Source organism: Noviherbaspirillum sp., assembly GCF_035627455.1.
In the GTDB taxonomy this organism is placed as follows: Bacteria; Pseudomonadota; Gammaproteobacteria; order Burkholderiales; family Burkholderiaceae_D; genus Noviherbaspirillum.
Genome location: NZ_DASPLS010000037.1, coordinates 1 through 49,955 on the forward strand (window position 1 = coordinate 1; position 49,955 = coordinate 49,955).

Sequence of the window (49,955 nt, forward strand, 5' to 3'; positions counted from 1 at the left end):
CGCCGCTGGATCGCCAGCGCCGCCTGGTTGTGCAGCAGGCGCGTGAACCAGTTGTCTTGCTCGAAGACCAGCTTGCTGGTGAAGAAGATCGAGTTCGGATAATCCTTGCTGATGGTTTCGCACAGCTTGGTCACCTCGGCCACCGCATCGGTGCCGAACCCGAGATAGGCTGCGGAGGCCATGCCGTGCGAATGGCAGAAGTCGACGAAGAACTTGAGCGTCGCATTCGCTTCCGCGCGCATGTGCTCGACCGCGCCTTCGCCGCCGTAGGCGTGCGCATCCACGGTGCGGGCATTGACGAAGATGAAGTTCTTGAAGTGGCCGGGGAACATGCGTTGCACCCACAGCAGCGCATGCAGGCCGCCGCCGCGCGAGGAGCCGACGATGAAGACCGCGGTCTGGTTGTTCGGGTCCGGTTCCACCGCGCCGGCGTGCGAGCCGAAAGGCTGGTTCGCGAACACCTGGTCCACCATGTGGATCGCATCCTTGGTCTTGTGGTAGTGGTTGCGGATCCAGATGCAGATGGCGGCGATGGCGCCGATGATGACCGCCGCGGCCCAGCCGCCCGCCCTGAACTTTTCGACCAGCAGCACGATGAGAATGCCGGCGCAGATCAGGAAGCCGGACAGCGACAGCAGGAAGCGGCGCAGCCAGGCGGAATGGTCGCGCCGATGCTGCCACCAGTACAGGCACAGGCCGTAGAGCGAAATCGCGAAGGTCAGGAACACCGACACCGAGTACAGCACCACCAGCAGGGTGACGCTGCCGCCGGTCCAGAACAGGATTGCGAGCGCGGCGATGCCGAGCACGAGGATGCCGTTCTGCGTGACCAGGCGCGTGGACAGGTAGCGGAATTTGTGCGGCACCCAGGAGTCTGCCGCCATGTTCGACAGCACCGCGGGGCCGCCGAGGAAGCCGGTATTGGCCGCGACGAACAGCAGACCCGCTTCGAACGCGAGCACCACGATCAGCAGGATGTGGTTGGTCCATTCGCTGAAGCCAAGGCTTTCGATGATGGCGCGGAAGGTCGATGCGTTGAGCGTCTGGCCGACCACCGGTTTGGCATCCCACAACAGGTAGAGCAGGATGATGCCGCTGGCGGTGAACGCGAGCGACAGCGCCATGTAGATCATCGTCATCCTGCCGGTGCGCACGCGCGGCTCGGCGAGGATGTTGACGTTGTTGGAGACCGCCTCCAGGCCGGTATAGGTGCCGCCGCCCTGGGAGTAGGCGAGCAGCAGCATGCCGGCCACCGCGATCCAGCCGATGTCGCCGGCCAGCAGGCTGGTTTCGTCGAGCGTATTGGGAATAAGGTCGGGCAGGTAGGAGGCATGCGCAAAGATGCCGTAGACGATCAGCACGAAATGCGTGGCGACGAAGCCGAGGAAGATCGGCAGCAGCACCTGGATCGCTTCCTTCATGCCGCGCAGGTTGAGGATGATGAGCAGCGCGATGAAGAAGGCTTCCGCCCACATCTTGTATGGATGAAATCCCAGCGGCAACAGCGAGGCCAGCGCTTCCACGCCGGCCGCCACCGATATGGCGATGGTCAGCACATAGTCGAGGATCAGCGCGCAGCCGGAAATCAGGCCGAGATAGGGACCGACCAGGCGCGACGCGACGCGGTATCCGCCGCCGCCGGTAGGAAACAGTTCGATTACCTGGTTGTACGCCAGCGCGATGATGAAGACGGTCACCGCGGTCGCCAGCGCCATGTACAGGCCGAGCTGGGTATGCGTGCCGAGCGCCTTGAAGGTTTCTTCCGGGCCGTAGGCCGAGGATGACAGCCCGTCCGCCCCCAGGCCGACCCACGCGAGGAAGGCAACAAGTGCCAGCGAGTGCCGCGTCTCGGACTTCAGCGGATCCAGCGCCTTGCCGAGCACGATCTCGCGGATTTTGGACTTCATTCTTGTTGTGGATTTCTGTCGGAACGAAGTGGCGATCATACGCCTTTCAATTCCGGTGTGACAATGCGGAAAGCGCCAGTTCTGTTGCTCGATTGCCGCAAATCGTCCATAATGCCGCCTTGTGTGTCGCCGAGATGGCGGAACAGGTAGACGCACGGGACTCAAAATCCCGCGCCAGAAATGGCGTACCGGTTCGATTCCGGTTCTCGGCACCAAATCTCGCAGGAAAAATCGCACCCTTCGCGGTGCGTTTTTCATTTCCGGCGCCGCTCTTCGATCCGCCCGCCTGTTTATAATGCCTGGAACGCATTTCCCGAACAGGAGCATCGCGCGCCGTCGCGACACCATATCCCCATGCCCGTATCCCTGGACAACCTGCTCGTCGTCGGCATTTCCTCACGCGCCCTGTTCGACCTGGAGGCGGAGGAAGCGATCTTCCGCAACCAGGGGCTGGACGCCTACCGCAAGCACCAGATCGAAAACGAAAACGAGATCCTCAAGCTCGGCGCCGGCTTCGCGCTGGTGCGCGCGCTGCTCAAGCTGAATGCGCTGGTGCACAACCGGCGCTTCGTGGAAGTGGTGATCATGTCGCGCAATTCGTCGGAAACCTCGATGCGCATCTTCAATTCGATCAAGCATTACGATCTCGACATCACTCGCGCGGTGCTCTCCGGCGGCGCGCCGCTCGCACCTTACCTGCGCGCATTCAACGTCAGCCTGTTCCTGTCGCTGCACGAGGATGACGTGCAGGCGTCGATCGATTCCGGCGTCGCCGCCGCGCTGCTCTACCAGAAACCGGAAAACGCGTTCGAGGAACTGGACCAGATCCGCATCGCTTTCGATGGCGATGCCGTCATCTTTTCCGACGAATCGGAACGCATCTACCAGGAACAGGGCATCGAAGCCTTCGAGCACCATGAACGCGAAAACGCCACCAGGCCGCTGCCGGAAGGCCCCTTCGCGCGCCTGCTCAAGGCGCTCTCCTACATCCAGAACAATTTCAAGTCGGCCGACGGCCGCTCCTCGCCGATCCGCACCGCGCTGGTGACCGCGCGCTCCTCGCCGGCGCATGAACGCGTGATCCGCACCTTGCGCGCGTGGGATGTCGCGATCGACGAAACCTTTTTCATGGGCGGCGTCGCGAAGTCGGACGTGCTGGCCGCCTTCAAGCCGCATATCTTCTTTGACGACCAGCCCGGTCATTGCGACCGCGCCGCGCCGCTGGTGCAGACCGGCCGCGTGCCGCTGCGGAACCTGCCGCTGTAGCCCCCAATCTTGCTGGAAATGGCGGCTGGACAACAGAAAAAGTGTCCACACGTCAATAAATTCGCGCAAGAGAGTAAAATCTCGGGAAGTTTCTCTTTCGCAATTTTGCCATTTCCCTATGAACGACGACGCGCCCTCGCTCAAGCAGTTGAACCGCACCTTCATCGGCAGCGTGCTGTTCATCGACATCGTCGGCTATTCCACCCGCACGGTGCCGGACCAGCTCGAAATGAAGGAGCTGTTCAATGCGCTGCTGGCGGAAGCGGTGCAAAACGTCGCGCCCGGCGATCGCATCATGGTCGATACCGGCGACGGCGCCGGGATCGCCTTCCTCGGCGACCCGGAAGATGCGCTGTTTGCCGCGCTGTCGCTGCGCGACGCGATCGAGGCCGGCCGGGTGACGCTGGGCGAACCCGGCTTCGTGCGCATGGGCATCAACCTCGGCCCGCTGAAGATCGTGCGCGACATCAACGGCCATACCAACATGATTGGCGACGGCGTCAACGATGCGCAGCGCGTCATGAGTTTTTCCGAACCCGGGCAGGTGATGGTGTCGCATTCCTACTTCGACATCATTTCCCGTTTCTCGCGCGATTACGCGAAGCTGTTCGTCTATGAAGGCACGCGCCAGGACAAGCACGTGCGCGAGCACGAGGTCTACCGCTTCGGGCCGCCAAAGGAAGACCAGACCCTCGCGGACAAGCTGCGCGACCGTTCGCGCGCGCGCCATGTGGTCGACTCCGCACCGGCGGAAGCCACGCCGGCTGTACAAGCGGCTGCACCGGCCAGGAGCGGCGCCCTGCGCCCGGGCCTGATCGCCACCGCCATTGGTGCAGCCACGCTGGTGGGCGCGGTATGGTCGTGGACCAGCAAGCCGGAAGCATCGCCGCCGGCAGCAGCCGTCGCGCCTGCGCCGCCGGCGCCGGAAACGGTGGCGCCGAAGACAGCCGCGAAGGCGGAAGCGTCCCGGCCGGCAGACGTCAAGCTCGCCGCGCGGCAGCCGGAAGGCGCCGCCGAGAAGGCGTCCGCCACCGTATCCGCGAGTGCATCGACCGACGCGGCGGACAAGGCAGCGAAACCGGCGGAGCCGCCCGCCAAGCCAGGCACCGTCAGGCTGGCTGTCCAGCCCTGGGGCGAAGTCTATGTGGACGGAGCGAAACGCGGCGTCAGTCCGCCGATGAAGTCGCTCAGCCTGGCGCCCGGCAAGCACCGCATCGAAATCCGCAACGGCGAGTTCGCGCCATACAAGGAAACGCTCGACATCAAGAGCGGTACGGAGACCACCGTACAGTACGTATTCTGATCAGGAGAAACCATGCAGTTCCAGAAGCTTGTTGCCCTCTCTGTCGCCGCCATCGTTGCCGGCTGCGCGCAGCTGCCCAGCCAGACCGGGAGCGGCAAGCCGGCGCTCAGCCACTCCGAAGCGCAGGCGCAATATCAAAAGGGGCTGGCGGCATATCGCGAGAACCGCCACGACGCCGCGCTCGGCGACCTGACGCAGGCGGTCGCCAGCGGCCAGCTCAGGAGCGCCGACATGGTGGCCGCGCGCAAGCACCTGGCCTTCATCCACTGCAGCGCCGGCCGCGAGCTGCCCTGCCGCGAGCAGTTCCAGGCAATCCTGCAGGCCGAACCCGATTTCAACCTCGCCGCCAACGAGGCGAACCATCCGCAATGGGGCCCGGTGTGGCGCTCGATCAAGGGCGCACTGGACGAGAAACGCGCGATTTCGCAAGCCGGCAGCACCAATGCGACGCCGGCGCAGCAGAAGCTGGCCGAAGGCGTGAAGGACTATGAAGCCGGGCGCTACAAGGAAGCGCTCGAGGCGCTGCAGTCCTCGCTCAAGGCCGGCTTGCCGGCCAGGGCGGACGAGCTGCGGGCGCACAAGTACGCGGCGTTCTCCTATTGCCTGATGCAGCGGACCAGGCAGTGCCGCGCCGAATTCAGGCAGCTCTTTGCCAAGGATGCGTCCTACGAGCTGCTGCCTTCCGAGACCGGCCATCCGGCCTGGGCGTCGATCTACCGCAGCGAGAAGACGGCGGCGCAGAAAAAGGCGGATGCGGAACAGAAAGCCCAGGCAAAGAAAACGGACCTGCCGAAGAAGGCTGACGCGGGCAGGAAAAGCAGCAAGCAATAAGGTCCGCCCGGCGTATAAAAAAAGCCGTTCCTTCAAGAAGGAACGGCTTTTTTGTTGATGCGCAGTTTTGACGGGTATCAGCGTTCCGCCACTGCATCCATCACGCACAGGGCCGTCATGTTGACGATGCGGCGCACCGTGGCCGACGGCGTCAGCACATGCACCGGGCGCGAGCAGCCGAGCAGGATCGGGCCGATCGCGATGCCGTTGCCGGCGGCAGTCTTGAGCAGGTTGTACGAAATGTTGGCGGCGTCGATGTTCGGCATCACCAGCAGGTTCGCATCGCGCTTGAGCGGCGAGTCCGGCATCATCGACTTCAGCAGCCCCGGATCGAGCGCGGTATCGCCGTGCATCTCGCCGTCGATCTCGAGGCCGGGCGCGCGCTGCTGGACGATTTCCAGCGCGGCGCGCATTTTCTTCGCCGATTCGCTGTTGCTGGAACCGAAGTTCGAATGCGACAGCAGCGCCGCGCGCGGCTCCAGGCCAAAGCGGCGCATTTCCTCCGCGGCCATGATGGTGATCTCGGCCAGCTGCTCGGCGCTCGGGTTCTCGTTGACGTGGGTGTCGACGATCGCCACCTGCCGGTCCGGCAGGATCAGCACGTTCATCGCGGCATACACGTTCGTGCCTTCGCGCTTGCCGAGCACCTGGTCGATGTAGTGCAGGTGCAGCGGCACGGTGCCGAAGGTGCCGCAGATCATGCCGTCTGCATTGCCGCGACGGATCATCATCGAACCGATCAGGGTATGGCGGCGGCGCATTTCCAGCTTCGCCCATTGCTCGGTGCCGCCCTTGCGGCGGGTGATCTGCAGGTACTCTTCCCAGTACTCGCGATAGCGCTCGTCGTATTCCGGGTTGATGGTCTCGAAGTCGATGTCGGGACGCATGCGCAGGCCGAACTTCTGGATGCGCTGCGCCAGCACCGCCGGGCGGCCGACCAGGATCGGCTTGGCCAGCTTCTCGTCGATCACCACCTGCACCGCGCGCAGCACGCGCTCCTCCTCGCCTTCGGCGAACACGATGCGCTTCCTGCCGGCCGGCGCCTTCTTGGCGATCTGGAACACCGGCTTCATAAAGGTGCCGCTGCGGTAGACGAACTGCTGCAGGCTGGCCGCATAGGCTTGCATGTCCTTGACCGGACGGGATGCGACGCCGGACTCCTCGGCCGCCTTCGCGACCGCGGGCGCGATCTTGATCATCAGGCGCGGGTCGAAGGGCTTCGGGATCACGTATTCCGGGCCGAACGACAGGTTGCTGATGCCGTAGGCGGTCGCGACGATGTCGGACTGCTCGGCCTGCGCCAGGTCGGCGATCGCATGCACCACGGCGATTTCCATTTCCCGCGTGATCGTGGTCGCGCCGCAGTCGAGCGCGCCGCGGAAGATGTACGGGAAGCACAGCACGTTGTTGACCTGGTTCGGATAGTCGGAACGGCCGGTCGCGATCACCGCGTCGTCGCGCACCGCCTTGACTTCCTCCGGCAGGATTTCCGGGGTCGGGTTGGCCAGCGCCAGGATCAGCGGACGGGCGTTCATCTGCTTGACCATTTCCGGCTTGAGCACGCCGCCGGCGGACAGGCCGAGGAAGATATCGGCGCCGGGGATCACTTCCGCCAGCGTGCGGGCATCGGTCTCCTGCGCGAAGCGCTCCTTGTCCGGATCCATCAGCTCGGCGCGGCCCTTGTAGACGACGCCGGCGAGGTCGGTCACGAAGATGTTCTTGAGCGGGAAGCCGAGGTCGACCACCAGGTCGAGGCAGGCCAGCGCCGCGGCGCCGGCGCCGGACACCACCAGCTTGCACTCGTCGATCTTCTTGCCGACCACCTTCAGGCCGTTCAGGATCGCGGCGCCGACGATGATCGCGGTGCCGTGCTGGTCGTCGTGGAAAACCGGGATTTTCATGCGCTCGCGCAGCTTGCGCTCGATATAGAAGCACTCCGGCGCCTTGATGTCTTCCAGGTTGATGCCGCCAAAGGTGGGCTCCAGCGCAGCGATCACGTCGATCAGCTTGTCCGGGTCGTTTTCGTTGATTTCGATGTCGAACACGTCGATGCCGGCGAACTTCTTGAACAGCACGCCCTTGCCTTCCATCACCGGCTTGGAAGCCAGCGGCCCGATCGGGCCCAGGCCCAGCACCGCGGTGCCGTTGGTGATCACCGCGACGAGGTTGCCGCGGGCGGTGTACTTATAGGCATTGGCGGGATCGACGACGATTTCTTCACAGGCGGCCGCGACGCCGGGGGAGTAGGCCAGCGCCAGGTCGCGCTGGTTGGTGAGCTGTTTGGTGGGGGTGACGCTGATTTTTCCGGGGGTAGGAAATTCATGGTATTCCAGCGCCGCCTGCCGAAGCTGCTGGCGGAGTTCTTCTTTTTGGTCGGTTGGAGATTCCATGATGCGGCCTTCCTTTTTAGCTTACGGGAAACTTACGATTTTATCAGACGGGATAAGGGCCTTTGATACGTATTTATCCTAGTACACCACATGCAGATCAAGGAAAAATGGCTGAATGGCATCGCCTCGCCGCACCACTTCATTTCCTATCAAAAACATAGAAACAATCAATTTTCTTTATCAATAAACGATAGCTATGATTCTCTCCATCACGATTGCATTAAACAATCGAATACATGACAGGAGAAAAACATGGCGACCCAGCAATCCATCACCATCCAGAACCTCGAAGCCGCGTTTGCCGGCGAATCGATGGCGCATATCAAATACCGCTACTTCGCCAAGCTGGCGCGCGAAGCCGGCGCCGAGGACGTCGCGAAAATCTTCGAAGAAACCGCCGAACAGGAAGTCATGCATGCGTTCGGCCACCTCGACCTGCTCTATCCGAAAGCAAAGCTGTCGCCGGCGAAGGCGCTCGAAATCGCGATCGAGGGCGAGACCTACGAATACACCGAGATGTACCCGAAATTCCGCCACCTGGCCTTGCAGGAAGGCAATGACGCGGCGGTCGCCGAATTCGACGAGCAGATCGCCGAATCGAAGGAACACGCAGACAACTTCCGCCGCACGCTCGAGATTGCCGCCAAGCGGTTCGCGGCGCTGGCGAAGGTGGAAGAGCGCCACGCCAACAACTATCGCAAAGTGCTCGCCGCCACCGCGAAATAAGCTACCTGTTCAACCATTCAGAGAGGATCAGCATGAAAACCTACCAATGCATCGTATGCGGTTTCATCTATGACGAAGCGTCCGGCATGCCGGACGAAGGCATCGCCGCCGGCACGAGATGGGACGACATCCCGGCGGACTGGGCCTGTCCGGACTGCGGCGTCGCCAAGGCCGATTTCGAGATGGTCGAAATCTGAAGCAGCCGTCAGCCAACCGAAAAGGAAACCGTGAACCCCGTCATCATCATCGGCGCCGGCATGGCCGGTTACGCGCTGGCGCGCGAGTTCCGCAAGCTGCGGAAGGACGCGCCGCTGCTCATCATTACCGCCGACGATGGCGGCTTCTACTCGAAGCCGATGCTGTCCAACGCATTTGCGCAGGGCAAGAGCGCGGACCAGCTGGTGTCGCAGACTGCGGCGCAAATGGCGGCGCAGCTTGATGCGAGCATCCTGGCCGGCATTGCGGTGCAGGCGATCGACCCGGCGGCAAAGGCGGTGCAGACCAGTGCCGGCAGGTTCGAGTACGACAAGCTGGTCCTTGCGGTCGGCGCGCGCCCGGTCCGCCTTGCACTCGCGGGCGACGCCGCCGGCGAGGTGATGTCGGTGAACCATATCGGCGACTATCGCCGCTTCCGGGAAGCGATGGCGCGGTACGGGGACGGCGCCCGCGTGGCGATCATCGGCGCCGGGCTGATCGGCTGTGAATTCGCCGACGACCTGGCTGGCGCAGGATACCGTGTGACCCTGATCGATCCCAACTCCCTGCCGCTGGCCGCACTCGCGCCGCCGGCGCTGTCGCGCGGCTTGCGCGCGGCCCTGCGGCAGCGCGGCGTGGCTTTCCGCCTCGGCACCTCGGTGGTACGGGTCGACCGTGCTGCGGACGGGCTGCGGGCGACGCTGGCCGACGGCACCGATATCAACGCGGACATCGTGCTGTCCGCGGTCGGACTGCGCACCGAACTGGACCTGCCGCGATCGGCGGGCCTGCGCACTGGTCGCGGCATCATGGTCGACGCGCACGGACGCACCAGCGCGGACGATATCCATGCCCTCGGCGATTGCGCCGAATACATGACGGATGCCGGATCGCGCATGCTGCCCCATGTCACGCCACTGATGGCGGCCGCGCGCGCAATCGCCGCGACGCTTGCCGGGCGGCCCGCGCCGATCGCCTGGCAACCGATGCCGGTGCTGGTGAAGACACTGTCGTTCCCGATGGCACTACTGCCGCCGGCTTCGTCGGGAAGCGGAACCTGGCAGGAAACGCAGTACGGCGAGCGCATCATCTGCCGCTATTACGACGGCGACGGCACGATGGTCGGGTTCGGCGTCGCGCCGCAGGAAGCAAGCATCCGGCAGGCTTTGCTGGGCGAACTGGGATCGGTGCGGCTGGCCATTGCGTAATCCCCGCGACAGCATGGCGCAATTCGGTACAATCGCGCCATGCTGTCCGAATTCGACCTGATCGCGCATTACTTCACCCGCCCTCCCCGCCACGCCGACCGGGTACCGCTCGGGGTCGGCGACGACTGCGCGCTGCTGGCGCCAGCGGCGGGCATGCAGCTCGCGATTTCCTCGGACATGCTGGTGGAAGGCCGGCATTTCTTTCCGGAAGCCGATCCGCGGCTGCTCGGCCACAAATGCCTGGCGGTCAACCTTTCCGACCTTGCCGCGATGGGCGCCCGTCCACTTGCGTTCACCCTCGCGCTGGCCCTGCCGGAAGCGAGCAGCGAGTGGCTGGCGCCGTTTTCCGAAGGCATGCTCGCGCTGGCCGATGCGCATGGATGCGAACTGATCGGCGGCGACACCACGAAAGGCCCGCTCAACATCTGCATCACGGTGTTCGGCGAAGTGGCGCCGGGCGCGGCGCTGCGGCGCGATGCCGCCGTCGCCGGCGACGAGATCTGGGTCTCGGGCAGCCTCGGCGACGCCCGGCTGGCGCTGGCCGGCTACCGCCATGAAATCCCGCTGGACGACGCCACCCTAGGCGAAGCGGCGACGCGCATGCACGCACCCGTGCCGCGCGTCGCGCTCGGCCTGGCTTTGGGCGGCATCGCGCATGCGGCGATCGACGTCTCGGACGGACTGGCGGGCGATCTCGGCCATATCCTCGAACGCTCGAAGGTCGGCGCCGTGCTGAACGTGGATGCCTTGCCTGCTGGGAGCATGCTGCGGAAACAGCCGCAGGAGCTGCGCCGGCGTTTCGCGCTTGCCGGCGGCGACGACTATGAACTCTGCTTCACCGCGCCGCGCGCCAGGCATGAGCAGGTGCTGGCCGCCGGCGCCGCGGCGGGCGTCGCGGTGACCTGCATCGGCCGCGTCGACGCCCAGCCCGGCCTGCGGCTTGAAGATACGTCAGGCGCGCCGGTGTCGCTGCAACTGTCTTCCTTCGATCATTTCGCCTCGCCATGACCACACTCCAACAAGGCCAGACCGCCTCCGTCACGAAGCCGAACGCTCGCTTCATGCTGTCGCACCCGGCACACCTGCTTGCGCAAGGTTTCGGCAGCGGGCTTTCCCCGGTCGTGCCCGGCACCACCGGCACCCTGTTCGGCTGGCTGTCCTTCAGCGTGCTGTCCTGGCGCTGGCCGGAAGTCTTCACCACGCTGAACTGGACCATCATCATCGCCGTCGGTTTCGTGCTCGGCATCTGGGCCTGCCACAAGACCGGCCGCGACATGGGCATCGCCGACCACGGCAGCATGGTCTGGGACGAGATCATCGCGTTCTGGGTGGTGCTGCTGCTCCTCATGCCGGCCAGCTTTTCCACCCAGTTCTGGGCCTTCCTCTGGTTCCGCTTCTTCGACATGCTCAAGCCGCCGCCAATCGGATATTTCGATAGGCGCTTCAAGGGCGGTTTCGGCGTGATGTGGGATGACCTGGTCGCGGCGTTCTATACGCTGCTGCTGTTTGCGGTGTGGCGGACGATCTAGCCGGAGGTTGTAAATCTCCTGTTCCAAAACCAACGCACTACTGCGTTCGCCGTAGAAAATACTGCATCCGCAGTATTAGCATTTCCGCCTGTCCCTTGCATGATTGCCGCTTTTACAGGGCCATTGCATGCAGACATCTCTTCCCGGTTGCAGCGCCACCTTCACCCATGCCGCCACCGGCGGCGTCCTCCAGCAGATGCACGTCGACGGTGGCTTGCAGCTCGGCCTGGCCGATGCCCTTGGACGCCCCTGGTTTTCCTGCAACGCGCGCGGCTTCGTCGCGATGCCTGCCTTCGATGCCGCGCACCGACCTGTCGCCACCGGCATTGCCCGCTGCGAAAGCGCCGCAGCCGTCACCGCCTCGCGCACCCTGTACGGCGACAGCCTGCCGCTGGAGCAGGCACAGGCCCTGAATCTGCGCGGGCAGGTGCAGCAGCACTGCGCGCAGGACGGGTGGTCCGCCGTGCAAGGCGTGCTGCTGTCCGGCCTGCCCAGCGCCGCCATCCGTTATCTCGCGCTCGACTACGCCGGCAGCGACGAAGGCATGCCGGTCACCGACATCCCGCCGCTTGGGTCCACGGTTCCGGACGCGGGACTGCAATCGCAGGGCTACAGCACCGCCTTGCAGCGCCACGACGCACTGGGCCGTCCCCTCGAAGCGGTGAACCTGCTGGGCAACGTGCTGCGCTCGACCTACCTGCTGTCCGGCCTGCCCGGTACCGTCGCCGCGGACGGCACCGTCTATTTGCGCGACTTCACCCATAACGCCAAGGGACAGGTCCTGACCGTGGCCAAGGGCGCAGCGATGGATGATGCTGCTGACAGCCTGTTTACTTCTGCCTTCCGTTACGATCCCAGGACCTGGCGCACCACCCAGCGTTACGCCAGCAACGACGCCGCCTTCCTCGCCGCCCTGCCCGCTTCCGGCGCCGGCTGGATCGACGGCAGCAATGATCCCGGCCGGCGCCAGGACATGCGCTATGCGTTTGATCCGAGCGGCAATGTCGCTGCCATCGAAGATGCCTGGCCGGTCATCGTGTTCGATGCGGAGGCGCCTGTGCAAACGGCCTACCGCTACGATGCGCTGTACCGGCTGCTGTGTGCAAATGGGTTTGAGAGCGCGTCCGCCAGCCCGGTCGACGGCACGCCCGGGAACAAGGTCAACCAGGCCATTGGCTTTGCCGCCGGCAACCTCCTCACGCCCTACCTGCAGTATTACGCTTACGACGATGGCGGCAACATCACCGCGCTGGATCATTACAGCAACGGCGCCTTGAGCACGACTCGCAGCGCGGCGATGAAGGTGTCAACCGGCTCCAACCGCTCCATCCCCGCCAGTTATTACCAGAGCCTGGGCGGCACTGTGGAGGGCACGTATATCGACGAATCCTTCTTCCGGCAGCAAGGCCTGTTCGACGCCGGCGGCAATCTGCTCAGGAACGCCAACCTGTCATCCCTCACCTGGGACTACCGTAATCAGATCACCCGCGCCAGCTATCCGGCGCCGGGTGAAGACGGCGCCACCGTCACCGAATACAGCGTGCACAGCAGCGACGGCAGCGCGCGCAGCCGCAAGGTCGTCAAAACCAGAGACGCGCAAGGACGGCTCACCGCGCTGCTGACGGTCACCTATCTGGGCGATGTGGAACAGCGGTCCAGCTACACGCAGTCCGATCCAGGCATCAGCATCGGCTTCGACGGCGAAAATGTCAGCAACGCGCTCGTGCAAAGCGACTACAGAGAATTGCGCATCAGCCTTGGCCATGCGCAGCAGGTGCGCATTCAGAACGGCACGCTGCAGCCTACTGGCTCAGCCGTTACGAGCAGATATTACAGCCTGGGCGACCAGCTCGATTCCTGCCAGGCCGAACTCGACGATCAGGGCAATGTAAGCAGCTACCAAGCCTTCTATCCGTATGGCGGCACAGCCTTCAGCGCGGCCAATGATCAGTCGTCACAAGGAGGCCTGGCGACCAGGACGAGGCAGTACTCCGGCGAGATCCGGGATGAAAGCGGCTTGATCTATTACGGCTTCCGCTCCTATCTGCCCGATGCCGTGCGCTGGTCCAATCCTGATCCCTCTGGCCTTGCCGGCAGTGGGTTAAATTGGTATGAAATGGTCGGCGGCAATCCGCTCTCATTCCGGGACCAACTAGGGTTGGTAAAGGAATTTCTCATCGAGAAGAATGCGGACTTAGAAGTGATTCGCTGGCAGCATAGTGGCGCTGCGCGAACCCTGCGGGTATTTGGAAGGGCAGAGTTTCAAGGGCTCCTAAATCAGGTGCTAGGCATGTCTGCGCCACGTCAGTATCTATTTGGGGAAAACCATATTCAACGCGAACAGACTTTTGCGGCGGTAAACCGTTTTGTCGACGAACGGTTCATTTCCGGGCACGCGATGATCGCCCTTGAGGGGCATACAGTAGATTTTCGCCCATCTTCCCGCGCTGCTAACAATTCTGCAGGCACAGATGCAGCGAGAAGATTTTTCTCCAAGAATGTCGTGTCGGCCGAACCATATACCAGCTTTATTCGCCTGACCTATGTTCAGCAGCGTACCGTAACGGAACAGAGCAACAGGACACGGGACGACCGCGCATTTCTACTCCAGCGGTTGCAAGGCTACATGGGTCCAAGGACTCATACGTTCGCCGATATCATTGCCCCGTACCTGTTCAGGCAAGATCGCAATTATGGTAATGAATTGAGACAATTGTCGGGCATGCGACTGATGGGACAAAGAATTATCGAGGTGGCAAGCGAAAACAGACACGCACAGCGGAGTGGAGCGTCCGTGATTGGACTCGCCCATCTCATTCCGATGATGACTAGCGGCGCTTTTGAAGCGATGGACAGACACGTTCCCGATGACTACGACCTGATACGCCGTCTAAACGATTTACACCTAAACGCAATTGGCATCATCCCGTACCACTCCGCCCAAACCGTGAGCCCCGCTTGGCGCGATGTGTTCGGCTTGATCGATTTTTTCAGCGATCATGGCTTTACCGTCCAGTGCTGCGAGTGGGAATATCATCGTCCCCGCGAGAGCGTGGAAACACTGAAACACAACGCGTTACGGAAAAGCCAGATGTTTTTTGTCGTCTATCCGAGGCGGGACACGCCACAGGACGACGACCAGCAGAATCTCCGGGCTACACGCATGGCATATTGGCTACAACGCATGTGGGGATAACTCGGTCCGCGTTTCGAGAACAATATCTCGGCACTCAAAAATCGGTTTAATCCAGCTTGATGTCGTGATGTCGTGGTTGTCGAAAAAAACGCGGTCAGTCCCCTGACCGCGCCAAGCTCGATCTTTTCACGCCTTCGCATGGTGCCCGCCCGGTCCGCTGCGCCGTGCTAGCATCACGGTAACCATTCTGCGTCACCCGGAGACCGATTTCGTTGACGTACATCACATTGACGTCGCGATACAAACGGGCGGCAATGCAAGCCTGACAAGAGAGCGCACGGGGCCGCATCCAACCGGCAGCCGCGCCGGTTCGGAGAGAAGAAGATGACCCACCCGCACACAGGCGGCAAACGCTGGCAATTCTGGATCGACCGCGGCGGCACCTTCACCGACATCGTGGCCCGCCGCCCGGATGGCCAGCTCCTCACGTACAAGCTGCTGTCCGAAAATCCGGAACAGTACCGCGACGCTGCGGTCGCCGGCATCCGTCGCCTGCTCGGGCTCGGCCCGTCCGATGCGATTCTGCCGGAAGCAGTCGAGGCGGTGAAAATGGGCACCACCGTCGCCACCAACGCGCTGCTGGAACGCAAGGGCGAGCCGACCGTGCTGCTGATCACGCGCGGCTTCCGCGACGCGCTGCGCATCGCCTACCAGAACCGCCCGCGCCTGTTCGACCGCCATATCGTGCTGCCGCAGCTGCTCTACGAAAAGGTGGTCGAGGTGGAAGAGCGCATCGACGCGCACGGCAAGGTCGTGACGCCGCTGGACGAGGAACAGGTGCGGCACGAGCTGCAGGCATTGCACGCACAAGGCTTCCGCTCGGCCGCCATCGTGCTGATGCACGGTTACCGCCACACGCGGCATGAAGCAGCCGTCGAGCGCCTCGCGCGCGAGGCCGGCTTCACCCAGGTCTCGGTGTCGCACAAGGTCAGCCCGCTGATGAAACTGGTGTCGCGCGGCGACACCACCGTCGTCGACGCCTACCTGTCGCCGATCCTGCGCCGCTACGTCGACCAGGTGGCAAGCCAGATGGAAGGCGTGCGCCTGCTGTTCATGCAAAGCAACGGCGGGCTGGCTGACGCGCAGCGCTTCCAGGGCAAGGATTCCATCCTGTCCGGTCCGGCCGGCGGCATCGTCGGCATGGTGCGCACCGCGGAGGCGGCAGGCTTCGACCGGATCATCGGCTTCGACATGGGTGGCACCTCGACCGACGTATCGCATTACGCCGGCGAATTCGAGCGCGAATTCGACACGCAGGTGGCGGGCGTGCGCATCCGCGCGCCGATGATGAGCATCCACACCGTGGCGGCGGGCGGCGGCTCCATCCTGCATTTCGACGGCACGCGCTACCGCGTCGGCCCGGACAGCGCCGGCGCCAATCCCGGCCCGGCCTGCTACCGGCGTGGCGGACCGCTGACGGTCACCGACTGCAACGTGATGCTCGGGAAAATACAGCCGCAACATTTCCCGGCGGTGTTCGGACCGCGGGCGGATGAAACGCTGGATCGCGACATCGTCGCCAGGAAGTTCGGTGAACTGGCTGACGCGATCTTCCAGGCCACCGGCATCCGCCGCACGCCTGAAGAAGTGGCGGAAGGCTTCATCGACATCGCGGTCGGCAACATGGCCAATGCGATCAAGTTCATCTCGGTGCAGCGCGGGCACGACGTCACCGGCTACACGCTGGTTACCTTCGGCGGCGCCGGCGGGCAGCATGCCTGCCTAGTCGCCGACGCGCTCGGGATGACGCGGGTGTTCGCGCATCCGCTCGCGGGCGTGCTGTCGGCCTATGGCATGGGGCTGGCGGACCAGATCGCGATGCGCGAACAGGCGCTGGAGCTGACGCTCTCCGCCGGCGTCCTGCCATCGCTGGAAGGGAAACTGCAGGCGCTGGCGGAGGATGCGCGCGCGGACCTGATGACGCAGGGCGTCGCGCCGTCCTGCATTGCGGTGCGCAAGCGCGTGCACCTGCGTTACAGCGGCACCGACTCGGTCCTGGTCGTGTCCCATGGCCCGCTGGAAGCGATGCTGGCGCAGTTCGAGGCGGCATACCGGCAGCGCTATTCCTTCCTGATGCCGGGCAAGGACCTGATCGTGGAAGCGATTTCGGTGGAAGCCGTGGGCGCGACCGGCGAGGCCGGCGCCGACAGTTCGGGCGCGTCGCCGCCGCTGCGCAGCGGCGCGCTCGAACCGGCAGAGACGGTGCAGCTGTTCTCCGGCGGACAATGGCGCGCCACGCCGCTCTACCGCCGTGAAGACCTGCGCTGCGGCGACGTCGTCCGCGGCCCCGCCATCATCGCCGAGAAGAATGCCACCAATGTGGTCGAGCCCGGCTGGATGGCGGAAGTCACCGCGCTCGACCACCTCGTGCTGACCCGGGTGGAAGCAAGGCCGGCGCGCAAGGCGATCGGCACCGAAGCCGACCCGGTGATGCTGGAAGTCTTCAACAACCTGTTCATGAGCATCGCCGAGCAGATGGGGCTGCGCCTGCAGAACACCGCATTCTCGGTGAACATCAAGGAGCGGCTCGATTTTTCCTGCGCGCTGTTCGATGCGCAAGGCAACCTGATTGCCAACGCGCCGCACATCCCGGTGCACCTCGGCTCGATGGGCGAGAGCATCAGGACCGTGATCCGCGAAAACGCCGGCCGCATGCGGCCGGGCGACGCCTACATGCTGAACGATCCCTATCACGGCGGCACCCACCTGCCGGACGTGACGGTGATTACGCCGGTTTTCGACAGGGCGGGCAACGATATCCTGTTCTTCGTCGGCTCGCGCGGCCATCATGCGGACATCGGCGGTATCACGCCAGGATCGATGCCGCCCGGCAGCCGCGTGGTCGAGGAAGAAGGCGTGCTGATCAACAACTTCCAGCTGGTGCGCGGCGGGCGCTTGCTCGAGGAAGAAACCGTCGCCCTGCTCTCCTGCGGCAAGTACCCCTGCCGTAATATCCGGCAGAACCTCGCCGACCTGCAGGCGCAAGTCGCGGCCAACCAGAAAGGCGTCGACGAACTGCTGAAGATGGTCGATCACTTCGGCCTGGGCGTGGTGCAGGCCTACATGCGGCATGTGCAGGACAATGCGGAAGAAGCGGTGCGGCGCGTGATCGGCGCATTGAAGGACGGCAGTTTCGAATACCGGCTGGACAATGGCGCGCTGATCCGGGTCGCGATCCGCGTCGACCGGGACAAGCGCAGCGCCGAAATCGACTTCACCGGCACCTCGCCCCAGCTCGACAATAACTTCAATGCGCCGAGCGCGATCTGCATGGCCGCCGTGCTCTACGTGTTCCGCACGCTGGTGGACGACGACATTCCGCTCAATGCCGGCTGCCTGAAGCCGCTGAAGGTGATCATCCCGGAAGGCTCGATGCTCAATCCGCGCTACCCGGCGGCGGTGGTGTCGGGCAACGTGGAAACCTCGAGCTGCGTGACCAATGCGCTGTACGGCGCGCTCGGGGTGATGGCGTCGGCGCCGGGCACGATGAACAACTTCACCTTCGGCAATGCGCGCTACCAGTATTACGAAACCATTTCCGGCGGATCGGGCGCCGGCGAGGGGTTCGACGGCACCGACGTGGTGCAGACCCACATGACCAATTCGCGGCTGACCGATCCGGAGGTGCTGGAATGGCGTTTTCCGGTGCGGGTGGAGAGCTACGAAATCAGCCACGGTTCCGGCGGCCGCGGACGCTGGCACGGCGGCAACGGCGGCATCCGGCAGATCCGCTTCCTGGAACCGATGACCGCTTCCATCCTGTCCAACAACCGGAGCGTGCCCCCGTTCGGCCTTGCCGGCGGCGAGCCGGGCAGACGCGGCAGGAATTACGTAATCCGCGCGGGCGGCAGGCGGGAGGAACTCGGGCATGTGGCCAGTACCATGATGCAGCCGGGCGATGTGTTCGTCATCGAAACGCCAGGCGGCGGAGGATATGGCGGGCCGGTGGTAGAGTAGGCATGTGAAGCGAGGGGCTTGGCAAAGGGAAACGGCAGACGGGAAACGGGAGACGCGGACAACATGGACAACATCATCGAACTGGCCGCACGTGTCGGACAGGCCTTGAAGGAAAAGGGCCTGCTGCTCGCGACCGCGGAGTCCTGCACCGGCGGCGGCGTGGCGCAGGCGGTGACCGAAATCGCCGGCTCTTCCGCATGGTTCGAGCGCGGCTTCGTTACCTATTCGAATGCGGCAAAGACGGAATTGCTTGATGTGCCGGCAGCGCTGATCGAGCGGCACGGCGCGGTCAGCGAGGAAGTCGCCGCCGCAATGGCGCTCGGCGCGTTGGGCAACAGCCGCGCGCAGCTCGCGCTGTCGACGACCGGCATCGCCGGTCCCGGCGGCGCGGTGCCGGGCAAGCCGGTGGGCACCGTCTGCTTCGGCTGGGCACGCGCGGACAGCGCGCGCACCGAACGCCTGGTATTCGCGGGCGACCGCCGCCTGGTGCGCGAGCAGACAGTGGCGCATGCATTACGCGGCGTGCTTCTTTTCCTCGAGGAGGCGTAATGCTGGAAAATTTCGAGACAGCGGACATCGAAGTCGATGACGTGACCATCCATCTGCGGCTCGGCGGCGAAGGCCCCCCGCTCCTGCTGCTGCACGGCTTTCCGCAGACGCACGTAATCTGGCACAAGGTAGCGGACGAACTCGCGCGCCGCTTCACGCTGGTCATGCCGGACCTGCGCGGCTACGGCGATTCCTCGCGCCCGCCGGGCGAGCCCGGCCATGCGAATTATTCGAAGCGGGCGATGGCGCAGGACATGGTCGAACTGATGCGGGTGCTCGGGCATCCATCGTTTTACCTGTGCGGCCATGACCGCGGCGGCCGCGTCGCGCACCGGCTCGCGCTCGACCATCCCGAGGCGGTGAAGAAGCTGATGATTCTCGACATCTCGCCCACGCGCACGATGTACGAAGCCACCGACAAGACCTTCGCGACGCTCTATTACCACTGGTTCTTCCTGATCCAGCCGTATCCGGTGCCGGAAACGCTGATCGGCAACAGCGCCGCCTTCCTGCTGCGTGCGACGCTGGGCAACTGGGGTTCGAACGGCGCGCAGTTCATCGATCCCGAAGCGATGGCGGAATACGAGCGCTGCTTCGTCCGGCCCGACGCGATCCATGCCGCCTGCGAGGATTACCGCGCCGCGGCGGGCATCGACCTCGAGCACGACCGCGACCATGAGACCACGCGCATTGCCTGCCCGGTGCGCGTTCTGTGGGGCGAGCACGGCGTGGTCGGCCGCCTGTTCAAGCCGCTGGAAGACTGGCAGGCGAAATGCGTGCTGCCGGTGACCGGCAAAGCCGTGCCCGCCGGCCACTTCATTCCGGAACAGGTGCCGGACCTGCTGCTGGCGGACATGCTGGCGTTCTTCGGCGAGGAGTAATGCGGTGACCGCCGTGCTGCGCGCGCTTCAGGCCGATATCACCACGCTGGCGGTGGACGCGATCGTCAATGCCGCCAATTCCTCGCTGCTTGGCGGGGGCGGCGTGGACGGCGCGATCCACCGCGCCGCCGGACCGGATCTGCTGGAGGAATGCCGGCGGCTCGGCGGCTGCGACACCGGAGATGCGAAGCTCACCCTGGGGTACAAGCTGCCGGCGCGCTTCGTGATCCATACCGTCGGGCCGGTGTGGCGCGGCGGCACGGAAGGCGAAGCGGAACTGCTGGCATCGTGCTATCGCAGCTCGCTGCAAGTCGCCGCCGGCTGCGGCGCGGCCAGCATTGCCTTCCCGGCGATCAGCACCGGCGTCTATGGCTATCCGGCGGAAGCGGCGGCACGCATCGCGGTCGACACCGTACGCGGCGCCGTCACCGGGCTGGTCGTGCTGCGCGAAGTGATCTTCTGCTGTTTCTCGGCGCGCGACCTGGCGGTCTACGAGGCACTGCTTGGCGACAGTCGCTTGCGCGAGTAGAACGTCCAGATAAATCTAAAGGATAGTAGAGTGGGGTCGCCGACATAGAGCTCAAGCAAAACCCCTCGACAGCTGTTCGTGGAGTGCACGGCGGGTTTCGCTCGCGCTCAACCCACCCTACGATCCTCTACGCCAAAACCATCTGGATGATTTTTCCAGGTAAAGAATTGTAGGGTGGGTGGGGCCGCCGAGGTAGAGCGCAGCGAAACCCACCGGATACCGCGTCTGGAACGCACGCTGGGTTTCACTGTGCCCTACCTCCACACCCCCTCCCAACGTACGCTTCATTAAGTTATCCCGAGGGCGTGCTAGAAGCGGAACGCATTGATCGCGTCGCGCGTCTCCATCGCCACGCGCCGCGCCGCCGCCGCGAAATCTTCGCCGGCCTGCGCATCCGGCTTCGCGTACAGGATCGCGCGCGAGGAGTTGATCATCATGCCGGCGCCGGACGCCGTCCTGCCCGCCTTCACCGTTGCCTCGACGTCGCCGCCCTGGGCGCCCACGCCGGGCACCAGCAGCGGCATGTCGCCGACGATGCGGCGCACCTGCGCCAGTTCGTTCGGGAAGGTCGCGCCCACCACCAGGCCGCACTGGCCGCTGGTATTCCATTTTTCCGCGACCAGTTGCGCGACATGCTGGTAGACCGGCTTGCCGTCCGCGCTCAGGAATTGCAGGTCGGAGCCGCCCGGGTTGGAGGTGCGGCAGAGCACGATCACGCCGCGGTCTTTCCATTCGAGGTAAGGCGCAACCGAGTCGAAGCCCATGTAGGGATTGACGGTCACCGCGTCGGCGCCATAGCGCTCGAAGGCTTCGCGCGCATACTGCTCGGCGGTGGCGCCGATGTCGCCGCGCTTGGCGTCGAGCACCACCGGGATGGCCGGATAGGTCTTGCGCAGGTAGTCGCAGATCGCTTCCAGCTGGTCTTCCGCGCGCAGCGCCGCGAAATAGGCGATCTGCGGCTTGAAGGCGCAGGCGGCATCCGCCGTCGCGTCGATGATCGCCTTGCAGAAGGCAAAGATGGCGTCGGGCCGGTCGCGCAGCTGCGCCGGGAATTTCGCGGTGTCGGGATCGAGGCCGACGCACAGCAGGGAATGGTTGGCCGTCCAGGCGGCGGCGAGTTTGTCGATGAAGGTCACGGCTGGGCCCAATAGTAGCGTTCAGGGAAATCGGTCGCACCGCAAACGGTGGCGCTTGCGTCAGTGCGCATTGTAACGCGCCATGATATCGTTTCGGCATGACTTCCCTTTCCCGCAAGGACTGGATCCTTCTCATCCTGCTGACCCTGTGCTGGGGCATCAACTGGCCGATCATGAAGTTCGGCGTGCGCGACTTTCCGCCGCTTAGCTTTCGCACGCTGAGCATGATAGGCGGGCTGCCGACGCTGTGGCTCGCGGCCCGCGTGCAGGACGCGCCGCTCACGATCCCGAAGGGGAAAGTGCTGGAGGTGATCCGCCTGGCGATACCGAACATGCTGTTCTGGCATGTATTCATGATTCTCGGCGTCAAAATGCTCTCTTCCGGCCGCGCCGCCATCCTCGGCTACACGATGCCGGTCTGGGCCGTGCTCTGCGCGCTGCTGTTCTTCGGGGAACGGCCGACGCGCGCGGCATGGATCGGCATTGCCTGCGCGCTCGCTGGCGCGCTGCTGCTGCTGTCGAGCGAATTTTCCGCGCTGGCCGGCAACCCGCTCGGCACGGTGTTTGCGTTGATCGCCGCTGCCGGCTGGGGATATGGAACGGTTGTGATGAAACGTTCCACGCTGGCGATGCCGACGATCTCGCTCACCTTCTGGATGCTGGCGCTGACCACCTTCACGATGGTGGTTGCCTCCTTCCTGTTCGAGCGCGCCGCCTGGCACCTGCCGGATCCCGGCACGGCCTGGGCGATCGCCTACAACGCGGTGATCATCTTCGGCTTCGCGCACGTGGTCTGGTTCCAGCTGGCGCGCACGCTGCCGCCGATCGCCTCCAGCCTGTCGGTGATGATGATTCCGGTGCTCGGCGTGTTTTCCGGCGCATGGCTGCTGGGCGAGACGCCGCACTGGCAAGACTATGCGGCCATGGCGCTGATCCTGGCGGCAATGAGTACCGTGCTGTTGAAACCCCGCGTTGCCGCCCATAGATAAATGGCAAGAAAACCAAACAGATCATGTTTCTGACATTCAAGAAAAGGAAAGACCGATGAAACGATGGATGCAATGGCTGGGCGCCGTGCTGCTGGCATCGCTGATCAGCGGCTGCGGCTACAACGAATTCCAGGGCAAGGACGAGCAGGTGAAGGCAGCCTGGAGCGAGGTGGTTAACCAGTACCAGCGCCGCGCCGACCTGATCCCGAATCTGGTCAACACGGTCAAGGGCTACGCGTCGCATGAGAAGGAAACGCTGGAAGCGGTGACCCGGGCGCGCGCCGCCGCCACCAGCTTCCAGATCACGCCGGAAGTGCTGAACAATCCGGAAGCATTCAGCAAGTTCCAGCAGGTGCAGGGCGAACTGTCCTCCGCGTTGTCGCGCCTGATGGCGGTCTCGGAAAACTATCCGCAGCTCAAGGCCGACACCAGCTTCCGCGACCTGCAGTCGCAGCTGGAAGGCACCGAGAACCGGATCACCGTCGCCCGCCAGCGCTACATCCAGTCGGTGCGCGACTACAACGTGCTCGCCCGCAGCTTCCCGACCAACCTGACGGCGATGATGTTCAATTACGAAGTCAAGCCGAGCTTCACAGTGGATAACGAGAAGGCGATTTCCAACGCGCCCGCCGTGAATTTCGGGAAGTAAGCGATCCTCGCATCATGACTTCCGTTCGCGCCCTGCTCGGCTTGCTGCTCGCGCTGCTGCTGGCGGCGGCGCACGCGCAGGAATTCGTGCCGGTGCCGCCGCTGCAGACCCGGGTCACGGACAAGGTCGGGATGCTGACGGAAAACCAGCGCCAGACGCTGGAGAACGTGCTCAAGGAGTATGAAGAGCGCAGTGGGAGCCAGATTGCGATCCTGCTGGTGGGCAAGACCGAACCGGAAGCGATCGAACAGTACGGCATCCGCGTGTTCGACGAATGGAAGCTCGGCCGCAAGGGCACCGACGACGGCGTGCTTTTGCTGGTGGCGAAAAACAATCCGCCTTCGCTGCGCCGGCTGCGCATCGAGGCCGGCCGCGGCGTGCAGGGGACGCTTACCGACGCGCAGTCCAAGCGCATCCTGCAGGACGTGATCGCACCGCATTTCCGGCAGAACGATTTCTATGGCGGGCTCGCGGCCGGGGTATCGGCGATCACCAGCCTGCTGGACAAGGAAAAACTCCCGGCGCCGGCCGCACAGCAGGCGGCGCCGGAAGCGGAGGAAGAAGAGGAAGTCGATTTTTCGCTGATCCTGTTCTTTGTGTTCGTCGGCCTGTTCATCCTGTTGTCGCGCCTGCAGTCGCGGCGCTATGCGCGCCACCGTCATGGCTGGGGCCGCTCCGCGCCCGGCGTGATCATCGGCGACCCGTTCGGCCATCACGGCGGCTTCCGCGGCGGGTTCGGCGGCGGCTTTGGCGGCAGCTCCGGCGGTTTCGGCGGCGGGTTTTCCGGCGGCGGCGGCACGGCCGACGGCGGCGGCGCATCGGGGAACTGGTGATGGCGACGATCTCCAGGCTGTTCCGGCACCTGTTCACGACCACCGCGGCCGGCCGGCGCGCCTTCCCCGAATCGACCTTAAAGGCGGTCGAGGAAGCGATTGCCGAAGGCGAGAAACTCCACCGCGCAGAAGTGCGGTTCATCATCGAACCCTCCCTCAGTCCGCTCGCCGTCTTGAACGGCATGCCCGCGCGGGCGCGGGCGCGGGAACTGTTCGCGCAATACGAGGTGTGGGATACCGACGAAAACTGCGGCGTGCTGGTCTACATCAACCTGGCCGACCACCAGGTCGAGATCGTCGCCGACCGCGGCGTCGGACGCCTGATCGCGGCACAGGACTGGCAGGCGGTATGCCGCACGATGACGCAGGGGTTCGCGCGCGGCGACTATCACAACAGCGTGCTGGCCGCGCTGGCGCAACTGAACGCCTTGCTGCAGGAACATTATCCGGATGACGGATCGGTCCGCAACCAGCTGGTCGACAAGCCGATGCTGCTCTGAGCAACTGACTGGACCAGGCCCATCCCGATCGTCCTGTCCGCGTATGGCGCGAGCGTTCTCAAGCGGCCCTAACCCCGCTCATACACCCACTGCAGCAACGCATCCTGCGCCTCATTCCCGTGCAGCGCGTTGGCATGGTTGATCATGAACACCACCACGTAGCGCCTGCCCGACGCCGCCAGCACGTAGCCGGCGATCGCGCGCACGTCGTTCAAGAAACCGGTCTTGATGTGCGCCTTGCCTGCGACCGTCTGCGTCGTCAGGCGCGAGCGCATCGTGCCGTCGTGGCCGACCAGCGGCAGCGAGGCCATGAATTCCGGCATGTTCGGCGACAGGAAGGCGGCTGAAAGCATGCGCCCCATGGTGCGCGGCGCGATACGCTCGATGCGCGACAGTCCGGAACCGTTCTCGATCACCAGTTCCGGCGCCTCGATTGCCTTGTTCGCGAGCCAGCTCCGCACGATGTCGGCACCGCGCGCGGTACTGGCCGGCTGTTTCGTGACCTGGGCGGCCAGCGTCAGCAAAAGCTGGCGCGCCATGACGTTGTTGCTGAATTTGTTGATGTCGCGGATGATCTCCGACAACGTCGCCGAATCCCATTCCGCCACCAGGCGCGCGGTCGGCGGCAGGATGCCTGGCGCCGTCAAGCCCTTCAGGGTGCCCCCGAGATCGGCCCAGAAGCGCCGGAACGCCAGGTCGAAATACTGCGTATGCGACATCAGGTGCGGATGAACATGCCAGAAGCGCACGCCGCAGGACGCGGCGTAGGCGCCGTTGAAACGAGCGCTGTTGCTGTCGATGGCGGCATTGAGCCGGAGGCGCCAGTCGCCGCAGTCGCCGCCGGAGAGCACCGGCGCATACAGCGGATAGGCGGCGAGCGGCGGGTCGACGGTCACGCTCACAGCCCCCCTTGCCTCGTCCGGGGCAAAACGAAAACTGAGCGACTTGTAGTTGAGCAGCAGCCCGTCGGGCCCGACGTTGTACGGCCTGAGCGGGTCGCCGTCGAACTGTGCGGCATCATGCGCGACCTCCGCAAACACCGTCCGGTCGAGCACCAGGTTCCCTCGGATTTCGCGGATGCCCGCCGCGCGCAGGCGGCGCAGGAACATCCACAGGCTTTCCAGCACCAGCTTGGGGTCGCCGCTGCCCTTGATGATCAGGTCGCCGTGCAGTACGTCGCCGTCCATCCTGCCCTCGGCATAGGCCTGGGTCTTCCAGACGTATGCCGGCCCGAGGATCTCCAGCGCGGCATTGCTGGTCACGAGCTTCATGGTCGAGGCCGGGTTGAACGGCTGGGATTCATTGAGCGCGACGAGCGCCGGTCCGCCCCCTGCTTCCTGCACAAAGACACCGGCCGCGGCAGTTGGAATCTGCGCCCGGTTCAATGCGACAGCGACGGGCGCTGGCAATTCCTGCGCCGGCGCGACAAGCGAAAGGCCGAAGGCGAGCAGGAAAAAAGCTGCTTGGAGTCTGTTGCGAATTCGCATAGGATTAAGTGATACGCAATCGAACCGGATTATCCCACGCCCGAGCCGCCATGCCGAAAAACGCCGAACCTGCCGCCCCGCAAGCGATTGACCCGCTGGCACTGGAGAACCAGTTCTGCTTTGCCCTCTATTCGGCTTCGCTGGCAATGACCAAGACCTACAAGCCCTTTCTCGACAAGCTGGGCCTTACCTATCCGCAATACCTGGTCATGCTCGTGCTGTGGCAGCAGGACGACGTGCTGGTCAAGACCATTGGCGAGAAACTATTCCTCGATTCCGGCACGCTGACGCCGCTGCTCAAGCGGCTGGAAGCTTCTTCGCTGATCGAACGTACCCGCGACCAGGCCGACGAACGCCAGGTGCGGATCACGCTGACCCGCGAAGGCCGCGCGCTCAAGAAAAAAGCGCAGTGCATACCGCAACAGGTGCTGTGCGCCAGCGGCCAGCCCCTGCAGGCGCTCGACACGCTGCGCGCCCAGCTTTCCCGCATTCGCAACGACCTGGCGAAGGCACACGATTGAATTTTCCTGCGTTCAACGCGGTTTAGAGGCCTCCTTCCAAACGGCCTTTTAAATTGTACGCAATTTAATTTGGTGCTATATTTAATCCCGTCGACACCGTTCATTCAATTACCGCTCCAAGGAAAACATCATGCAAATCCTCTACAAGGCACAGGCAACCGCCACCGGCGGCCGCGACGGCCGCGCAGTCTCCAGCGACAACAAGCTCGACGTCGGGCTCTCGATGCCGAAGGAACTCGGCGGCCCGGGCGGCGCAGGCACCAATCCCGAGCAGCTGTTCGCCGCCGGTTATTCCGCCTGCTTCCTGTCCGCGCTGAAGCTCGTCTCCATGCATGCGAAGGTAGCGCTGCCGGCGGAAGCCGCCGTGACCGCCGAAGTCGGCATCGGCCCGAACGGCGCCGGCGGTTTCGGCCTCAACGCCGCGCTGCGCGTGTCCCTGCCCGGCATCGAACGCGAGACCGCGCAGGCACTCGTGAACAAGGCGCACGAGGTTTGCCCGTACTCGAACGCCACGCGGGGCAACATCGACGTCAGCGTGGCGCTGGCCTGAAGCTGGCGCATGAAAAAACGCCCTTGGGATTGCTCCCGAGGGCGTTTTTCGTAGAAGGCGGCAATACCGGCGCAAGTCGCAACGTCGCCTCCGTCAGCAGGGAATCCTCGTCACGAAGCGCGCGCCGCCCAGCGGCGACTCCTCCGCCGAAATTTCCCCGCCGTGCAGGCCGACCGCCTTTTGCGCGATCGCCAGGCCGAGCCCGAAGCCCCCGGTGTTTCTGTCCCGGCTCCTGTCGAGCCGATAGAACGGATCGAACACGCGTTCGCGCTCATCGGCCGGAATGCCGGGCCCGTCATCCTCGACCAGAATCTCCACGTACCCGTCAGGGATCCGCTGCGCGACCAGCCTGATGCGGCTGTCCGCATACTTTGCGGCGTTGGCGATCATATTGTTCAGCGCGCGGAGCAGCAGGTTCCGGTCGCCGACGATGCTGCCGGCGTCCTGCGCGACATCCATCTCAACCCGCTTGCCGCCCAGCGCATGCTCCAGCTTGCCGAGCGACTCGCGCAGCAGGCCGTCCAGCGCTATGCTGGCCTGGGCCGCCGCCCGCTGCTGGTCGATCCTGGCGAGATTGAGCAGCTCGCTGACGAGGTCGTTCAATTCACGCACATCGCTTTCCATCCGCCCCAAGCGCTTTTCCAGTTCGTCGCGCGATTCCACGTCGCGTAGCAGTTCCAGGCCGAATTCGATCCGCGAAATCGGCGTGCGCAGTTCATGCGAAACCGAATGCAGAAGATTCCGGTGCGCGCCGAGCAGGCCCTCGATGCGCTCGGCCATCCGGTTCATGCACAGTGCCAATGGATGGATGCCGGAACGCTCGCCGGTCTCGGCGCGCACCGACAGGTTGCCCGCGCCCAGGCTTTCGGCCACCCTCGACAGCGACTGCAATTCCCGCCAGTGGCTGCGCGACCACAGGGCGACCGGTATCAGCACGCACAGCGCGACGATCGCATAGCGCAGCGCATCCATCTTCAGCTCCAGCCCGACGTCGATAGGCAGGTTGCGCACTTCGATCACTTCCGCATCGCTGCCGATGTACCGTTCGCCGCGCAGGTCGACGCGGCGGCGGAGCAGCTTGCTTCCCGTGTCGAGCACGATCTCGCCCCGGTCCAGCGCGGCCCGCCGGTCCCCATCGAGAGCGGCGGCGGCAAGCTGGAGCGGGACGATCTCCATGCTCAGGCCGGAAACCTCGCGCACCTTGTTCAGCCGCGCCAGCCATTCGTCGGCGGGCGCCTGGTCGATGTACTGTTCCAGCAGGAAGATCGCGCCGGACGCCTGCTTGCGCGCGATGTCCTCGAGCGGATCGCCGAACAGGTATCGGATTGCGAAATAGGCGGCGGCGACCGCCACCGCGATGGCCAGCAGGATCAGCGGAACGATCCGGAAGAAGATGCGGTTCATCGGGCCCGCTATTCCCAGGCGGACGGACTGAAGAGGTAGCCCTCGCCCCATACGGTCTTGATGCGCTCGCCGTTGTTGTCGTCGAACTTGCGGCGCAGGCGCGACACGCAATTGTCGATTGTGCGGTCCAGGCCATCGAAGTCGATGCCGCGCATCTTCTTCATGATGTCGCCGCGCGACTGCACCTGGCCGGCGGAATCGGCGAGCACCAGCAGCAGCTTGTATTCGGTGCTGTTGAGCGACACCGGCTGTCCGCGCCAGCTTACCGTGCGGTTTTCTTTCGAGATGCGCAGCCCGCCGACGGCAATTTCTTCGCTGCGCGACGACGCGTCGCGCCCGCGGCGCAGCAGCGCGCGCAGCCTGGCCAGCAGCACGCGCGGCTGCACCGGTTTGTTGATATAGTCGTCTGCGCCCTGTTCGAGTCCGGACACCTCGTCGAACACGTCTTCGCGCGCGGTCAGGATCAGGATCGGCACCGGGCTGAGCTCGCGTATCTGGCGGCACACCACCAGGCCGTCGAGCCCCGGCAGCATCAGGTCCAGCACCACTGCGTCGGGCCGGGTCTGCCGATAGCGCTCCAGCGCTTCGTCGCCGCGGCTGACGACGTCGACGGTAAATTCATAGGCGGCCAGGTATTCCGCGACCAGCGACGCGAGCTTGGCGTCGTCCTCCACCAGCATGAGTCGGAACATATTTTTCTCTCCCAGAGCGGCATTCTATAAGAACTTGCAACCGGAGGCGGAGCGGTGATACCTCAGGGCGATTCCATGCAAATCGATGACACTTTGCCCGGTTTCGGCGCTCTTACAATTTCATGACAATTTCAATACAGCCGGCGGAGGATTTCGGTGCAGGAAGATTTTAGTATTGCAAGCATGGCAAAAAGCCATGCTTGCGCCGTCCGGCATTGAAGGGGAGCGCGCGCGGGCGATCACGCGTCTGGCGCGCCGGCATTGCCGGCTGCCGATTCACATCGAGGAAGAAAAATGAGAACGAACCGCTTCATCACCGCCGCGCTGTGTGGCGCGGCTGTTTCACTGATTGCCGCCTGCGGTGGCGGGGGCCAGAACGGCACGGCCCAGTCCGGCGCCGTCGTCGCGCCGGCATCATTCCTGCAGCAGGATGCCAAGGGCATTCCGTACGAAATCCTGCCGGCGGCGCTGGCGCAATCGGAGATCTCCGAAAAACGCCTGGTCGCGGTGCGCGACGCCGAGGCATGGAAATCGCTCTGGGCGGAACATGCAGGTACCGGCAGCGCAGACCGGCCGGCGCCGGAAATCGACTTCTCGCGCAACACAGTGATCGGCGTGTTCCTCGGCAGCCGCGGCGCCTGCGACCGGGTGGCGGTTACCGCCGTCAAGCAGCGCGCGCAGTCGCAACGCCTCGAAGTGACCTACGAAGTGTTGCTGCCGCCGCCCGACACGGCCTGCATTGCGTCCATCGCCAATCCGGCCGTGCTCGTCACCGTGCCGCTGTCCGGCGCACAGGTCGACTTTGTGCAGGCGCCGGCGCGCGCCGAGTCCGACCTGGTGGTGAAGAGCGGCTGGTCGTTCGGCATGTGCCTGGAGAAGTGCGACGGCACGGTGCAGATCGCAAAGGACGGCGCAAGCTTCCGCAGCGGCGGCGGCAAGGACGGCGCAGCGCTGCCGGAACAGGGCATCTGGGGCGCGGTCAGCGAGAAGGAGTGGGAGGCGCTGCAGGCCGGATTCGGCAGCGTGCCGGATGTTGTGATCGGCTGCCCCGACTGCGCCGACGAGGGCCGCGAATGGATCGAGATCAGCCGCGGCGCCACCACCAAGCGCGTCGAGTTCAGCTGCAAAGCGCAGCTCGACGCGGCGCCGGGATTCCTGGCGACGGTACGCGCGATCCGCGGCCGGCTTGCCGCGGCACTCGGACTGCCCGATCCCTGCAATCCCGCCACCATCGCGTTCGAGCGCATCGCGCCTGCGATGTTTACTTCGGAAATCGCCGAGAAGCGTTTCGTCGCGATCCGCGATGCGGCCGCCTGGGCCGCGCTGTGGAACGAGCATTCGGCCGGGCGCGCGCCGCTGCCGGCGGTGGATTTCACGCAGCAGATGGTCGTCGGCGTGTTCCTTGGCCGCGAGTCCGTTCCCTGCGGCGGCCTCAGCATCGACACGGTCAGGAAGGCGAACGAGCCGGAGCAGATCGAGGTCGGTTACCGCGTGGTCGACCCGGGCCCGGACGTGATGTGCATCGCCGCCGTCATCAACCAGTATGCGCTGGTGACGATTCCCGCGTCGACGCTGCCGGTGAACTTCGTCAAGCTGCCGTAAATGCGGCTGGCGGACCGGGCGATCCGCGGTCTGCGGCAGTGCCGTCGCCTGAGCCGGAGCCCGGCCGCCTGCATGTACGTGGCGGCGCTGGGCTTCCTGCTCCTGGCGGCCCTGGCGGCCGATGGCGGCGCAGCGGACGAGAGGCACAGCGCGCGCGAGCGTATGCAGCACAAACCGCTGGTTCTGACTCCCGCGCTCGGGGTGCGGGGCTGACAGGTCACACCGGGCAGGCGCGCGCATGAGAAATGCCAATACAATACGGGGAACAAGAAATGCGCCGAACCAGCCGGCGCACAGAAACTCCTGGAGTTTGAACGTGACACGCGCCGCCCCTCCCCGCCAATCGCCGCACAAGACCCTGCTGCTTCTTTCCTTGCTTGCCTTGCCCTGCCTCAGCCTCGCGCAGACGCCCGCTGCGCGGATGATGCCGGACGGGAGCCGCGATCTCTACTTCGGCGTCGGCGTGTCCTCCACGCCGCGCTACCAGGGAGCTGCTTCGCGCAAGACCGACCCGGTGGCGCTCATCCAGCTGCAATGGAGCAGCGGCCTTTTCTTTTCCGGCCTGAGCGCCGGCATGCACCTGTCTGCCGAGCCGCACCTGGAATTCGGCCCGCTCCTGGCGATCGAACCGGGGCGCAGCACCTCCGGACAGGGCAAATTGTCGGAAATCGGCGACGTCGGCGGCGCCAGCATCGCCGCCCCTGTGGAGACCGAGCCCGCCCGGCAGCTGCAGTTTTCCGAAGTGCCCTCGCGTCCCGTGGCCGGCGCCTTCTTCAACTACTACCTCGACGAGAGCCTGCGCGTTACGAGCAGCATGCTCTACGGCTCGGGCCAGGACCGCAACGGCCTGCTGGCCGGCGTCGGGCTGCAGAAGGGCGTTGCAGTCGCGCCGCATCACAAGCTGTCCGTGACGCTGGGCGCGAACTGGGGCAACCGCCGCTATCACCAGGCGTATTTCGGCGTGGCCGGCGGCCAGGACAAGAGCATTGCCGGGTATGCGCCTTCCGCCGGCGTGCGCGACCTGCATCTGACGTTTCACTGGAACTGGGAACTGAGCAACCTGTGGCTGCTGACATCCCGGTTCTCCGTGTACCGCCTGACGGGCGATGCCGCGTCCAGCCCGCTGGTCGAGCGCCGCAGCCAGGTGAGCGTGCGCACCGGGCTCGCCTACCGATTCTGAGATGACGTCCATGACCGCCCGACCGCTCCTGCTTGCCGCTGTACTGCTCTCCCTCTGGTCGGGCGGCGCGGGGGCGCAGACTCCCGGCGCGGAAAGCGCCCGGAAAGGGCTTACGGCGGACGAAGCGGCAACCCAGGACGGGGACTGGATCGGCTACCGCGATGCATACATGCAGATGATCCGCTTCGAAAAGTACGGCAAGCCAAAGCAACTGCTCCTGCATCACTTCCAGGTATCCCCTGCGGAAAAGGGCACGCCGATGGAGGGGGTGCGGCTGATCTTGTCCGGGTCGTCGATGCAGCTCAATCTGCCGCTCGATGCCGCCGGCCGGGCAGTCTTTCCGTTGTTGAAATCCGCCTACGACGAGAACGCCCGCCTCATGCTCAACCGCAGGGGAAACCATTACCTCATGCAGCCGCGCGTGTCGATCGCGCCGCGCGCCAACGGCAGTTACGACAGCGCCGATCTGCGCGCCGCGTGCGAGCAAGCGCTGAACTACCTGCGCTACATCGGCAAGCCGGGGATGCAGGACAAGAGCTGCGCGGGGGTGCGTTTTTCCTTCCCGGCGGCCGCAGGCGATCCGGTCGTCAGGTTCCGCAGCGCCGAACAGGCCGCGGCACCGCTTTCGTCCGAGACAGGCAGCGCCTTCCAGGACGACCGTACGACGTTCCGGATCGTCGACTTTCACTTTTCCGACTGGCCGCAAAAGGGCCAGGTCGTCACGCAGGGCAGCCCGGTCGCGATTGCGCCGCTCTTCCGGTAGCAAAACGCGGGAGTGCCGGGCCGCGGAGTCCGGCCAATAGGTGCCGCTCAAGTATGTGCGCCAGAACCCCGGCTCCGACGCATGAGCTGTCGTTCCTTGGGCCGCCTCTCAGGCGCGCTATCCTTCGATGGCCTGATACGCCGCACGCGCTCCCATCCATCTGCACTTGATGTCTTGTCCCATCGTTGTTGGGACCAGTGTACAAATTCTGCTGGCGGAAGCGGTTTGCTGAACCAATAGCCCTGTGCTTGATTGCAACCGTGCTCCTCCAGATACAGCAGCGCATCCTCTGATTCGATGCCTTCGCCATGAACACTCAGTCGCAGGCTCCGGCCCAAGCCGATAATTGCTTCGGTCACTGTACGGCACGCCGGATCGCGTTCGATGCGCCTGATGAACGATTGGTCTACCTTGAGCTTGTCGAGCGGCAGACTGGTTAGGCTGCTCAGACTCGAATAGCCGGTTCCGAAATCGTCCAGCGCCACTTTCACCCCAAGCGACTTGATCCTGTTCAGAAGCCCGACCGCTTCATCAATGTTCTCCATCACGGCACTTTCAGTGACTTCAATTTCGAGGCAGCTCGGATCCATTCCTGCGTTCGCAATAATCCCGCTCAGCTTTTCGGCGAATGCCCGCTGCCTGAACTGCAACGGAGAAACATTGATTGCAATCGTGAGCTGCAGTCCCTCGCGCAGCCATTCCCCGTGCTGACGGCACGCCTCGGCCACGACCCACTCGCCCAATGTGCCGATCAGACCCGTTGATTCCGCAATCGGGATGAACTCGTCTGGACCGATTGTTTCACCATCGTCCATCAAGCGTACCAGCGCTTCCGCACCGATCAGCTTGCCGGTCATGAGATCGATGACCGGCTGGTAATGCAATGCCAGGCCACCGTTGCTCAGAGCATTTCTCAGTCTTGTCTCCACCGAAAGTGCCTGCTCGGATCGACGTTCGAGTTCCGGTGTGTAGAACTGGTAATTAGACCGGCCCAATTGCTTCGCCTGGTACATGGCCAGATCAGCGGTGTGGATGAGTTGGCTGACACTGGCAGCGTGCTCCGGGAAAAAGCTGATGCCGATGGAAGGCGACACCGACAGCTCGAGCGTATCGACGTGGATAGGCAGGTTGATGCTGGCGACCACATGCTGTGCGACCACCGCAGCGCGATGGCGCGCGCGGTCCGCTTGCGGCAGCACAATAACGAACTCGTCCCCGCCCAGCCGCCCGACCAGGTCTTCCTTCCGCGTGCATGCCGCAAGCCGTCTGGCGACTTCCTGCAGTACCCGGTCACCGGTCTCGTGTCCGTAAACGTCATTGATTGGCTTGAACCGGTCGAGGTCGATAAATAGCAGCGCTCCGCCGCCATGTCCGCGTTTTGCCGACGCAACCAGATGCTCGCAAAACTCCATGACAAGCGCCCGGTTCGGCAATCCAGTCAAAACGTCATGCAGCGCGGCGTTGCGCAGCTTTTCCTCGGATTCACGCAATAGCTGGTCGGCGCGCTTGCGCTCGGTGATGTCCTGCACGGTACCTCGGAGCGTAACGACTTCTCCCTCCGATCCATGCACCGCCTCGCCACGTACCTCGACCCATATGTCTGCGCCGTCGCCCCGCCAGGCCTGCAGTTCGAGGTCGAATGCCGTGCCGCCGCGCTGTGCTTCCTGCCGCGCGGACTCGAGCTTCTTCCAGGACTCGGGCGGATAGAGCACCCCCGCCTGTTCGCTGCCGCGAGGAATTCCGCTACGGCCAAAAATGCTGAGGATTTCCTCGGACACCTTGACCTCGTCGGTCGCAAGGTTCCAGTGCCAGTGGCCAAGGCGCGCGACGCGCTGCGCTTCGACAAGCTCGGCAGTGCGTTCGCGCACCAACTCGTCGAGGCGGTCGCGTTGCGCCAGAACCGCCGTCCTGGCCCGCTGCGCGTCGGCCTCGGCGGTGCGCATGCGGCCGGCCATCCAGGCGATCATCACGCCGGAAATCAGAAATACGGCAATGCCGAGCCAGTCGGAACGGCGCTCGACCAATATCTGTCCGGCGGGCTCGATCCAGAAATAGGTAGCAATCAGTGCCGCGAGCACGGTTGCCAGCACCCCGGCTCGCAAGCCGCCGTAAAGCGCTGCGAACGCCAGGGCGGGATAGAAGGTGCCGAACGGGTAACCCTGACCAAGACTGGGCTGGAGCACGATGCGCACCGCTGCCGCGGCAACCACAACCGCGACGGCGACGGCGTAGCCGAGCCGCCCTTCGGAAATGCGGGCCTCCGGCACCAATTCCTGTGCGGCGCGTTGCCGGATCGACCGGAGGACGGCGATCAGCATGTAGACGCTGCCGACGGCGAGCGTGACGCGCCCGGTCCAGCCGAGCAGGGTCCCAGGCACGCTCAGGACGAGCGCGAGCACGCCAGCGGCGAAAAGAAGCAGCGCCTGCCCGTACCAGTAGGTGAAGGTTTGCGGATCGCTCGGCCGCTGGGCGGCAAACAGGATGCCGGTGACCCCCAGCATGGCGGCCGTCGAGAAGAGCACCAGCTCTCGCACGAGGGTCGGCCCCATGCCGGGGACGAAGAAGGACGGCAGCAGCCCGGCGAGCGTGGCGAGCACAAGCGCGGCCATCGTCGCCAGCGCGAGGCCGTATCCGGCGGCGAGCCAGGCGGGCGGCTTGCGCAGGGGGGCATCCAGCCGCACCGGAAGGGTGGCGCCGGTGAGATGGCACAGTGCCGAGAACCACATACCGATGTTGTGGATGGTCAGCAGGGTGTTGGTAAAATCGGCTTGGCCCTTGCTGATGCCGGCCATTGATCCAGCCGCGCCGGCGCACGCCCAGAACACCGCCCCCATCCCGACGAGCAGCAGTTTGGCGGCGCCCTGAGCGAGGAAGTTGCGCGCGAGCAGCACAGCGACCAGCGCGGAGACCGGCACAGCAAAGATCAGGTAGACTGCCAGCGTCAGAAGCGGCGACTCGTAACCGGTGGTTGATCCGCCGGCCCAGAGGGCGAGAATGACGAGAAGAAAAACAGCGAGCGGCAACCAACCAGCAAGCTCTGCGACGGTCGCGCTCCAACGCGGGCCGGCAACGCCACGTTCAAGGACGGAAGACTCAGCGGGGACGCGGGGACGGAACATTCCTTGCGACTTTACAATAGGCAGCACGTTGACCCGGCGGAAGGAGCGCTCGGGCGGCGTTGTTGGGCACCGAGCTGCCCTCGGCGGAAAGCGTGACCGTACAGTTTCTTTTGAACAGCCGGACGCCGAAGCGTTCCTTGGATAAGGGCCTCCCCAAAGAACAGAGCGGATCGAGCAGCGTCGAACGTCTGCTTTGACTGAACGGCGCAAGCTCGGCTCTTTCGAGGTAACCGGTCGCTCAGGGTCGTCTGTTCAAGTTCAAAGCCTCTTGGCGATTGACAGCCTGCAGTTACAATGCGTCATCCTGCTGATCTCATCCAATTTGTCATGCACATCTGGGTCGACGCCGACGCCTGTCCCGCCGTCATTAAAGACATCCTGTTCCGGGTGGCCGAACGGCTGCAGCTCAACGTCACGCTGGTTGCCAACCGGTTGATCCGTGTGCCGGGCTCGCGCTTCATCCGCGCGCTCCAGGTCCCGCCTGGCGCAGATGCGGCCGACGCCGAAATCGTTGAGCGCGTCAGCCCCGGCGACATCGTCGTGACCGGCGACATTCCCTTGGCCTCCCTGGTGCTGGAAAAGGGCGGGTTGCCGCTCAATCCACGCGGCGAGTGGTACACCAAGGACACCATCGCCCAGCAACTGACGATGCGGGCTTTCATGGAAGAGCTGCGCGGCAGTGGCGTCGACACTGGCGGCCCGGCCGCGTTTAGCCACGCCGACCGCCAGAACTTCGCCAATGCGCTCGACCGCGAACTCGCGCGGATCAGGAATCGCCCGGATTCCCGCTAGGAATTCCTTCTCAACATTCTCGCTGCCTGATATTGGCGAACCTTGGCTGCGTCGCGCATTCCTGTAACGAATCGCCCTGCCCGGCATGCCCACCTTGCCTACGGCGACTTCGGGTCGATCCCGTTGATTCGCGGAGAAATAACCTTCCCTTAAAGGATGGCAACGCCTTCCGTAGCTCAAAGATTAATGAAAAAAGTTTCCAGATGAGCAGCTTTTGACAATTGAAAAACAAGCATGTCATTCAAGAAGCTGCCTTGAAAAAAAAAATACCCGCCCATATACTTAGCACTCGTTAGGGGAGAGTGCTAACAACCTTCCTCCTGGCTTTCCGTTTTTTCCTTGCGGCCCTGCCGCAAACAACTATAACTTATTGATTATTAAGGAGTTTGTATGAACCTTCGTCCTCTGCACGATCGCGTCATCGTCAAGCGCCTCGACCAGGAAACCAAGACTGCGTCCGGCATCGTTCTCCCGGATGCGGCTGCGGAAAAGCCGGACCAGGGCAAGGTCCTCGCCGTCGGTAACGGCAAGATCCTGGAAGATGGCAAAGTCCGCGCGCTGGACGTTAAAGTCGGCGACCTCGTGCTGTTCGGCAAGTATTCCGGCCAGACCGTCAAGGTCGAAGGCGAGGAAGTGCTGGTCATGCGCGAAGAAGACATCATGGCAATCGTCCAGAAGTGATGACCACGTCCGGACGCGCAACGTCTGGAAATCGCGCCCTCCCGGCCAAGGCCGGGGCCCAGCGGCGCTAGAGATACAAATACCTACCCGATAATTAAGGAGTAACGAATATGGCAGCTAAAGACGTAGTTTTCGGCGATGCCGCCCGTGCCAAGATGGTTGAAGGCGTCAACATCCTCGCCAACGCCGTCAAGGTCACCCTGGGCCCGAAAGGCCGCAATGTTGTGCTGGAGCGCTCCTTCGGCGCCCCGACCGTCACCAAGGACGGCGTTTCCGTGGCCAAGGAAATCGAACTGAAAGACAAGCTCATGAACATGGGCGCGCAGATGGTGAAGGAAGTCGCTTCCAAGACCTCCGACAACGCCGGCGACGGCACCACCACTGCAACCGTGCTGGCACAAGCCATCGTCCGCGAAGGCATGAAGTACGTTGCCGCCGGCATGAACCCGATGGATCTGAAGCGCGGCATCGACAAGGCTGTCACCGCCACCGTCGATGAACTGAAGAAGATCGCCAAGCCCTGCACCACCTCCAAGGAAATCGCCCAGGTCGGCGCGATCTCCGCGAACTCCGATGCTTCCATCGGCGAGCGCATCGCTGAAGCAATGGAGAAGGTCGGCAAGGAAGGCGTGATCACCGTTGAAGACGGCAAGTCCCTGCAAGACGAACTCGACATCGTCGAGGGCATGCAGTTCGACCGCGGCTACCTGTCCCCGTACTTCATCAACAACCCGGACAAGCAGGTTGCCGTCCTGGAGAACCCGTTCGTCCTGCTGTTCGACAAGAAGATCTCGAACATCCGTGACCTGCTGCCGGTGCTGGAGCAAGTTGCCAAGGCAAGCCGTCCGCTGCTGATCATCGCCGAAGACATCGAAGGCGAAGCGCTGGCAACCCTGGTGGTGAACAACATCCGCGGCATTCTGAAGACCTGCGCCGTCAAGGCTCCGGGCTTCGGCGACCGTCGCAAGGCCATGCTGGAAGACATCGCCATCCTGACCGGCGGCCAGGTGATCGCTGAAGAAGTCGGCCTGACCCTGGAAAAGGCAACCTTGAACGACCTCGGCCAGGCCAAGCGCGTCGAGATCGGCAAGGAAAACACCACCATCATCGACGGCGCCGGCCAGGCTTCCGCGATCGAAGCGCGCGTCAAGCAGATCCGCGTCCAGATCGAAGAAGCGACCTCCGACTACGACCGTGAGAAGCTGCAAGAGCGCGTTGCCAAGCTGGCAGGCGGCGTTGCAGTGATCAAGGTGGGTGCTGCGACCGAAGTCGAAATGAAGGAAAAGAAGGCACGTGTCGAAGACGCACTGCACGCAACCCGTGCCGCCGTTGAAGAAGGCATCGTTCCTGGCGGTGGCGTGGCCCTGCTGCGCGCTCGCTCCAACGTGATGGCCCTGAAAGGCGACAACGCCGATCAGGAAGCAGGCATCAAGATCGTCCTGCGCGCAATGGAAGAGCCGCTGCGCATGATCGTCACCAACGCCGGCGAAGAAGCTTCCGTCGTGGTGAACAAGGTCATCGAAGGCAAGGGTAACTTCGGTTACAACGCTGCCAACGGCACCTATGGCGACATGGTCGAAATGGGCGTGCTGGATCCGGCCAAGGTGACCCGCTCTGCCCTGCAGAACGCAGCCTCGATCGCCGGCCTGATGCTGACCACCGACTGCACGGTTTCCGAGCTGGTGGAAGACAAGCCGGCTGCTGGCCCGGCTGGCATGGGCGGCATGGGTGGCATGGGCGGCATGGACATGATGTAATTGCCGTGCCGTGGAAGGCAGCAATGCCTTCCATGACCTGTCTGCAAAAAAAGCCCGCGGGACATTGTCCTGCGGGCTTTTTGTTTTTTGCGTCGCCGCTTAGTTCGACCAGGCCGGCTTGCGCTTGTCGATGAACGCCTGCACGCCTTCCAGCGCGGCTTCGTCCATCATGTTGCACGCCATCGTCTGCCCCGCGAGCTGGTAGGCAGCGCCGATACCCATCTCGATCTGCTTGTAGAACAGCTGCTTGCCCATCGCGACGGCGACGGCCGGTTTGGCGAGGATGCTGTCGACGAGCCGGCCGATTTCCGCATCGAGTTCCCCTGCCGCGACCACGCGGTTGACGAGCCCGCGCTCGCGTGCCGTTTCGGCATCGATGAACTCGCCGGTGAGCAGCATTTCCATCGCCTGCTTGCGGGAGACGTTCCTGGACAAGGCTACCGAAGGGGTGGAACAGAACAGGCCGTAGTTCACACCGGACACCGCGAACTTCGCTTCGCTAGCCGCTACCGCGAGGTCGCACATCGCGACCAGCTGGCAGCCGGCGGCAGTGGCAAGGCCCTGCACGCGCGCGATGACGGGCTGCGGCATCTGCTGGATGGTCAGCATCATCTTGCTGCACTGGTTGAACAGCTTCTTGTAGTAGTCCGCGGACGGCTGCGCGCGCATCTGCTTCAGGTCGTGCCCGGCACAGAATGCCTTGCCGGCGGCGGCAAGGATGACGACGCGGATGCTGTCATCCGCCTTAAGCGCGTCAAGCTCGCCCTGCAGCGCGGCCAGCATCTCTTCCGACAGCGGATTGAATTTGTCGCCGCGATTGAGCGTCAGCGTGGCCACGCCTCGCGAGACCGATTTCAGGACAAAGGCTTCATTCATCGTCACTCTCCTCCTCCGGTTCCGGGGCCAAGCCGAGCGAAGGCGGCGGCTGGTAGGTGGCCAGCAGCGTCGCGCGGCTTTGTGGTGTTTCGAGGCTGATGCGTCCCAGAGCACCGCTGCGGTAATCGATCAGCAACGTGTGCGCCGCCTTCTCGTAGTCGAGCTCGCCGCCCTTGACGCGGAAGGCGCGCCGCTTGGCGATACCTTCGATCACCGCAACGCCGTCCAGTCCCTCGATGGGAAAGCCGTAGCGCGCGCTGATCAACTGCGGATAGCGGAGCAGTAGCTGTTCGGCCAGGAAGGTCGCCACCTCTTCTTCGATCACGGCATTGACGCCGACAGCGTGGCTCGCAGCAAGCATGAGGCCGTCAGTCGGATGTTCGATCTTCGGCCACAGCATGCCGGGCGTATCGACCAGCACCATGTTGTTGCCGAGGTAGAGGCGCTGCTGCGCCTTGGTCACGGCCGGCTCGTCGCCGACCGCCGCGACGCGCTTTTTCAGCAAGGCATTCATCAGGGTCGACTTGCCGACGTTGGGAATGCCCATGATCATCATGCGCAGCGGTTTGAGCGCGGTGCCGCGGTGGGGTGCGAGACGCATCGCGAGGCCGGGCACCTTCGCCACGTCCGCCGGCTTCTTGCAGCTGAGTGCGACGGCAAATACGTCTTTCTGCGCCTTGAAGTGCTCCAGCCATTCCTTCGTTGCGGCGGGATCGGCAAGGTCAGCCTTGTTCAGGATCTTCAGGCAGGGACGCTGGCGATGCTTGCGCAGCTGTTCGATCATCGGGTTGCTGCTGGCGACAGGCAGGCGCGCATCGAGCACTTCGATGACGAGGTCGGTCTTTTCCATGGACTCCGCCGCCTTCTTGCGGGCGGCGTTCATGTGACCGGGGAACCATTGGATGGACATGCGGGAATAGGGTGTGATGGGGCAAGCCGCTATTTTACCCGCTGGCCGCCCTCCCCACCGTCCCCGCCGCTACTCCAGGTCGGCAAGCACCTTAACGTGCGCCACCACGCTGCGGGCAAGTGCGGACAAGTTGTAGCCGCCTTCCAGGCAGCTGACGATACGGCCCTTCGCATATTCCTGGGCGACCGACTTGATCTCCCGGGTGATCCACGCATAGTCGGCTTCCACCAGACCCATCTGGCCGATGTCGTCCTCGCGGTGGGCATCGAAACCGGCGGAGATGAAGATCATCTCGGGCTTGTGCGCATGGAGTGCAGGCAGCCATTTGTCGACCACGAGGCGGCGCACTTCGTCGCCCTTGGTATAGGCCGGCACCGGCACATTGACCATGTGCCCCGACTCGTGCAGCGAAGTGTAGGGATAGAAGGGATGCTGGAAGAAGCTCACCATCAGCACGCGCGGATCGTCGAGGAAGGTTTCTTCCGTGCCGTTACCGTGATGGACGTCGAAATCGACGATCGCCACCCGTTCCAGTCCGTGTACATCGAGCGCGTGGCGGGCGGCGATGGCAATATTGCCGAAAAGGCAAAAGCCCATCGGCTCTGACGGGCGGGCGTGATGACCTGGCGGACGAATGGAGCAGAACGCGTTGTCGAGCTCGCCGGCGATCACCGCGTCGGTGGCGGCGATGGCGGCGCCGGCCGCGCGCAGTGCCGCCTTCCAGCTATGCGGATTGAGCATCGTGTCGGCATCGATCGGGTAATAGCCGGAGCCGAGGCCTTCCAGCGCAGCAACGTTCTCGCGCACGCGATTGATGGCGTCGCGGCTGTGCACGCGTTCGATCGCGGCAACATCGGCTTCCGGCGCCTCACGGTATTCGAGAAAGGCATCAATGCGGCTGGAGATGATCTGGTCTTCGATTGCCTGCAGCCGCGCCGGGCATTCCGGATGCCATTGTCCCATTTCATGGCGTTTGCAATCGGGATGGGAGTAAAAGGCGGTGGTCATGACTTCTGGATGCGCGGGCGCAAATTTCTCGAATAGAATCCGGGTGACATGCCGAAAAGCGTCAACCGGCGGGATGACTTATAGTGTAGCGAAGAAAATAATGTAATACAGTTCTTTCATTGCAGCCGGCATTTCGCAGTTTGCGCATGCTCAACCCGTCCTCACGCGCCCCCTTTCACGACACTTTCACGGAAGATTCATGTTCGACAAACTCCATGCCGTTGCGAAGCAAGTCAGCCAGGTCGTCGTCGGGAAGGACACGCAGATACGCCAGTCGCTGGTATGCCTGCTTGCCGGCGGACACCTGCTGATCGAGGATGTGCCGGGCGTAGGCAAGACTACGCTGGCGCATGCGCTGGCGATTTCGCTCGGGCTGAAGTTCAACCGCCTGCAATTCACGAGCGACCTGCTGCCTGCGGACGTGGTGGGCATTTCCATCTTCAATCGTGAAAAGAACGGCTTCGTCTTCCATCCCGGCCCGGTGTTTACGCAGGTGTTGCTTGCCGATGAAATCAACCGCGCCACGCCGAAGACACAGTCGGCGCTGCTGGAAGCGATGGAGGAACGGCAAGTCACCGCCGACGGCGTGACGCGCGACCTGCCGAGCCCGTACTTCGTGATCGCGACGCAGAATCCGACGCATCAGATCGGCACCTTCCAGTTGCCGGAATCGCAACTGGACCGCTTCCTCATGTGCCTCTCGCTCGGCTATCCCGATGCCGCGGCGGAACGCGCGCTGCTGATGGGCGAAGACCGCCGCGTCATGCTGAAGTCGCTGCCGACTGCGATGCACCCGGAAGAACTGCTCGCCGCGCAGGCGGCATTGAAGTCGGTGCATGCCTCCCCTGCGCTCGTGGATTACGTACAGGCGCTGGCGCAGGCATCGCGCCAGAGCGGCATGTTCGCCGAGGGCATGAGTCCGCGCGCGACCATCGCGCTGCTGCACGCCGCGCGCGCCTGGGCTGCACTGGAAGGACGCAACCATGTCATTCCGGAAGACGTCCAGGCGGTGCTCGTCCCGGTCGCCGCCCACCGCCTGCGCCCCTTGAAGGCCGCGGGCAGTTCCGCGTTGGGAAGCCGGGACCTCGTTCTGCAATTGATGAAATCCGTTCCCGTGTGAAGAAGAAACTTTCGCTCTACGCCAGGCTCGAGCACGCCTTGCGCGGACAGCTGAGCAAATGGCTGTTCCGGCGCAAGGATGCCGAAAGCGGCGAGGTATTCCTGCACCAGCGCCGGGTCTTCATCGTGCCCACCCATCCTGGCCTGCTGTTCTGCGTGATGCTGGTGGCAATGTTCCTCGGGTCGATCAACTACAACCTCAGCCTCGGGTTCGGCTTCACCTTCCTGATCGGCGGCTGCGCGCTGATCGACATGCACCTGACCTTTCGCAACCTTGCGCACCTGCACCTGAAAGCCGGCCGTGCCGCTCCTGTCTTTGCCGGCGAAGATGCTCAGTTCGAACTGCACCTCATCAACCGCCGCAAGCATGACCGCTACGCGATCTGGCTGGACTTCGTCAATGACGACCGGCCCGAACTCGCGCAGCCGACTGACGTTCCCGCAAATGCAACCGCCAGCGTCGTGCTCTCGACCGCCGCGCCCCGCCGCGGCTGGCTGCAGACGCCCCGGGTGCGGCTGCAGACGCGTTTTCCGCTGGGCCTGCTGCGGGCCTGGAGCTACTGGCTGCCGGATGCAAGAGTTCTCGTCTACCCGCGGCCGGAAGACGACGCGCCGCCGCTGCCGTACGCCGGAGTGGAAATGAATGACGGCCAGGGACAGGCAGGCGAGGATGACTTTGCGGGAATACGCGGCTACCAGGCCGGCGATTCGCTGAAGCGGCTCGCGTGGCGGCATATCGCGCGTGTCGACGTCGAGTCCGGCGGCGCGCTGGTCACGAAGCATTTCGAAGGCGGGGCGGCAAGCGAGATCGCGATCGCATTCGACGCGCTGCCTCCCGGCATGGACATCGAATCGAAGCTGTCGCGCATGACGCGCTGGGTAATTGAGGCCGAGGCGCGCGGGCTCGCCTATGCGTTCCGGCTCGGGAGCCTGTCCCTGCCGCCGGCACACGGCCCTGCGCATCGCGATACCTGCCTGCGCGCCCTTGCCTTGTACGGAACGTCTCCATGAAGCTGCCTTTCCTCGGCCAACGCCCGGGCGTGCTCGCCCCTCGCCCGATGTCGCGCGACAAGGCGGATATCCTGTTGCTGCTGGGCGCATGCACACTTGTGCTGCTGCCGCACGCCGGCCACCTGCCGGCATGGATCACGCCGGTATGCGCGATCCTGCTGGCATGGCGCGGATGGATCACCTTCCGCGGCAACCGCCTGCCGCCGCGCTGGGTGCTCCTGCCGGTCGCCGTGCTCGCGATGTCGGGCGTGTATCTGACCTATCGCACCTTCTTCGGCCGCGAACCCGGCGTGGCCATGCTGGCCTTGCTGCTCACGCTCAAGCTGCTGGAAATGCACGCCAAGCGCGACCTGTTCGTCGCCTTGTTCCTGAGTTTCTTCCTCATCCTCTCCAGCTTCTTCTATTCGCAGTCGATCGGCACGGCGCTGCTTACCATCGCGGCGGTGCTGGTGATCCTGACGACGCAGCTTTCCTTCCAGTTCACGGGCAACGTTCCGCCCCTGAAGCAGCGCCTGCGCATGGGAGCGTCCATCCTCATGCTCGCCGCCCCGGTCACGCTGGTGCTGTTCCTGCTCTTTCCCCGCATCCAGGGGCCCTTGTGGGGCATGCCCGGCGATGCGCACGCCGGGCGCACGGGATTGTCGGACACCATGGAGCCGGGCAACATCGGCAACCTCGCGCAGTCCGATGAAATCGCGTTCCGGGTGAAGTTCTCCGGCACCCCGCCCGCGCAGGCCCATCTTTACTGGCGCGGTCCGGTGCTGAACAGATTCGACGGCAGGAAATGGACGCCGCAACGGCAACGGCTGGCTGGCCGGCCCAGCATCAGGCTGGACGGCGCACCGCTGCATTACCAGGTCACCCTCGAACCGCACGGCAAACCCTGGCTGTTCGCGCTCGATATCCCCGGCAACGTGCCCGAACTCGAGCGCAACACGGCGCGCCTGACGCGCGACATGCAGCTGCTGGCGTCGGTGCCCGTGAACGACCGCCTGCGATACGACGTTGTGTCCCATGTCGGCTATGCGCTGCATCCCGACGAGCCGCCGCGAGCGCTGCAGCAATGGCTCGAGCTGCCCCCTGGGTACAACCCGCAGGCGCGTGCCTTTGCCGCTCGCCTGCGCGAAAAGTCGGCGAACAATGCCGAGTTCCTCGCAGCCGTCCTCCAGCATTTCCGGAACGAGAATTTTCATTACACCCTGCAGCCGCCGCTGCTCGGCACGCACACCGTCGACGAATTCCTCTTCACGACGCGCGCCGGGTTCTGCGAGCATTATTCGTCGGCATTTGTCGTGCTCATGCGCGCGGCCGGCATTCCGGCGCGCGTGGTGACCGGTTACCAGGGCGGCGAGGTCAACGCGGCCGACGGCTTCCTGGTCGTGCGCCAGTCCGACGCGCACGCGTGGGCCGAGGTGTGGCTGGAAAACCGCGGCTGGGTGCGGGTCGATCCCACCGCCGCCGTCGCCCCCGAACGCATCACGCGCAACCTGTCGAGCGTCATTCCACGCCGCCTTCTCGGCGGGCTCATCACGCTGGATGCTTCCGGTAGTTCCTGGATTGCCTCCGTACAGCGCTTCCGCCAGGGCTGGGATGCCGTCACCAATGCGTGGAACCAGTGGGTGCTCAACTACACGCCGCAACAACAAAAGAACTTCATCAAGTCGCTCGGCTTCGAGGATGTGGACTGGCGCACCATGGTCATGCTGATGATCGTATTCAGCACGATCGCGGTGGCGGTTGTCGTGTTGCCATTGCTGCTGCACGGAAGGAAACGCGATCCCCTCGATGCCGTGTACGAAGCGTTCTGCAGGCGTCTTGCGAGGAAAGGACTCCCGCGCGGCACGCACGAGGGGCCGCGCAGTTATCGTGCACGATTGACATCGGACGAATCGCCCTTGTCGACAGAACAGAAAGCAGCGCTTGCGCGCTTCCTCGATCTCTATGAAACTGTGCGCTACGGCGCAACGGACCTCGCCCGCCCGGCAGCCGTTGCCCGACTCAAATCCCTGTCCGCCCAATGTCGATGATGTTTTTCAAGCCAGCCGTACGCGCAGTCCTGTTGTCCTCGCTGCTCCTTCCGTTCACCCTCCCCTCCGATGCACTTGCAGAGCAAACCGGCAAGAAGAAAGCGGGCAAGCCCGCAGTCCAGGGCGCCAAGCTGCGCAAGGTGTCGATGAACCCGGATGAGGCGGGCGAGTTCGCCAACTTCACGCAATGGAAAGAGGTTGCCGGCTTCATCGACGCGATGGTGGAAAAGCACGGGTTCGACCGCGCGGAACTCGAATCGACGTTCAGGAAGGTGCGTTACATCGACACCGCGATCCAGCTCGTCAAGCCGGCACCGCCCGGACGCCCGAAAAACTGGCGCGCCTATCGCGCACGCTTCATCGATCCGGTACGCATCAATGCAGGCGTCGCGTTCTGGGAAGAGCACAGCGATGCGCTGGCGCGCGCCGAAGAGCGCTTCGGCGTTCCGGCAGAGATCATCGTGGGCATCATCGGCGTCGAAACCGTGTATGGCAGGAACACCGGAAATTTCCGCGTGCTCGATGCACTGACCACGCTCGCCTTCGACTACCCGCCCACACCGAATCGTGATGCCCGCATGACATTTTTTCGCGGCGAGGTCGAGAACACGTTGTTGCTGGCCCGCGACTCTGGTATCGATCCGTTCTCGCTGTTCGGTTCCTATGCAGGCGCAGTCGGCTGGCCGCAATTCATGCCCGGCAGCATTCGCAGGTATGCGGTGGATTTCGATGGCGATGGCAAGGTCGACTTGCGCAACTCTCCGGTCGACGCGATCGGAAGCGTTGCCAATTTCCTCGTCGAACACGGATGGAAGTCCGGGGAGCCGATCGTGTTCCCCGCGAGCCTGGCTGCCGCCGAGCCCGGACGCAGCTGGGAAATGTTCGTCGGCCAGGGCCTGCAAGCCAAGTTCCGGCTGGACGAACTGAAGGCCGCCGGCGTCGTGCCAGCAGTTGAACCGCCGGCCGACATGCTGTTCGGCCTCGTCGATTTGCAAAACGGCGGGGAGCCGACCGAATACTGGCTCGGCGCCAACAACTTCTTCGCCATCACGCAATACAACCGGAGCTTCTTCTACGCCATGTCGGTCGTGGATCTCGGGCGCGCAGTCAGGACCGCGCGCGCCCCTTGCCCCGGCTGCCCGCGCTAGGCGCTTAGCGCGCCTGCAGCGCGGCGATGCGCGACTCGATCGGCGGGTGGCTGCTGAACAAGGATGCCAGTCCGCCGCCGGCGATACCGGAGGCCGCCATGCTCTTCGGCAATTCACCTGCGGACAGGCCGCCCAGTCTCTGCAATGCTGCGATCATCGGACGCGGCGTGCCGAGGATCTGGGCTGCGCCACGGTCGGCGCGGTATTCGCGCTGACGCGAGAAGTACATCACGATGATGCTGGCCAGGATACCGAACAGGATGTCGCAGACAATCACGGTGACGGTGTAACCGATGCCCGGCCCCGAGCTCTCTTCATCATTCCTGCGCAGGAACTGGTCGACCGCATAGCCGACGACGCGTGCGAGGAAGGTGACAAAGGTATTCACCACGCCCTGGATCAGGGTCAGCGTGACCATGTCGCCGTTGGCAATGTGGGCCACCTCGTGTGCGAGCACCGCTTCCACCTCTTCGCGTGTCATTGAGGTGAGCAGGCCGGTCGATACCGCCACCAGCGAACTGTTCTTCGTCGCCCCGGTTGCGAACGCATTCGGCTCGCCCTCATAGATCGCCACTTCGGGCATGGCGATTCCGGCCTTTTGCGCCTGCGCGCCGACGGTGTTCATCAGCCACAGCTCCGTGGAATTGGACGGCTGTTCAATTACGCGGGCGCCGGTCGACCACTTGGCGATCGGCTTGGACAGGAACAGGGAGATGAACGCACCGCCGAATCCCATCAGCCCTGCAAACACCAGCAGTGCACCCAGGTTCAGGCCATTGGCGGTGAGGTACTTGTTCACGCCCAGCAAACTTGCGGTGATGCCAAGGACCACCATGATTGCCAGATTGGTGACAAGGAAAAGTATGACGCGCTTCATATGTAACGTTCCTCATTTCTTTATGTTTGTCATGCCGAGCCGGGACTCAATGGCTCGAGCGTGCAAGGATAACAGCGTGCAACGCGCTGAAAAAGCGAAGTTTTTTGAATGTTTTCTTCGCAAAAACGGAAGAGCCAGGACCAAGTCAGGCAGCGCGCTTGTCGTCACTCTCCTGCGTTCCGACCTCATGCACCGCGTCGGCGTGACCGCCGCGCAGCCACCAGAACAGCACGGCCATCATGAACGGGCCGACGAACAGGCCGAGCACGCCCAGCGTCGAGACGCCGCCGAGCAGGCCGAAGAGCACCGCGAGGAAGGGGAGATTGACACGATGTCCGATGAGCTTCGGGCGCACGAACTTGTCGACGAGGAAGAGCTCGAACGCTCCCCAGGAAAACAGGCCGAGGGCCGCTCCGGCGTGCCCCTGCCCGAGCAGGAGCAGCGACACGGAAGTAAATGACAAGGGCGCGCCACCGGGAATCAGCGCCAGATAGCCGGTAATGACCCCAAGGATCGCGGGCGCTGGCGCGCCGGCGATCGCGTAGGCGACGCCGAGCACGATTCCTTCGAGCACCGCTACCGAGCATAGTCCCAGCGCCGTGCCGCGCACGGAAAGGGGAAGCAGCCGGCGGAATACGCCGTAATACCGCGGGATGAGCCGCGCGCCCGCGTGGTCCACGTACTTCACGACCGCGGGCCCCTCGAGATAGAGGACGAACAGGGTCAGCAATGCCAGGAACAGGTAAAGCGCATTGGCAAGAATCGTCGGCCCAAGCGTACCCAGTGTACTCGTGAGATGCGGCAGAAGATCACCGGCAATCCCCCTGATGAGCGTATTCAGCCCGCCGGGAGCCGCAAGATGTTCCTGCCACCACTCCATGGCCGGCTTGGCGACGAAAGGCAGGCGCGAAAGCCATTCCGGTGCCGGCACGCCGGTGCTGTTGATCTGGCCGATCAGGCGTTCGACTGTCGCCAGTTCATTGCTCAAGGTGTGGAACAGGAAGATGGACGGCGCCACGAAGCTGATCACAATGGCGAGGAGCAAGGTTGTCGCACTGGCCGCACGCGTCCAGCCCCTGCGCTGGAGCCGCTCGTGCAGAGGCCAGGTAATCACGGCAAGCAATGCCGCCCACGCGAGCGAGCCGAGGAAATGCTTGAGAAGAATGGCGAGCGAGACTGCGAACGCCAGAGGGAGGATCAAGGAGAGGTAAGGCATGCCGAAATATTGTGAGAAACAGCCATCGCCGTCAATGAACTGGCACTGGTTTATGAGGAAGCGCGAGCGCTAAGCATGGCTGGCTCGAGATGGACTGTCTCTTCGCCGTCCGTGATCCAGACCTGTCCTTCCTGTATCGTGAACTGGAGCTGCATGGTGCGTTTTGCCAAAGATGCCAGCGCCGAACTTGAGGCCGATGAAAGATTGAATACCTGCAAATTCCGGGCACGTTCGAGCTTGCTGCCGACCTGGCTCCACCAGACGTTGCTGGTATTGCTGTAACTGTAAACGATGACCTCGCCGGCGCGGCCGCAGGCTTTGAGAATCCGCCGTTCATCGGGCTGGCCGACTTCAATCCACTGCTCGATGGCGCCGGTCAGGTCCTTGCGCCAGAGGTCGGGTTCGTCGTCGGTGCTCAAGCCTTTCCCAAACTGGAGCGCATCGTGCGCGTGCAGTCCGAAAGCCAGCAGCCTGACCATCATCCGCTCGTCCGTCTCGGAAGGATGCCGCGCGATGGTCAGCGCATGGCCGCCATAATAATGACGATCCATGTCCGCGATCTGCAGGTCGGCCTTGAATATTGTTGCCTTGAGTGCCATGTGGTGTGCTTGCTTGCGCCCTCAAGGGGCGCTTGAATGAGT

43 protein-coding genes and 1 tRNA gene are annotated in these 49,955 nt (G+C 63.9%); 31 read left to right on the forward strand and 13 right to left on the reverse strand.

Annotated elements, in window-relative coordinates; all coding sequences use genetic code 11:
* Positions 1 to 1,907 (reverse strand): APC family permease (locus VEC01_RS06930; RefSeq protein ID WP_324900074.1); only part of this gene is annotated, 1,907 nt, incomplete at its 3' end.
* A 128-nt stretch (positions 1,908 to 2,035) separates the two neighbouring features.
* Here VEC01_RS06930 and VEC01_RS06935 point away from each other — a divergent pair.
* From VEC01_RS06935 to VEC01_RS06950, 4 genes are all read left to right on the forward strand, one after another.
* Positions 2,036 to 2,122: transfer RNA gene (locus VEC01_RS06935), tRNA-Leu, on the forward strand.
* Positions 2,123 to 2,261: 139 nt separating this feature from the next.
* Positions 2,262 to 3,173 (forward strand): 5'-nucleotidase, encoded by a 912-nt coding sequence (locus VEC01_RS06940; protein WP_324900075.1) that lies wholly within the window; start codon positions 2,262 to 2,264, stop codon positions 3,171 to 3,173.
* 118 nt (positions 3,174 to 3,291) lie between these two features.
* Positions 3,292 to 4,476, forward strand: coding sequence for an adenylate/guanylate cyclase domain-containing protein (locus tag VEC01_RS06945; RefSeq protein WP_324900076.1), 1,185 nt, complete (start codon positions 3,292 to 3,294; stop codon positions 4,474 to 4,476).
* A gap of 12 nt (positions 4,477 to 4,488) precedes the next feature.
* Positions 4,489 to 5,307, forward strand: coding sequence for a TssQ family T6SS-associated lipoprotein (locus tag VEC01_RS06950; RefSeq protein ID WP_324900077.1), 819 nt, complete (start codon positions 4,489 to 4,491; stop codon positions 5,305 to 5,307).
* 77 nt (positions 5,308 to 5,384) lie between these two features.
* Here VEC01_RS06950 and VEC01_RS06955 read toward each other — a convergent pair whose 3' ends face one another.
* A complete protein-coding gene (locus tag VEC01_RS06955) occupies positions 5,385 to 7,697 on the reverse strand; it encodes an NADP-dependent malic enzyme (protein ID WP_324900078.1) in 2,313 nt (770 codons plus the stop codon).
* Positions 7,698 to 7,949: 252 nt separating this feature from the next.
* On the opposite strand from VEC01_RS06955, the gene VEC01_RS06960 reads away from it, so the two are divergent.
* From VEC01_RS06960 to VEC01_RS07005, 10 genes are all read left to right on the forward strand, one after another.
* Positions 7,950 to 8,423: a rubrerythrin family protein gene (locus tag VEC01_RS06960; RefSeq protein WP_324900079.1), complete on the forward strand. Its 474-nt coding sequence runs from the start codon at positions 7,950 to 7,952 to the stop codon at positions 8,421 to 8,423.
* Positions 8,424 to 8,455: 32 nt separating this feature from the next.
* On the forward strand, positions 8,456 to 8,620 hold the full coding sequence (locus VEC01_RS06965) for a rubredoxin (protein WP_324900080.1): 165 nt from the start codon (positions 8,456 to 8,458) through the stop codon (positions 8,618 to 8,620).
* A gap of 30 nt (positions 8,621 to 8,650) precedes the next feature.
* On the forward strand, positions 8,651 to 9,826 hold the full coding sequence (locus VEC01_RS06970; protein WP_324900081.1) for an NAD(P)/FAD-dependent oxidoreductase: 1,176 nt from the start codon (positions 8,651 to 8,653) through the stop codon (positions 9,824 to 9,826).
* A 39-nt stretch (positions 9,827 to 9,865) separates the two neighbouring features.
* The gene (gene thiL / locus VEC01_RS06975) at positions 9,866 to 10,834 is read left to right on the forward strand and encodes a thiamine-phosphate kinase (RefSeq protein WP_324900082.1); all 969 of its coding nucleotides are present in this window, start codon (positions 9,866 to 9,868) and stop codon (positions 10,832 to 10,834) included.
* Positions 10,831 to 11,355 (forward strand): phosphatidylglycerophosphatase A, encoded by a 525-nt coding sequence (locus VEC01_RS06980; protein ID WP_324900083.1) that lies wholly within the window; start codon positions 10,831 to 10,833, stop codon positions 11,353 to 11,355. The genes thiL and VEC01_RS06980 overlap by 4 nt, the downstream gene beginning before the upstream one ends.
* Before the next feature lie 127 nt (positions 11,356 to 11,482).
* Positions 11,483 to 14,551: an RHS repeat-associated core domain-containing protein gene (locus tag VEC01_RS06985; RefSeq protein ID WP_324900084.1), complete on the forward strand. Its 3,069-nt coding sequence runs from the start codon at positions 11,483 to 11,485 to the stop codon at positions 14,549 to 14,551.
* Positions 14,552 to 14,875: 324 nt separating this feature from the next.
* Positions 14,876 to 18,508 (forward strand): hydantoinase B/oxoprolinase family protein, encoded by a 3,633-nt coding sequence (locus VEC01_RS06990; protein WP_324900085.1) that lies wholly within the window; start codon positions 14,876 to 14,878, stop codon positions 18,506 to 18,508.
* A gap of 63 nt (positions 18,509 to 18,571) precedes the next feature.
* Positions 18,572 to 19,057 (forward strand): CinA family protein, encoded by a 486-nt coding sequence (locus VEC01_RS06995; RefSeq protein ID WP_324900086.1) that lies wholly within the window; start codon positions 18,572 to 18,574, stop codon positions 19,055 to 19,057.
* On the forward strand, positions 19,057 to 19,938 hold the full coding sequence (locus VEC01_RS07000; protein ID WP_324900087.1) for an alpha/beta hydrolase: 882 nt from the start codon (positions 19,057 to 19,059) through the stop codon (positions 19,936 to 19,938). Before VEC01_RS06995 ends, VEC01_RS07000 begins: the two co-directional genes overlap by 1 nt.
* A gap of 4 nt (positions 19,939 to 19,942) precedes the next feature.
* On the forward strand, positions 19,943 to 20,467 hold the full coding sequence (locus VEC01_RS07005) for an O-acetyl-ADP-ribose deacetylase (RefSeq protein ID WP_324900088.1): 525 nt from the start codon (positions 19,943 to 19,945) through the stop codon (positions 20,465 to 20,467).
* A 308-nt stretch (positions 20,468 to 20,775) separates the two neighbouring features.
* On the opposite strand, the gene pyrF is transcribed toward VEC01_RS07005, so the two are convergent.
* Positions 20,776 to 21,603 (reverse strand): orotidine-5'-phosphate decarboxylase, encoded by an 828-nt coding sequence (pyrF, locus tag VEC01_RS07010; RefSeq protein ID WP_324900089.1) that lies wholly within the window; start codon positions 21,601 to 21,603, stop codon positions 20,776 to 20,778.
* Positions 21,604 to 21,701: 98 nt separating this feature from the next.
* Between pyrF and VEC01_RS07015 the strand changes: the two genes are divergently transcribed.
* From VEC01_RS07015 to VEC01_RS07030, 4 genes are read left to right on the forward strand one after another with little or no spacing between them, the layout of a single operon-like run.
* A complete protein-coding gene (locus VEC01_RS07015) occupies positions 21,702 to 22,592 on the forward strand; it encodes a DMT family transporter (RefSeq protein WP_324900090.1) in 891 nt (296 codons plus the stop codon).
* A gap of 55 nt (positions 22,593 to 22,647) precedes the next feature.
* Positions 22,648 to 23,241 carry a LemA family protein gene (locus VEC01_RS07020; RefSeq protein ID WP_324900091.1) on the forward strand — a complete coding sequence of 198 codons (594 nt, stop codon included), beginning with the start codon at positions 22,648 to 22,650 and terminating at the stop codon, positions 23,239 to 23,241.
* Positions 23,242 to 23,255: 14 nt separating this feature from the next.
* On the forward strand, positions 23,256 to 24,074 hold the full coding sequence (locus VEC01_RS07025; protein ID WP_324900092.1) for a TPM domain-containing protein: 819 nt from the start codon (positions 23,256 to 23,258) through the stop codon (positions 24,072 to 24,074).
* On the forward strand, positions 24,074 to 24,574 hold the full coding sequence (locus VEC01_RS07030) for a TPM domain-containing protein (protein ID WP_324900093.1): 501 nt from the start codon (positions 24,074 to 24,076) through the stop codon (positions 24,572 to 24,574). The genes VEC01_RS07025 and VEC01_RS07030 overlap by 1 nt, the downstream gene beginning before the upstream one ends.
* A 68-nt stretch (positions 24,575 to 24,642) precedes the next feature.
* Here the strand turns inward: VEC01_RS07030 and dacB are convergent, their stop codons facing one another.
* Positions 24,643 to 26,061 (reverse strand): D-alanyl-D-alanine carboxypeptidase/D-alanyl-D-alanine endopeptidase, encoded by a 1,419-nt coding sequence (gene dacB, locus VEC01_RS07035; protein WP_324900094.1) that lies wholly within the window; start codon positions 26,059 to 26,061, stop codon positions 24,643 to 24,645.
* Positions 26,062 to 26,111: 50 nt separating this feature from the next.
* On the opposite strand from dacB, the gene VEC01_RS07040 reads away from it, so the two are divergent.
* Positions 26,112 to 26,582 carry a MarR family transcriptional regulator gene (locus VEC01_RS07040; protein ID WP_324900095.1) on the forward strand — a complete coding sequence of 157 codons (471 nt, stop codon included), beginning with the start codon at positions 26,112 to 26,114 and terminating at the stop codon, positions 26,580 to 26,582.
* A gap of 130 nt (positions 26,583 to 26,712) precedes the next feature.
* Positions 26,713 to 27,132, forward strand: a complete 420-nt coding sequence (locus VEC01_RS07045; protein WP_324900096.1) for an organic hydroperoxide resistance protein — start codon at positions 26,713 to 26,715, stop codon at positions 27,130 to 27,132.
* A gap of 93 nt (positions 27,133 to 27,225) precedes the next feature.
* Here the strand turns inward: VEC01_RS07045 and VEC01_RS07050 are convergent, their stop codons facing one another.
* Both VEC01_RS07050 and VEC01_RS07055 read right to left on the reverse strand, forming a co-directional pair.
* Positions 27,226 to 28,536 carry an ATP-binding protein gene (locus VEC01_RS07050; protein ID WP_324900097.1) on the reverse strand — a complete coding sequence of 437 codons (1,311 nt, stop codon included), beginning with the start codon at positions 28,534 to 28,536 and terminating at the stop codon, positions 27,226 to 27,228.
* Between the two features lie 8 nt (positions 28,537 to 28,544).
* Positions 28,545 to 29,228, reverse strand: a complete 684-nt coding sequence (locus VEC01_RS07055; RefSeq protein WP_414691422.1) for a response regulator — start codon at positions 29,226 to 29,228, stop codon at positions 28,545 to 28,547.
* Positions 29,229 to 29,313: 85 nt separating this feature from the next.
* Between VEC01_RS07055 and VEC01_RS07060 the strand changes: the two genes are divergently transcribed.
* The 4 genes from VEC01_RS07060 (at position 29,314) to VEC01_RS07075 (ending at position 32,773) form a co-directional block, all read left to right on the forward strand.
* The gene (locus VEC01_RS07060; RefSeq protein ID WP_324900098.1) at positions 29,314 to 29,526 is read left to right on the forward strand and encodes a hypothetical protein; all 213 of its coding nucleotides are present in this window, start codon (positions 29,314 to 29,316) and stop codon (positions 29,524 to 29,526) included.
* Positions 29,523 to 30,830 carry a hypothetical protein gene (locus VEC01_RS07065; RefSeq protein ID WP_324900099.1) on the forward strand — a complete coding sequence of 436 codons (1,308 nt, stop codon included), beginning with the start codon at positions 29,523 to 29,525 and terminating at the stop codon, positions 30,828 to 30,830. Before VEC01_RS07060 ends, VEC01_RS07065 begins: the two co-directional genes overlap by 4 nt.
* Before the next feature lie 316 nt (positions 30,831 to 31,146).
* Positions 31,147 to 32,010, forward strand: coding sequence for a MipA/OmpV family protein (locus VEC01_RS07070; RefSeq protein ID WP_324900100.1), 864 nt, complete (start codon positions 31,147 to 31,149; stop codon positions 32,008 to 32,010).
* A gap of 10 nt (positions 32,011 to 32,020) precedes the next feature.
* The gene (locus VEC01_RS07075) at positions 32,021 to 32,773 is read left to right on the forward strand and encodes a hypothetical protein (protein ID WP_324900101.1); all 753 of its coding nucleotides are present in this window, start codon (positions 32,021 to 32,023) and stop codon (positions 32,771 to 32,773) included.
* Positions 32,774 to 32,820: 47 nt separating this feature from the next.
* Here the strand turns inward: VEC01_RS07075 and VEC01_RS07080 are convergent, their stop codons facing one another.
* Positions 32,821 to 35,892, reverse strand: a complete 3,072-nt coding sequence (locus VEC01_RS07080) for an EAL domain-containing protein (protein WP_324900102.1) — start codon at positions 35,890 to 35,892, stop codon at positions 32,821 to 32,823.
* Between the two features lie 327 nt (positions 35,893 to 36,219).
* Here VEC01_RS07080 and VEC01_RS07085 point away from each other — a divergent pair, with 327 nt between their 5' ends.
* From VEC01_RS07085 to groL, 3 genes are all read left to right on the forward strand, one after another.
* Positions 36,220 to 36,684 (forward strand): YaiI/YqxD family protein, encoded by a 465-nt coding sequence (locus VEC01_RS07085; RefSeq protein ID WP_324900116.1) that lies wholly within the window; start codon positions 36,220 to 36,222, stop codon positions 36,682 to 36,684.
* Between the two features lie 390 nt (positions 36,685 to 37,074).
* Positions 37,075 to 37,365 (forward strand): co-chaperone GroES, encoded by a 291-nt coding sequence (gene groES, locus VEC01_RS07090; RefSeq protein ID WP_324900103.1) that lies wholly within the window; start codon positions 37,075 to 37,077, stop codon positions 37,363 to 37,365.
* Between the two features lie 110 nt (positions 37,366 to 37,475).
* Positions 37,476 to 39,122, forward strand: coding sequence for a chaperonin GroEL (gene groL / locus VEC01_RS07095; RefSeq protein ID WP_324900104.1), 1,647 nt, complete (start codon positions 37,476 to 37,478; stop codon positions 39,120 to 39,122).
* A gap of 99 nt (positions 39,123 to 39,221) precedes the next feature.
* On the opposite strand, the gene VEC01_RS07100 is transcribed toward groL, so the two are convergent.
* The 3 genes from VEC01_RS07100 to VEC01_RS07110 form a co-directional block, all read right to left on the reverse strand.
* On the reverse strand, positions 39,222 to 39,998 hold the full coding sequence (locus VEC01_RS07100) for an enoyl-CoA hydratase (protein ID WP_324900105.1): 777 nt from the start codon (positions 39,996 to 39,998) through the stop codon (positions 39,222 to 39,224).
* Positions 39,991 to 40,908 carry a ribosome biogenesis GTPase YlqF gene (ylqF, locus tag VEC01_RS07105; protein WP_324900106.1) on the reverse strand — a complete coding sequence of 306 codons (918 nt, stop codon included), beginning with the start codon at positions 40,906 to 40,908 and terminating at the stop codon, positions 39,991 to 39,993. The genes VEC01_RS07100 and ylqF overlap by 8 nt, the downstream gene beginning before the upstream one ends.
* A 69-nt stretch (positions 40,909 to 40,977) precedes the next feature.
* Positions 40,978 to 41,916: a histone deacetylase family protein gene (locus VEC01_RS07110; protein ID WP_324900107.1), complete on the reverse strand. Its 939-nt coding sequence runs from the start codon at positions 41,914 to 41,916 to the stop codon at positions 40,978 to 40,980.
* 199 nt (positions 41,917 to 42,115) lie between these two features.
* Here VEC01_RS07110 and VEC01_RS07115 point away from each other — a divergent pair, with 199 nt between their 5' ends.
* From VEC01_RS07115 to mltB, 4 genes are read left to right on the forward strand one after another with little or no spacing between them, the layout of a single operon-like run.
* Positions 42,116 to 43,036 carry a MoxR family ATPase gene (locus tag VEC01_RS07115; protein WP_324900108.1) on the forward strand — a complete coding sequence of 307 codons (921 nt, stop codon included), beginning with the start codon at positions 42,116 to 42,118 and terminating at the stop codon, positions 43,034 to 43,036.
* Positions 43,033 to 44,046, forward strand: coding sequence for a DUF58 domain-containing protein (locus VEC01_RS07120; RefSeq protein ID WP_324900109.1), 1,014 nt, complete (start codon positions 43,033 to 43,035; stop codon positions 44,044 to 44,046). The genes VEC01_RS07115 and VEC01_RS07120 overlap by 4 nt, the downstream gene beginning before the upstream one ends.
* Entirely contained in the window at positions 44,043 to 46,073 is a 2,031-nt protein-coding gene (locus VEC01_RS07125; protein ID WP_324900110.1) for a DUF3488 and transglutaminase-like domain-containing protein, read from the forward strand. The genes VEC01_RS07120 and VEC01_RS07125 overlap by 4 nt, the downstream gene beginning before the upstream one ends.
* Positions 46,064 to 47,221, forward strand: coding sequence for a lytic murein transglycosylase B (mltB, locus tag VEC01_RS07130; RefSeq protein WP_414691423.1), 1,158 nt, complete (start codon positions 46,064 to 46,066; stop codon positions 47,219 to 47,221). The genes VEC01_RS07125 and mltB overlap by 10 nt, the downstream gene beginning before the upstream one ends.
* A 4-nt stretch (positions 47,222 to 47,225) precedes the next feature.
* Here the strand turns inward: mltB and htpX are convergent, their stop codons facing one another.
* The 3 genes from htpX to VEC01_RS07145 form a co-directional block, all read right to left on the reverse strand.
* Positions 47,226 to 48,098: a protease HtpX gene (gene htpX / locus VEC01_RS07135; protein WP_324900112.1), complete on the reverse strand. Its 873-nt coding sequence runs from the start codon at positions 48,096 to 48,098 to the stop codon at positions 47,226 to 47,228.
* Between the two features lie 145 nt (positions 48,099 to 48,243).
* Positions 48,244 to 49,314 (reverse strand): AI-2E family transporter, encoded by a 1,071-nt coding sequence (locus VEC01_RS07140; RefSeq protein ID WP_324900113.1) that lies wholly within the window; start codon positions 49,312 to 49,314, stop codon positions 48,244 to 48,246.
* A gap of 50 nt (positions 49,315 to 49,364) precedes the next feature.
* Complete coding sequence (locus VEC01_RS07145) at positions 49,365 to 49,913, reverse strand: YaeQ family protein (protein WP_324900114.1); 549 nt, start codon at positions 49,911 to 49,913, stop codon at positions 49,365 to 49,367.
* Positions 49,914 to 49,955 lie beyond the last annotated feature (42 nt).

Bases quoted from the DNA above. Each gene is read 5' to 3' on its own strand.
- VEC01_RS06940 (WP_324900075.1), top strand. From the start codon at position 2,262: ATGCCCGTATCCCTGGACAACCTGCTCGTCGTCGGCATTTCCTCACGC.
- VEC01_RS06945 (WP_324900076.1), top strand. From the start codon at position 3,292: ATGAACGACGACGCGCCCTCGCTCAAGCAGTTGAACCGCACCTTCATC.
- VEC01_RS06950 (WP_324900077.1), top strand. From the start codon at position 4,489: ATGCAGTTCCAGAAGCTTGTTGCCCTCTCTGTCGCCGCCATCGTTGCC.
- VEC01_RS06955 (WP_324900078.1), bottom strand. From the start codon at position 7,697: ATGGAATCTCCAACCGACCAAAAAGAAGAACTCCGCCAGCAGCTTCGG.
- VEC01_RS06960 (WP_324900079.1), top strand. From the start codon at position 7,950: ATGGCGACCCAGCAATCCATCACCATCCAGAACCTCGAAGCCGCGTTT.
- VEC01_RS06965 (WP_324900080.1), top strand. From the start codon at position 8,456: ATGAAAACCTACCAATGCATCGTATGCGGTTTCATCTATGACGAAGCG.
- thiL (WP_324900082.1), top strand. From the start codon at position 9,866: ATGCTGTCCGAATTCGACCTGATCGCGCATTACTTCACCCGCCCTCCC.
- VEC01_RS06980 (WP_324900083.1), top strand. From the start codon at position 10,831: ATGACCACACTCCAACAAGGCCAGACCGCCTCCGTCACGAAGCCGAAC.
- VEC01_RS06985 (WP_324900084.1), top strand. From the start codon at position 11,483: ATGCAGACATCTCTTCCCGGTTGCAGCGCCACCTTCACCCATGCCGCC.
- VEC01_RS06990 (WP_324900085.1), top strand. From the start codon at position 14,876: ATGACCCACCCGCACACAGGCGGCAAACGCTGGCAATTCTGGATCGAC.
- VEC01_RS06995 (WP_324900086.1), top strand. From the start codon at position 18,572: ATGGACAACATCATCGAACTGGCCGCACGTGTCGGACAGGCCTTGAAG.
- VEC01_RS07000 (WP_324900087.1), top strand. From the start codon at position 19,057: ATGCTGGAAAATTTCGAGACAGCGGACATCGAAGTCGATGACGTGACC.
- VEC01_RS07015 (WP_324900090.1), top strand. From the start codon at position 21,702: ATGACTTCCCTTTCCCGCAAGGACTGGATCCTTCTCATCCTGCTGACC.
- VEC01_RS07020 (WP_324900091.1), top strand. From the start codon at position 22,648: ATGAAACGATGGATGCAATGGCTGGGCGCCGTGCTGCTGGCATCGCTG.
- VEC01_RS07025 (WP_324900092.1), top strand. From the start codon at position 23,256: ATGACTTCCGTTCGCGCCCTGCTCGGCTTGCTGCTCGCGCTGCTGCTG.
- VEC01_RS07030 (WP_324900093.1), top strand. From the start codon at position 24,074: ATGGCGACGATCTCCAGGCTGTTCCGGCACCTGTTCACGACCACCGCG.
- dacB (WP_324900094.1), bottom strand. From the start codon at position 26,061: ATGCGAATTCGCAACAGACTCCAAGCAGCTTTTTTCCTGCTCGCCTTC.
- VEC01_RS07040 (WP_324900095.1), top strand. From the start codon at position 26,112: ATGCCGAAAAACGCCGAACCTGCCGCCCCGCAAGCGATTGACCCGCTG.
- VEC01_RS07045 (WP_324900096.1), top strand. From the start codon at position 26,713: ATGCAAATCCTCTACAAGGCACAGGCAACCGCCACCGGCGGCCGCGAC.
- VEC01_RS07050 (WP_324900097.1), bottom strand. From the start codon at position 28,536: ATGAACCGCATCTTCTTCCGGATCGTTCCGCTGATCCTGCTGGCCATC.
- VEC01_RS07055 (WP_414691422.1), bottom strand. From the start codon at position 29,228: ATGTTCCGACTCATGCTGGTGGAGGACGACGCCAAGCTCGCGTCGCTG.
- VEC01_RS07060 (WP_324900098.1), top strand. From the start codon at position 29,314: ATGACACTTTGCCCGGTTTCGGCGCTCTTACAATTTCATGACAATTTC.
- VEC01_RS07065 (WP_324900099.1), top strand. From the start codon at position 29,523: ATGAGAACGAACCGCTTCATCACCGCCGCGCTGTGTGGCGCGGCTGTT.
- VEC01_RS07075 (WP_324900101.1), top strand. From the start codon at position 32,021: ATGACCGCCCGACCGCTCCTGCTTGCCGCTGTACTGCTCTCCCTCTGG.
- VEC01_RS07080 (WP_324900102.1), bottom strand. From the start codon at position 35,892: ATGTTCCGTCCCCGCGTCCCCGCTGAGTCTTCCGTCCTTGAACGTGGC.
- VEC01_RS07085 (WP_324900116.1), top strand. From the start codon at position 36,220: ATGCACATCTGGGTCGACGCCGACGCCTGTCCCGCCGTCATTAAAGAC.
- groES (WP_324900103.1), top strand. From the start codon at position 37,075: ATGAACCTTCGTCCTCTGCACGATCGCGTCATCGTCAAGCGCCTCGAC.
- groL (WP_324900104.1), top strand. From the start codon at position 37,476: ATGGCAGCTAAAGACGTAGTTTTCGGCGATGCCGCCCGTGCCAAGATG.
- VEC01_RS07100 (WP_324900105.1), bottom strand. From the start codon at position 39,998: ATGAATGAAGCCTTTGTCCTGAAATCGGTCTCGCGAGGCGTGGCCACG.
- ylqF (WP_324900106.1), bottom strand. From the start codon at position 40,908: ATGTCCATCCAATGGTTCCCCGGTCACATGAACGCCGCCCGCAAGAAG.
- VEC01_RS07110 (WP_324900107.1), bottom strand. From the start codon at position 41,916: ATGACCACCGCCTTTTACTCCCATCCCGATTGCAAACGCCATGAAATG.
- VEC01_RS07115 (WP_324900108.1), top strand. From the start codon at position 42,116: ATGTTCGACAAACTCCATGCCGTTGCGAAGCAAGTCAGCCAGGTCGTC.
- VEC01_RS07125 (WP_324900110.1), top strand. From the start codon at position 44,043: ATGAAGCTGCCTTTCCTCGGCCAACGCCCGGGCGTGCTCGCCCCTCGC.
- mltB (WP_414691423.1), top strand. From the start codon at position 46,064: ATGTCGATGATGTTTTTCAAGCCAGCCGTACGCGCAGTCCTGTTGTCC.
- htpX (WP_324900112.1), bottom strand. From the start codon at position 48,098: ATGAAGCGCGTCATACTTTTCCTTGTCACCAATCTGGCAATCATGGTG.
- VEC01_RS07140 (WP_324900113.1), bottom strand. From the start codon at position 49,314: ATGCCTTACCTCTCCTTGATCCTCCCTCTGGCGTTCGCAGTCTCGCTC.
- VEC01_RS07145 (WP_324900114.1), bottom strand. From the start codon at position 49,913: ATGGCACTCAAGGCAACAATATTCAAGGCCGACCTGCAGATCGCGGAC.